The sequence below is a fragment of the Sulfitobacter aestuariivivens genome (assembly GCF_014763045.1).
GTDB lineage: Bacteria > Pseudomonadota > Alphaproteobacteria > Rhodobacterales > Rhodobacteraceae > Sulfitobacter > Sulfitobacter aestuariivivens.
Map to the genome: position 1 here is coordinate 1411659 of NZ_JACTAG010000002.1, position 55367 is coordinate 1467025.

The 55367-nt window shown below is 61.0% G+C and carries 56 protein-coding genes (2 of these 56 cut by a window edge); 29 read left to right on the forward strand and 27 right to left on the reverse strand.

The window, feature by feature from the left end; all coding sequences use genetic code 11:
- The 4 genes from H9Q16_RS16690 to H9Q16_RS16705 all read right to left on the reverse strand — a co-directional run.
- A protein-coding gene (locus H9Q16_RS16690; protein ID WP_191076541.1) for a hypothetical protein crosses the window boundary here: on the reverse strand, nucleotides 1–178 show its 5' end (the start). 1865 nt of this gene lie to the left of the window's left edge; only the first 178 of its 2043 coding nucleotides appear in the window; it begins with the start codon at nucleotides 176–178; its stop codon lies off the left edge, out of view.
- Nucleotides 175–2946, reverse strand: coding sequence for a DUF4159 domain-containing protein (locus H9Q16_RS16695; RefSeq protein WP_191076542.1), 2772 nt, complete (start codon nucleotides 2944–2946; stop codon nucleotides 175–177). Before H9Q16_RS16695 ends, H9Q16_RS16690 begins: the two co-directional genes overlap by 4 nt.
- The gene (locus H9Q16_RS16700; protein ID WP_191076543.1) at nucleotides 2943–3854 is read right to left on the reverse strand and encodes a DUF58 domain-containing protein; all 912 of its coding nucleotides are present in this window, start codon (nucleotides 3852–3854) and stop codon (nucleotides 2943–2945) included. Before H9Q16_RS16700 ends, H9Q16_RS16695 begins: the two co-directional genes overlap by 4 nt.
- 67 nt (nucleotides 3855–3921) lie before the next feature.
- The gene (locus H9Q16_RS16705; RefSeq protein ID WP_191076544.1) at nucleotides 3922–4929 is read right to left on the reverse strand and encodes an AAA family ATPase; all 1008 of its coding nucleotides are present in this window, start codon (nucleotides 4927–4929) and stop codon (nucleotides 3922–3924) included.
- A 69-nt stretch (nucleotides 4930–4998) separates the two neighbouring features.
- On the opposite strand from H9Q16_RS16705, the gene H9Q16_RS16710 reads away from it, so the two are divergent.
- From H9Q16_RS16710 to H9Q16_RS16725, 4 genes are all read left to right on the forward strand, one after another.
- Entirely contained in the window at nucleotides 4999–5568 is a 570-nt protein-coding gene (locus H9Q16_RS16710; RefSeq protein WP_191076545.1) for a DUF1285 domain-containing protein, read from the forward strand.
- Between the two features lie 64 nt (nucleotides 5569–5632).
- Nucleotides 5633–6013 carry a VOC family protein gene (locus H9Q16_RS16715; protein ID WP_191076546.1) on the forward strand — a complete coding sequence of 127 codons (381 nt, stop codon included), beginning with the start codon at nucleotides 5633–5635 and terminating at the stop codon, nucleotides 6011–6013.
- Between the two features lie 63 nt (nucleotides 6014–6076).
- The gene (locus tag H9Q16_RS16720) at nucleotides 6077–6772 is read left to right on the forward strand and encodes an SDR family NAD(P)-dependent oxidoreductase (RefSeq protein WP_191076547.1); all 696 of its coding nucleotides are present in this window, start codon (nucleotides 6077–6079) and stop codon (nucleotides 6770–6772) included.
- A gap of 10 nt (nucleotides 6773–6782) precedes the next feature.
- Nucleotides 6783–7538, forward strand: a complete 756-nt coding sequence (locus H9Q16_RS16725; protein ID WP_191076548.1) for a hydroxypyruvate isomerase family protein — start codon at nucleotides 6783–6785, stop codon at nucleotides 7536–7538.
- A gap of 220 nt (nucleotides 7539–7758) precedes the next feature.
- Here H9Q16_RS16725 and H9Q16_RS16730 read toward each other — a convergent pair whose 3' ends face one another.
- The 5 genes from H9Q16_RS16730 to H9Q16_RS16750 form a co-directional block, all read right to left on the reverse strand.
- Nucleotides 7759–8376, reverse strand: coding sequence for a glutathione S-transferase N-terminal domain-containing protein (locus tag H9Q16_RS16730; protein ID WP_191076549.1), 618 nt, complete (start codon nucleotides 8374–8376; stop codon nucleotides 7759–7761).
- Nucleotides 8373–8735 carry an MmcQ/YjbR family DNA-binding protein gene (locus H9Q16_RS16735; protein ID WP_191076550.1) on the reverse strand — a complete coding sequence of 121 codons (363 nt, stop codon included), beginning with the start codon at nucleotides 8733–8735 and terminating at the stop codon, nucleotides 8373–8375. Before H9Q16_RS16735 ends, H9Q16_RS16730 begins: the two co-directional genes overlap by 4 nt.
- A 13-nt stretch (nucleotides 8736–8748) precedes the next feature.
- Nucleotides 8749–11541: a DNA polymerase I gene (polA, locus tag H9Q16_RS16740; RefSeq protein WP_191076551.1), complete on the reverse strand. Its 2793-nt coding sequence runs from the start codon at nucleotides 11539–11541 to the stop codon at nucleotides 8749–8751.
- A 139-nt stretch (nucleotides 11542–11680) separates the two neighbouring features.
- On the reverse strand, nucleotides 11681–11860 hold the full coding sequence (locus tag H9Q16_RS16745) for a zinc-finger domain-containing protein (RefSeq protein ID WP_191076552.1): 180 nt from the start codon (nucleotides 11858–11860) through the stop codon (nucleotides 11681–11683).
- Between the two features lie 67 nt (nucleotides 11861–11927).
- A complete protein-coding gene (locus H9Q16_RS16750) occupies nucleotides 11928–12395 on the reverse strand; it encodes a DUF1203 domain-containing protein (protein ID WP_246455785.1) in 468 nt (155 codons plus the stop codon).
- Between the two features lie 157 nt (nucleotides 12396–12552).
- Between H9Q16_RS16750 and gpmI the strand changes: the two genes are divergently transcribed.
- From gpmI to H9Q16_RS16765, 3 genes are read left to right on the forward strand one after another with little or no spacing between them, the layout of a single operon-like run.
- Nucleotides 12553–14064 carry a 2,3-bisphosphoglycerate-independent phosphoglycerate mutase gene (gene gpmI, locus H9Q16_RS16755; RefSeq protein WP_191076553.1) on the forward strand — a complete coding sequence of 504 codons (1512 nt, stop codon included), beginning with the start codon at nucleotides 12553–12555 and terminating at the stop codon, nucleotides 14062–14064.
- On the forward strand, nucleotides 14061–15188 hold the full coding sequence (locus H9Q16_RS16760; protein WP_191076554.1) for a murein hydrolase activator EnvC family protein: 1128 nt from the start codon (nucleotides 14061–14063) through the stop codon (nucleotides 15186–15188). Before gpmI ends, H9Q16_RS16760 begins: the two co-directional genes overlap by 4 nt.
- Nucleotides 15189–15191: 3 nt before the next feature.
- Nucleotides 15192–16526, forward strand: coding sequence for a S41 family peptidase (locus H9Q16_RS16765; protein ID WP_191076555.1), 1335 nt, complete (start codon nucleotides 15192–15194; stop codon nucleotides 16524–16526).
- A 165-nt stretch (nucleotides 16527–16691) separates the two neighbouring features.
- Here H9Q16_RS16765 and hydA read toward each other — a convergent pair whose 3' ends face one another.
- Nucleotides 16692–18065, reverse strand: a complete 1374-nt coding sequence (hydA, locus tag H9Q16_RS16770; protein WP_216859437.1) for a dihydropyrimidinase — start codon at nucleotides 18063–18065, stop codon at nucleotides 16692–16694.
- A gap of 107 nt (nucleotides 18066–18172) precedes the next feature.
- Between hydA and H9Q16_RS16775 the strand changes: the two genes are divergently transcribed.
- The 12 genes from H9Q16_RS16775 to H9Q16_RS16830 all read left to right on the forward strand — a co-directional run bounded on the left by H9Q16_RS16775 (nucleotide 18173) and on the right by H9Q16_RS16830 (nucleotide 30110).
- Complete coding sequence (locus tag H9Q16_RS16775; protein WP_191076557.1) at nucleotides 18173–18820, forward strand: GntR family transcriptional regulator; 648 nt, start codon at nucleotides 18173–18175, stop codon at nucleotides 18818–18820.
- A 102-nt stretch (nucleotides 18821–18922) separates the two neighbouring features.
- A complete protein-coding gene (locus H9Q16_RS16780; RefSeq protein ID WP_191076558.1) occupies nucleotides 18923–19324 on the forward strand; it encodes a VOC family protein in 402 nt (133 codons plus the stop codon).
- A 66-nt stretch (nucleotides 19325–19390) separates the two neighbouring features.
- Nucleotides 19391–20944, forward strand: a complete 1554-nt coding sequence (locus tag H9Q16_RS16785; protein ID WP_191076559.1) for an ABC transporter substrate-binding protein — start codon at nucleotides 19391–19393, stop codon at nucleotides 20942–20944.
- A gap of 67 nt (nucleotides 20945–21011) precedes the next feature.
- Nucleotides 21012–21977, forward strand: a complete 966-nt coding sequence (locus tag H9Q16_RS16790) for an ABC transporter permease (RefSeq protein ID WP_191076560.1) — start codon at nucleotides 21012–21014, stop codon at nucleotides 21975–21977.
- A 10-nt stretch (nucleotides 21978–21987) separates the two neighbouring features.
- Nucleotides 21988–22860, forward strand: a complete 873-nt coding sequence (locus H9Q16_RS16795; protein WP_191076561.1) for an ABC transporter permease — start codon at nucleotides 21988–21990, stop codon at nucleotides 22858–22860.
- The gene (locus tag H9Q16_RS16800; RefSeq protein WP_246455786.1) at nucleotides 22857–23855 is read left to right on the forward strand and encodes an ABC transporter ATP-binding protein; all 999 of its coding nucleotides are present in this window, start codon (nucleotides 22857–22859) and stop codon (nucleotides 23853–23855) included. The genes H9Q16_RS16795 and H9Q16_RS16800 overlap by 4 nt, the downstream gene beginning before the upstream one ends.
- Entirely contained in the window at nucleotides 23852–24880 is a 1029-nt protein-coding gene (locus H9Q16_RS16805; RefSeq protein WP_191076562.1) for an ABC transporter ATP-binding protein, read from the forward strand. Before H9Q16_RS16800 ends, H9Q16_RS16805 begins: the two co-directional genes overlap by 4 nt.
- Nucleotides 24877–26310 (forward strand): ABC transporter substrate-binding protein, encoded by a 1434-nt coding sequence (locus tag H9Q16_RS16810; protein ID WP_191076563.1) that lies wholly within the window; start codon nucleotides 24877–24879, stop codon nucleotides 26308–26310. The genes H9Q16_RS16805 and H9Q16_RS16810 overlap by 4 nt, the downstream gene beginning before the upstream one ends.
- On the forward strand, nucleotides 26307–27752 hold the full coding sequence (locus H9Q16_RS16815) for an amidohydrolase family protein (RefSeq protein WP_191076564.1): 1446 nt from the start codon (nucleotides 26307–26309) through the stop codon (nucleotides 27750–27752). Before H9Q16_RS16810 ends, H9Q16_RS16815 begins: the two co-directional genes overlap by 4 nt.
- A complete protein-coding gene (locus tag H9Q16_RS16820; RefSeq protein ID WP_191076565.1) occupies nucleotides 27749–28408 on the forward strand; it encodes an aspartate/glutamate racemase family protein in 660 nt (219 codons plus the stop codon). Before H9Q16_RS16815 ends, H9Q16_RS16820 begins: the two co-directional genes overlap by 4 nt.
- Before the next feature lie 8 nt (nucleotides 28409–28416).
- Nucleotides 28417–29340: a dihydrodipicolinate synthase family protein gene (locus H9Q16_RS16825; protein WP_191076566.1), complete on the forward strand. Its 924-nt coding sequence runs from the start codon at nucleotides 28417–28419 to the stop codon at nucleotides 29338–29340.
- Nucleotides 29340–30110: an SDR family oxidoreductase gene (locus H9Q16_RS16830; RefSeq protein WP_191076567.1), complete on the forward strand. Its 771-nt coding sequence runs from the start codon at nucleotides 29340–29342 to the stop codon at nucleotides 30108–30110. Before H9Q16_RS16825 ends, H9Q16_RS16830 begins: the two co-directional genes overlap by 1 nt.
- A gap of 73 nt (nucleotides 30111–30183) precedes the next feature.
- Here H9Q16_RS16830 and H9Q16_RS16835 read toward each other — a convergent pair whose 3' ends face one another.
- The 4 genes from H9Q16_RS16835 to ilvD all read right to left on the reverse strand — a co-directional run bounded on the left by H9Q16_RS16835 (nucleotide 30184) and on the right by ilvD (nucleotide 33841).
- Nucleotides 30184–30555 carry a hypothetical protein gene (locus H9Q16_RS16835; RefSeq protein ID WP_191076568.1) on the reverse strand — a complete coding sequence of 124 codons (372 nt, stop codon included), beginning with the start codon at nucleotides 30553–30555 and terminating at the stop codon, nucleotides 30184–30186.
- A gap of 13 nt (nucleotides 30556–30568) precedes the next feature.
- Entirely contained in the window at nucleotides 30569–31342 is a 774-nt protein-coding gene (locus tag H9Q16_RS16840; RefSeq protein ID WP_191076569.1) for a DUF6478 family protein, read from the reverse strand.
- Between the two features lie 164 nt (nucleotides 31343–31506).
- Nucleotides 31507–32094 (reverse strand): hypothetical protein, encoded by a 588-nt coding sequence (locus H9Q16_RS16845; RefSeq protein ID WP_191076570.1) that lies wholly within the window; start codon nucleotides 32092–32094, stop codon nucleotides 31507–31509.
- Nucleotides 32075–33841: a dihydroxy-acid dehydratase gene (gene ilvD, locus H9Q16_RS16850; protein ID WP_191076571.1), complete on the reverse strand. Its 1767-nt coding sequence runs from the start codon at nucleotides 33839–33841 to the stop codon at nucleotides 32075–32077. Before ilvD ends, H9Q16_RS16845 begins: the two co-directional genes overlap by 20 nt.
- 141 nt (nucleotides 33842–33982) lie before the next feature.
- Here ilvD and H9Q16_RS16855 point away from each other — a divergent pair, with 141 nt between their 5' ends.
- The 5 genes from H9Q16_RS16855 (at nucleotide 33983) to H9Q16_RS16875 (ending at nucleotide 40622) form a co-directional block, all read left to right on the forward strand.
- Nucleotides 33983–37108 (forward strand): ABC transporter transmembrane domain-containing protein, encoded by a 3126-nt coding sequence (locus tag H9Q16_RS16855; RefSeq protein ID WP_191076572.1) that lies wholly within the window; start codon nucleotides 33983–33985, stop codon nucleotides 37106–37108.
- Nucleotides 37105–38004: a CPBP family intramembrane glutamic endopeptidase gene (locus H9Q16_RS16860; protein ID WP_191076573.1), complete on the forward strand. Its 900-nt coding sequence runs from the start codon at nucleotides 37105–37107 to the stop codon at nucleotides 38002–38004. Before H9Q16_RS16855 ends, H9Q16_RS16860 begins: the two co-directional genes overlap by 4 nt.
- Nucleotides 38005–38110: 106 nt before the next feature.
- Nucleotides 38111–39049, forward strand: a complete 939-nt coding sequence (accD, locus tag H9Q16_RS16865; RefSeq protein WP_191076574.1) for an acetyl-CoA carboxylase, carboxyltransferase subunit beta — start codon at nucleotides 38111–38113, stop codon at nucleotides 39047–39049.
- Nucleotides 39046–40320: a bifunctional folylpolyglutamate synthase/dihydrofolate synthase gene (locus H9Q16_RS16870; protein ID WP_191076575.1), complete on the forward strand. Its 1275-nt coding sequence runs from the start codon at nucleotides 39046–39048 to the stop codon at nucleotides 40318–40320. The genes accD and H9Q16_RS16870 overlap by 4 nt, the downstream gene beginning before the upstream one ends.
- Nucleotides 40321–40433: 113 nt before the next feature.
- On the forward strand, nucleotides 40434–40622 hold the full coding sequence (locus H9Q16_RS16875) for a hypothetical protein (protein ID WP_191076576.1): 189 nt from the start codon (nucleotides 40434–40436) through the stop codon (nucleotides 40620–40622).
- A 2-nt stretch (nucleotides 40623–40624) separates the two neighbouring features.
- Here the strand turns inward: H9Q16_RS16875 and zapE are convergent, their stop codons facing one another.
- Nucleotides 40625–41683, reverse strand: coding sequence for a cell division protein ZapE (zapE, locus tag H9Q16_RS16880; protein WP_191076577.1), 1059 nt, complete (start codon nucleotides 41681–41683; stop codon nucleotides 40625–40627).
- Nucleotides 41684–41818: 135 nt separating this feature from the next.
- On the opposite strand from zapE, the gene H9Q16_RS16885 reads away from it, so the two are divergent.
- The gene (locus H9Q16_RS16885) at nucleotides 41819–43060 is read left to right on the forward strand and encodes an MFS transporter (protein WP_191076578.1); all 1242 of its coding nucleotides are present in this window, start codon (nucleotides 41819–41821) and stop codon (nucleotides 43058–43060) included.
- Between the two features lie 2 nt (nucleotides 43061–43062).
- Here the strand turns inward: H9Q16_RS16885 and H9Q16_RS16890 are convergent, their stop codons facing one another.
- From H9Q16_RS16890 to mbfA, 9 genes are all read right to left on the reverse strand, one after another.
- Complete coding sequence (locus tag H9Q16_RS16890) at nucleotides 43063–43995, reverse strand: alpha/beta fold hydrolase (protein ID WP_191076579.1); 933 nt, start codon at nucleotides 43993–43995, stop codon at nucleotides 43063–43065.
- On the reverse strand, nucleotides 43992–44912 hold the full coding sequence (locus tag H9Q16_RS16895; protein WP_191076580.1) for an ornithine cyclodeaminase family protein: 921 nt from the start codon (nucleotides 44910–44912) through the stop codon (nucleotides 43992–43994). The genes H9Q16_RS16890 and H9Q16_RS16895 overlap by 4 nt, the downstream gene beginning before the upstream one ends.
- Nucleotides 44909–45529: an HAD family hydrolase gene (locus H9Q16_RS16900; protein WP_191076581.1), complete on the reverse strand. Its 621-nt coding sequence runs from the start codon at nucleotides 45527–45529 to the stop codon at nucleotides 44909–44911. The genes H9Q16_RS16895 and H9Q16_RS16900 overlap by 4 nt, the downstream gene beginning before the upstream one ends.
- Nucleotides 45530–45599: 70 nt before the next feature.
- Entirely contained in the window at nucleotides 45600–46052 is a 453-nt protein-coding gene (locus H9Q16_RS16905) for a YaiI/YqxD family protein (protein ID WP_191076582.1), read from the reverse strand.
- Nucleotides 46049–47479, reverse strand: a complete 1431-nt coding sequence (sthA, locus tag H9Q16_RS16910) for a Si-specific NAD(P)(+) transhydrogenase (RefSeq protein ID WP_191076583.1) — start codon at nucleotides 47477–47479, stop codon at nucleotides 46049–46051. Before sthA ends, H9Q16_RS16905 begins: the two co-directional genes overlap by 4 nt.
- The gene (gene fghA, locus H9Q16_RS16915) at nucleotides 47476–48309 is read right to left on the reverse strand and encodes an S-formylglutathione hydrolase (RefSeq protein WP_191076584.1); all 834 of its coding nucleotides are present in this window, start codon (nucleotides 48307–48309) and stop codon (nucleotides 47476–47478) included. Before fghA ends, sthA begins: the two co-directional genes overlap by 4 nt.
- A gap of 71 nt (nucleotides 48310–48380) precedes the next feature.
- A complete protein-coding gene (locus H9Q16_RS16920) occupies nucleotides 48381–49307 on the reverse strand; it encodes an AEC family transporter (RefSeq protein ID WP_191076585.1) in 927 nt (308 codons plus the stop codon).
- A gap of 73 nt (nucleotides 49308–49380) precedes the next feature.
- Nucleotides 49381–50172: a dimethylarginine dimethylaminohydrolase family protein gene (locus tag H9Q16_RS16925; protein WP_191076586.1), complete on the reverse strand. Its 792-nt coding sequence runs from the start codon at nucleotides 50170–50172 to the stop codon at nucleotides 49381–49383.
- An 89-nt stretch (nucleotides 50173–50261) separates the two neighbouring features.
- Nucleotides 50262–51236: an iron exporter MbfA gene (gene mbfA / locus H9Q16_RS16930; protein ID WP_191076587.1), complete on the reverse strand. Its 975-nt coding sequence runs from the start codon at nucleotides 51234–51236 to the stop codon at nucleotides 50262–50264.
- 135 nt (nucleotides 51237–51371) lie between these two features.
- On the opposite strand from mbfA, the gene H9Q16_RS16935 reads away from it, so the two are divergent.
- Genes H9Q16_RS16935 through H9Q16_RS16945 form a run of 3 tightly spaced genes read left to right on the forward strand, consistent with a single transcriptional unit; the run spans nucleotide 51372 to nucleotide 52544 of the window.
- On the forward strand, nucleotides 51372–51989 hold the full coding sequence (locus tag H9Q16_RS16935; protein ID WP_191076588.1) for a TetR/AcrR family transcriptional regulator: 618 nt from the start codon (nucleotides 51372–51374) through the stop codon (nucleotides 51987–51989).
- The gene (locus H9Q16_RS16940; RefSeq protein ID WP_191076589.1) at nucleotides 51989–52234 is read left to right on the forward strand and encodes an I78 family peptidase inhibitor; all 246 of its coding nucleotides are present in this window, start codon (nucleotides 51989–51991) and stop codon (nucleotides 52232–52234) included. Before H9Q16_RS16935 ends, H9Q16_RS16940 begins: the two co-directional genes overlap by 1 nt.
- Nucleotides 52235–52256: 22 nt before the next feature.
- Nucleotides 52257–52544 carry an I78 family peptidase inhibitor gene (locus tag H9Q16_RS16945; RefSeq protein WP_191076590.1) on the forward strand — a complete coding sequence of 96 codons (288 nt, stop codon included), beginning with the start codon at nucleotides 52257–52259 and terminating at the stop codon, nucleotides 52542–52544.
- An 18-nt stretch (nucleotides 52545–52562) separates the two neighbouring features.
- On the opposite strand, the gene paaK is transcribed toward H9Q16_RS16945, so the two are convergent.
- Together paaK and paaI are read right to left on the reverse strand one after the other, a co-directional pair.
- Nucleotides 52563–53873, reverse strand: a complete 1311-nt coding sequence (gene paaK, locus H9Q16_RS16950; RefSeq protein WP_191076591.1) for a phenylacetate--CoA ligase PaaK — start codon at nucleotides 53871–53873, stop codon at nucleotides 52563–52565.
- A complete protein-coding gene (gene paaI, locus H9Q16_RS16955) occupies nucleotides 53870–54310 on the reverse strand; it encodes a hydroxyphenylacetyl-CoA thioesterase PaaI (RefSeq protein ID WP_191076592.1) in 441 nt (146 codons plus the stop codon). The genes paaK and paaI overlap by 4 nt, the downstream gene beginning before the upstream one ends.
- 117 nt (nucleotides 54311–54427) lie before the next feature.
- Between paaI and H9Q16_RS16960 the strand changes: the two genes are divergently transcribed.
- Complete coding sequence (locus H9Q16_RS16960; protein WP_386260469.1) at nucleotides 54428–54787, forward strand: DUF2794 domain-containing protein; 360 nt, start codon at nucleotides 54428–54430, stop codon at nucleotides 54785–54787.
- A 46-nt stretch (nucleotides 54788–54833) separates the two neighbouring features.
- Here the strand turns inward: H9Q16_RS16960 and H9Q16_RS16965 are convergent, their stop codons facing one another.
- A protein-coding gene (locus tag H9Q16_RS16965; RefSeq protein ID WP_191076593.1) for an NlpC/P60 family protein crosses the window boundary here: on the reverse strand, nucleotides 54834–55367 show its 3' portion. 255 nt of this gene lie beyond the right edge of the window; 534 of the gene's 789 nt are visible here — the last part of the coding sequence; its start codon lies off the right edge, out of view; its stop codon occupies nucleotides 54834–54836.

A 55367-nucleotide genomic window follows, 5' to 3' on the forward strand; every position in this document is an offset into this window, starting at 1 on the left:
CCTGTTGATAGGACGGACCTGCCAGCGCGCCGATCACGACAGCAGCCGCAAGCCCGCGCAAGGCCCACCCGTTCAGGCCCCGCAGGATCGCCAGAATGATCATCATCAGCGCGATGATAATCACGACACTGAACAGCGACCATGGGATCAGAGGATCAAAAACAATGGTCGAGGTCATTGGCCCAACCGATCCAGCAAGGCAGGCACATGTACCTGATCCGACTTATAGTTGCCCGTGAGCACATGCATCACGAGGTTCACGCCGAACCGGTAGGCCAGCTCGCGTTGCCGGTCCCCTGAAAAGCCGCGCCCGATGGGCAGCAGCGGCGCGCCATCGCTGCGCACGGCCCAGGCCGCGGCCCAGTCATTGCCGCCGATGATGACCGGCGTCACGCCGTCATTCAGATTACGAAACGGCATGCCTTCGATCTGCTGGGCGTCCGGCGGCGAGGCCTCGACCCAGATATCGCGGCTGGCGTGGCGACCGGGATAGTCCTGCAGCAGATAAAAGGTGCGTGTCAGTACGTGGTCGTCCGGCAAAGGTTCGATCGGGGGAATATCCAGCGGCCCGGCCAGATCCTGCAGCTTGCGGCCATTCGGGCTGGCGGCCCCGAACCGGGCGATATCGGCATCCCGCGTGTCAAACAGGATCAGTCCGCCAGACCGCAGATAGGCGTTCAATTTGGCATAAGCCTCTGATGAGGGGCGCGGCTGATCCGGGGTGATGGGCCAGTACAGGATCGGGAAGAAAGCCAGCTCATCTGTCTCCAGATCGACACCCGTTGGCGTTGCCGGTTCGATCGAGGTGCGAAAGAAAAGCGTATCGGAAAGGCCGGTCAGGCCCGCCGCGGCAATGTCATCCACCTGCCTGTTGCCAGTCAGGACATGGGCCAGCGATACTTCGTTGGTGGCAGCGAGCGCAAACTCCTCTGCCTCGGTCTGCGCCTGTCCGGGATGGGGCAAGGCAAAAAGCGGCAGGGCAAACAGGATCATTGCCAGCGCATTTACACGGCTGAGCAGACGACCCGACAACGCCAGCGACGCCACCACATCAGCCAGCAGCAGCAGGATCGCAAGGCTCAGCAGCCATCCGGCGACCGGTTGCTCTGGCGCAACGGCAAGCCCGCGCACCGGGATATCGCCGGGCCAACTGACCGGATCAAGGGAATCTTCGGCCCCGAACACATTGCGGGCCAACCGCCTGTCGCCGGTGCCATAGATGCCCGGGCGCAGGTCGGGGCCGGCGGGCGCACTGACCAGATCAGCACCGTCGACACCGGCAAGAGTGCCCGCATCCGACAGCACGCCATACCCATCCATGACCCGCAAGGGCGTCCAGATGGTGCCCTCCAGACTGCCCGCATCCGGGGTGGACGAAACCGAGGAAATCGCCAGCCGCTCCATCATCTCGACAAAGAGACCGGACAGCGGGAGCGTGGACCATTCAGCCGTCGCGGTCACATGAAACAAAACAATCTGCCCTTGCCCCTGCGCCTTGCGCGTGACCAGCGGTGTCCCGTCACTAAGCGAGGCGATGACGCGTTCGGCCAGTGTTGGATCGGGCTGTGCGACGACCTGCGCGGTCACAACCACGTCTTCCGGCACGGTCAGCCCAAAAAAGGGTGAGGTATCCCGGAAAGGTGCCAATGCCTTGGGTTCGCCCCAGGACATCGCGCCGCCCACGCTGCGGCCCCCCGCACGCAGGCGCACCGGCATCAGCGGATCTTCTTCGGCACGGCTGATATCACTTGCGGCGATGCGCGGCCCGGCAAAACGCACCAGCATCCCGCCCTTTTCGATCCACTCCTGCAAGGGCTCGGTCTCGGCCTCGGACAGGGTTGCGATGTCGGCCAGAACGATCACATCGGGGTTCGCGGGCAGAACATCTGCAAGCGTGCCATCGATCAGATCAGCGGTCGGGACAAGCGCCTGTTCGATATAGTGCAGTGGCGACAGCAACTGCAGGTTCTCCTGATCCTGCCGCCCGCCAACCAGCGCAACCTCACGCCGTCTCAGGGCGTCATCGACCAGCGTTGTGGCCCCGGCAGAGCGCTGCCCCGCAATGGTGAACCGCGAAATCCGCGCGCGCAGTTCGGCGGGCAGGGAAATCTCTGCCGCCGCCGTGGTTTCGCTATCCTCAAAGACCGCGGGCACGGTCGCCAGAATGCGTGCATTACCCGCCGGATCACGCCCTTCGGCCTGCAAGACGACCTCGCGTGCCTGTCCCGGCAACGCACGGCTGATGCTCAGCGAGACAACGTTGTCGGCATAGGTCGCCGGGGCGATGGCCATGACATTCGCGGCGGTCTGGTAGACCTCGACACTGCCCTGTGATTGCAGCGCGTCCAGCACGCGCGCGCGTCCGGCATACTCAAGCCCGTCGCTGAACCACAGCGTATCGAAACCCGACAGCGCCTCCATCATCTGCGTGGCGGTGTTGATGTTGCCCTCCGACGGCTGCCAGGGGGCCGGGGCAAAGCCGGCCAACCTGCTGCGCCAGACATCGGCGGTCTGGAAATTGGGAACCTCGGGGCGCGACAATTGCAATATGGCGACCGTGCGGTCCGCGCGGCTGGCCTTGCTCAACTGCGCATCAAGCGCTTCCGCCTGCTGGGGCCAGCGCGTTGCACCGGCCCAACTGCCATCCAGCACGATCAACAGCGGCCCGTTGCCGTCGGCCTGATCCACCTCCGGGTTCAGAACCGGACCGGCAAGCCCGATAATAATCGCGGCCACCGCCAGCATCCGCAGCATCAAAAGCCACCAGGGCGTGCGATCCGAAACGCTTTCGTCGTCCTTGAGGCCCAGCAGCAGCGCCACCCCCGGAAACCGCCGCCGCAGCGGCGCGGGGGGCACGGCGCGCAGGATCAGCCACAGGATCGGCAGCGCAAAAAGCGCCACCAGCAACCACGGCGCGGTAAAGCCGATGCCGCCCAGAACCGTCATACCGTGGCCTCACTGCGCGCCGGTGGCGCAACCCCGGCGCGCGCGTCCAGCGCGCCATAAAGCCACAGCAGCGCACTTTGCGCAGAGCCTTCGGTGTGATGCAGCCCGTATTGCCAGCCGGTCAGCGTGCACAGCCTCTGCAGCTCGGCTTTGCGCGCAGCAAGCCGTGCCAGATACCGATCCCTGAGGTCGTTCGCTTTCAGGGTCTCGTGACTCAGCGTGCCACCGACGCTTTCAAAGATGGTGCGCCCTGAGAAGGGAAATGCCTCTTCTGACGGGTCCAGCACATGACACAGCACACCGCGCACACCCCGGTCGGCGGCCTTGGTCAACGCCAGTTTGACCGCCTCAAGATCCCCCATGAAATCGGAAATGAAAACCGCGCGTGCGTGCGGAATCATCGCGCGATGCTCCGGCGGGCTGTAGTCTGCGGCGTCGTCTTCGCAAAAAAGTTCGGCCAGGCGCAGGATCTGCGGATTGCCCCGACGGGGCGGCAAGGTGGTGCCGGTCAGACCCACGCGTTCGCCCCCCCGAATTAGCAGGATCGCCAACGCCAGTCCCAGCAACCGGGCGCGATCTGCCTTTTGCGGCAGTGTGTCGTCCGAGCTAAACCGCATTGAGGCACCCTGATCGATCCACAGCATCACCGACTGCGCAATCTGCCATTCGCGTTCGCGCACAAATTCCTGATCCCCCATGGCCGACCGTCGGTGGTCGATCATGCGGCGGCTGTCACCCATCTGAGCGGGTCGATATTGCCAGAAATCATCGCCCAGCCCCGCGCGTCTGCGTCCATGCGCGCCCAACAGGACCGCACCGGCCAAATGCTCTGCCCGCGCCAAAAGCGCTGGCAGGCGGGACGCCTGATGTTCGGCATCGGCGCGCAGGGAAGTGGGCGTAGATGTCATCTGGCAAACACCAGAGCTTTTCCTGCCCGGCGCGCTGGACGACCAGTGTGGGGTATCAGCGCCCTTGTCACGCTGCTGCTTTCGACCCGGTCATGCTGCGCGCTGTGTCGTCAATCAGGCCCTGCAGGCTGTCACCCCGTGCCCGTGCGGCAAAGTTAAGCGCCATCCGGTGGCTCAGCACCGGGCGCGCCATGTCGATCACGTCTTCAGCGGACGGGGCCAGCCGCCCCTGTAACAAGGCGCGCGCGCGAACAGTCAGCATCAGCGCCTGCGCCGCGCGGGGGCCGGGGCCCCATGCAACGGTTTCGCGGACCTGCGCGGATACGCCTTCTTCTTCGGGTCGGAACGCGCGCACCAGATCCAGGATCATTTCCACAACACTGTCCCCTACCGGCATGCGGCGTAACAGCGTCTGCGCCGCAAGCAGTTCATCTGCGGTAAACACCTCGCTTGCCTGAGCCTCGGTTTCACCTGTTGTGGCGATCAGAATGTCACGCTCTGTCGCGCGATCAGGGTAATTGACGTCGATCTGAACCAGAAACCGGTCAAGCTGCGCTTCGGGCAATGGATAGGTACCCTCCTGCTCAATCGGGTTCTGCGTGGCCAGCACGTGAAACGGCACGCCAAGCGATCGGTCCTGCCCGGCAACTGTCACGGTCTTTTCCTGCATCGCCTGCAAAAGCGCCGACTGCGTCCGCGGCGAGGCGCGGTTGATTTCGTCCGCCATCAGCAACTGGCAGAACACCGGCCCTTCAATGAACCGAAAGGACCGCGTGCCATCGGCATCGGTGTCCAGCACTTCTGATCCCAAAATGTCCGCAGGCATCAGATCTGGCGTAAATTGCACCCGGCTGCTGTCCAGACCCATCACGGTCGACAGGGTTTCAACAAGGCGGGTCTTGCCCAAACCGGGCAACCCGATCAGCAAACCATGCCCGCCACACAAAAGCGCCGTCAGTGTCAGGTCTACGACCCGCTCCTGACCGATGAACCGATTGGTGATCGAGGCCTTGGCATCACCAAGCTTCACACCCAGTGCTTCAATTTCCGCCACCATTTGGTCTTCTTGGGTCATGACTTCTGCTTCCCTTGAGATATATCCTGCAGTGTAAGTGTATCCCTTTAGGATGAAATGGCAAAAGCGATGGCTGGACAAAAAAGCGTTACCCCCTCTGCAGAAGGGCTTGCTGCGTCGGCACGTGCCGCTAAAACGCGCGGTTTGCCGCCACTTGAGAAATGGAACCCGCCCTTTTGTGGCGATCTGGACATGCAGATTAAACGCGATGGCACCTGGTTTTATCAGGGCACGCCCATCGGGCGCCCCGAACTGGTCAAACTTTTCTCGACGATTCTCTGGCGCGAGGGCGACGATTACTTTCTGCTGACACCGGTTGAAAAAGTGGGCATCACCGTTGAAGACGCGCCCTTTGTCGCGCTGGACTTCGAAAGCGACGGGGAAAACCTGATCTTTGAAACAAACGTCGGCGACCACGCCACAGCCGGACCCGACAATCCGATCCGCGTGGTGCGCGATGAAAAAACCGGGGAACCATCACCCTACATCCTGATCCGCCGCAATCTTGAGGCGCTCATCGACCGCAAATCCTTTTACCGGCTGGTCGATCTGGGCGTGCATCACCAAGACTGGTTTGGGGTGTGGTCGGGCGGCCAGTTCTTTGGCATCATCCCCTCGAACGAATTGCCCGACAGCTGACAGTTTCTGTCAGGATCGCCTGATACTCATCCTCCATGTTCACACCAATATGGAGACACTGAATATGGCTGATACCGTTCAACACGCCGTCGTCTGGGCAGAGCTGCCCGTCACCGATATGACCAAAGCGCGCGCCTTTTACGAAGAGGTGCTGCAATGCAGGATGCACCTTGAGGAAAACGGTCCCAATCCGATCCTGATGTTCCCTACCAATGATGAAATCAGCGGCGTCGCGGGTCACCTCTACCCCGGCAAGCCCAGCCCCGGCGCGGGCCCCACCGTTCATCTTGCGGTGCCGGACACCGTGGAAAAGGCCGCCGCGCGCGTGACGGCCGCAGGTGGCACGTCACTGCCGGGCGTCATCGAAATCCCCGCAGGCCGCTTTGGCTACGCGACGGACCCCGATGGTAATTCAATCGGGCTGTTCCAGATGACTGCCGGTTGATCATTTGACGCACCCCGGGTGATCCGCCATCTTCCCCCTGAACACTCTGGGGGAGGATGGCACATGACCGGAACAACTGCCGTGATCGTAGGGGCAGGGGCGGGACTTTCGGCCGCATTGGCGCGCAAACTGGCCGAACGGGGTCACGATGTTGTGCTGGCTGCCCGCGACACCGACAAGCTGGGCAAACTGGCGTCCGAGACCGGCGCACGCACCGTCGCGATGGATGCCAGCGACCCGGCCGCCATGCGATCGCTGTTCGTCAACCTGCAAGGCCCGCTTGGCGTGGCGATCTACAACCCCTCCGCTCGATTGCGCGGCCCGATCATTGATCTTGACCCCGAGCGCGTGCGCCGGGCGATTGAGGTGACCGCCTATGGCGCATTCCTGATGGGCCAGCAAGCCGCCCGGCTGATGCTGCAGAATGAAGGCGACAAGAAGGGAACGATTTTGTTTACCGGTGCCTCGGCAGGGGTCAAAGGGTTCGCCCAGTCAGCGCCCTTCGCCATGGGCAAATTTGCCCAACGCGGCCTTGCACAAAGCATGGCGCGCGAACTGCACCCCAAGGGTATCCACGTGGCATGGATCAACATCGACGGCGGCATCTCCAATGCGGTGCGGGCCGAACGGACGGATGACGGCAGCGACAAGATGCTTGATCCCGGCGCGATCGCGCAGGCCTATATTGGGTTGATCGATCAACACCGCTCTGCCTGGTCGGACGAGCTTGTCTTGCGGCCCTGGGTCGAGACGTTCTAGACCTCGTTTGATGAAGCTTGCAGCGAACCTGACCCTGCTCTGGCCGGAACTGCCATATCTCGACCGCTTTGATGCGGCGCGCAAGGCAGGGTTTGACGCGGTCGAAATCCTGTTTCCCTACGATGTTGCCGTGGCAAAGACCCAAGCCGCGCTCACGCGGAACGGGCTGCAGATGATCCTGCTGAACGCACCGCCGCCAAACGACACTGGCACCCCGCGCGGGTTTGCCGCAGACCTCGCGCAGACAGACCGCTTTCGCAGCGACATGCGCCTTGCATTTGAGTTCGCACAGGCGCTCAGCGCTGAGATGATCCATGTGATGACGGGTCCGGGTGCAGGCGCACGGGCCCGCGATACCCTGATTGGCAATATGCGCTGGGCCTGTGCTCAGGCGCCGGCAGGCATCACCCTGATGCTGGAGCCGTTGAACCAGACAATGATGCCGGGCTATTTCCTGTCCGACTACGCGCTGGCCGCAGATGTCATCGCTGCGGTGGAGGCTAACAACATCGCCCTGCAGTTCGACAGCTATCACGCGCAGATGATTCACGCGGATGCCGTACAGGTCTTTGACCAATACCGCCCCCTGATCCGCCACATCCAAATCGGCGACACCCCCGACCGTGGTGCACCCGGCAGCGGTGCCGTTGACTTTGATACGTTGTTCGAACGCATCCGGATCAGCGGGTATGACCGCTGGGTCAGCGGGGAATACCATCCCGGCATGGCAACGGAAAAGACCTTGGACTGGATGAAGTACGCCTGATCGTCGGCGTGAGTTTATTGGAAAGATGAAGCGGGGGGCGCGCTTAATCTCCAGCTAACCGGGAGTCGCTAGTCTGGATAGACCCGGACAGCGGGAGCGCGACCCCAGGCGAAAGGTGAAGCCCAGCCCTGAGCGAAACATTTCGGGGCTGGGTGGACCGCGTCCTTCATCTTTCTCTTAAACTCATTCCTGCAGTTGCTTGCGGGTGGGGGCGTCACGATCAGGGAAACATGACAGGGTCGTCACCCGGGTGCCATTGCGGAAATTTTGGCATGATGGCTGCGAAAGCGTCAGATCCCAGAAACCGCATAAGCCATGCTTGCAGACGGGGCCAGTCCTGCGCGTCAAACCAGTCTTTGTCGATAAAAGCAAACTGCCGGACAAACGGCAGGATGGCGAAATCGGCAAGTGTCGGCCCCCGGAATATCCATTCGTCGATCTGCTGATCAAGATCAGCAAGAAAACGCGCCGCCTGCGCGCGGTTTTCCAACGGATCTTCTTCCGGATAGCGGATGGCGTACTTGGTTCTGTCCAGCGCGTCTTTAAAAGGCCCATCCGCCCGCGCGATCCAGCCCCACCCGGTGTCCGGCATGTCCAGCCACCCTTCGGGGTCCTGGTGCCCCAACGCCCAGATCATGACGTCAAGGCTTTCGTCGATCACGCCGTCAGCCGTGACAAGACAGGGCACTGTGGCGCTGGGCGACGCCTCAAGAAACGACTGCGGCTTGTCCCGCAACACTACTTCGCGCAACGCAACCGGAACACCGGCCTGACGGATCGCAAGACGGGCCCGCATCGCATAGGGGCACCTGCGGAAGGTATAAAGAACCGGGGTCACGCCTGGTCGACCAGCCCGGCGTCCCAGTCTTTCAAAAACCGCTTGGGTGCCAGTTGACGCCAAGTGCCGCGCAGCCGCGCCTCGGCCCAATCGGGATCAATCCGCCCTGCCGCCACCAAAAGCAGGCCATGTTTGGCATAGTGTGAATGCAGGATGAAGGTATCGGGGTCCGCTGCCATCAACATCTCACGCTCCTCGATGTCCCCTTTGAAGATCGCCGCCTCCACATAGGGACTCCACCATGTCCACATCTTGCCGTGGGCTTTCAGGTTCTCATTGCCCCAGCTGGTCGCCACCTCGACCTTGGGCAGGCCCAGCGAAAGGCCCAGCGTCTTGACGTCTTCCCAGGTTGAAAGCATCCCGCCTCCTCGCTTAATGCGCCTCTGCCCAATTTTGGCCCTGTCCAGCATCGACGGTCAGCTTGACGTCCAGCCTGACGACCGGATCATTGGCATTCTCCATCACTTCACGGGCGGCCTCGATCAGGTCTTGCTCTGCCCCCTTGTCCACCTCAAAGAGCAATTCGTCATGGACTTGCAACAGCATTTTCGCGGGCAGATCGCTGATGGCCTCCGGCATCCGGATCATCGCACGTCGAATGACGTCTGCGGCAGTGCCCTGAATGGGCGCGTTGATGGCGGCACGGGCGGCAAAGCCTGCGTGCGGCCCCTTTGCCCCGATATTGGGCGTGTGGATTTTGCGCCCAAAGAGTGTTTGAACAAACCCGTGTTCCTTGGCGAATGCCTTGGTGTCATCCATGTAGGTGCGGATGCCGGGAAACCGTTCGAAATACCGGTCGATAAAGCCTTGCGCCTCGCTGCGCGGAATACGCAGGTTGCGGGCCAGTCCAAAGCCGCTGATGCCGTAGATCACACCAAAGTTGATCGCCTTGGCCCGTCGGCGAATTTCCGGAGTCATGTCGTCCATCGGCACGTCAAACATCTCCGACGCGGTCATGGCATGGATGTCATCGCCACGCGCAAAGGCCTCCTTGAGGGCCGGGATATCAGCGATATGCGCAAGGATACGCAGCTCGATCTGGCTGTAGTCCAGGGTGACAAGGGTCTTGCCCTCCTCGGCAATGAACGCCTCGCGGATGCGGCGGCCTTCTTCGGTGCGGATGGGAATATTCTGCAGATTGGGATCAGTTGACGCCAGGCGACCGGTCGACGCCCCGGCGATCGAATAAGACGTGTGCACCCGGCCCGTGTCAGGGTTGATATGATCCTGCAGCGCATCGGTGTAGGTGGATTTGAGCTTTGATAACTGCCGCCAATCCAACACCCGGGCGGGCAGTTCGTGTTCTGTCGCCAGATCCTCAAGCACATCCGCACCGGTGGCATATTTTCCGGTCTTGCCCTTCTTGCCGCCCTCAAGCCCCATCTCGTCAAACAGAATCTCACCGACCTGCGCGGGCGAGCCGACGTTGAACTTGCGGCCCGCGAGCTCGTAAAGCTCATCCTCCAGCCCGGCCATCTTTTGCGCAAAGGCATTCGACATGCGTGACAGGGTATCGCGGTCGACCTTGATTCCGGACCGTTCCATGTCTGCCAGCACCGGCACCAGGGGGCGTTCCAGCGTCTCGTAAACCTTGGTCACCTGCGCCCGGTGCAATTGTGGTTTCAGGGCCTGCCAAAGGCGCAGCGTAATGTCGGCATCTTCGGCGGCATATTTCGTGGCCTCGTCAAGCGGCACCTTATCAAAGGTGATGGCGGATTTGCCCGACCCCAGCAGCGGCTTGATCGGGATAGGCGAGTGGCTGAGATAGCGCTCCGACAGCGTATCCATGCCGTGATTGTGCAGGCCCGCATGCTGGGCATAGGAAATCAGCATGGTGTCGTCGATAGGGGCCACCGTGATGCCGATCTGGGCAAAGATCTTGGCATCATATTTCATGTTCTGCCCGATCTTGAGGATGCTCTCATCCTCCAGCATGGGTGTGAGCAACTTAAGGCACTCTTCGAGATCCATCTGCCCGTCTGCCAGATCATCAGAGCCAAAAAGGTCATCCCCCCGGTTGGCCTTGTGAATAAGCGGGATATAGCAGGCCTCGCCCGGCTCGACCGCCAATGAGATGCCGACCAATTCGGCGATCATCTCGTTCAGGCCGGTGGTTTCTGTGTCGATGGCGACGTAGCCACGTTCGTAAATGGCATCGATCCACTTTTGCAGGGCCGCCGCGTCGCCGACCTGCTCGTATTTCTCCGGATCAAAGGGCACCGCTTCGACCTCTGGCACGTCCGGTGCGGCGGGGGCGTCGGGAATGACGGGCGCCTCGGCCCCCAGCGCGTCAGCGACGCGTTTGGACAGTGTGCGGAACTCCATCTCGGCCAGAAATGTCAGCAGCGTGTCGGCATCGGGGTCCTGTACTTCGAGATCTTCGATGGTGAAATCAAGCGGGGTGTCTTCGTCCAGCAGGACCAGTTGGCGCGACAGCCTGATCTGATCGGCGTGATCGATCAGCGTTTGGCGCCGTTTAGGCTGCTTGATCTCTTCCGCACGTGCCAGCAGCGTTTCCAGATCGCCATATTCGTTGATCAGCAGGGCGGCGGTCTTGATCCCGATCCCCGGTGCGCCGGGCACGTTATCGACACTGTCGCCCGCCAGCGCCTGCACGTCGACCACGCGTTCGGGATACACGCCGAACTTTTCGAACACGCCGTCGCGGTCGATGCGGTTGTTTTTCATCGCATCCAGCATCTCGACACCGCCGCCCACCAGTTGCATCAAATCCTTGTCGGAACTGATAATGGTGCACCGCCCGCCCGCGGCGCGGGCCTGCACGGCAAGCGTGGCGATGATATCGTCGGCCTCCCAGCCTTCCTTTTCCTTGCAGGCGATGTTGAAGGCTTCGGTCGCATTGCGGGTCAGCGGGATTTGCGGGCGCAGGTCTTCGGGCATCTCATCGCGGTTGGCCTTGTAGAGATCGTACATGTCATTGCGAAAGGTATGGCTGCCTTTGTCAAAGATCACCGCAACATGGGTCGGTGCATCCGGCCCGGTGTTTCCTTCAACGTAGCGATGCAGCATGTTGCAAAACCCCGCCACGGCCCCGATGGGCAACCCATCCGATTTCCGCGTGAGCGGCGGCAGCGCGTGGTAGGCGCGAAAGATGAACGCCGAGCCGTCGATCAGATGCAGGTGGTGGCCTTTGCCGAATGTCATGGATGCGCTCCCCTTGGCTTGGAACTTCTTTTGCCATGAAGTTGCGCAGTCTGCCAGCGGTGTTGCTTCGCCCATGCGGGCGAATTGAAGGCGCTGCCCTCAAACTTCCGGGAATATTAAGGCCAAGAAAAGAAGCAGGTCAGACCTTGCCTTCAAAATCCGCGTGCACGTATTTGCAATCGCAATAGCCGCATTCGACCCAGCCTTCGTCGCGCGGGATCTGCAGCCAGACGCGGGGATGGCCCAAGGCACCCTCGCCGCCATCACAGGCGACGCGCCAGGTATTCACGATGCGGGTCTCTGGCGCTTGGATGGTCATGGGGCGCGGTCCTTGGCTTGGGGTCTGATGCGCCCTTGTATGGCCCGTCCCGCAGAGCGGGGCAAGCCTAAGGCGTGCGATCAATCCGCGCCTGGTAGCAATTGTTGCGGGCGGACCGGACGTGGATGAAGGCGATCTGCGGATCAGTGAAAATATCGGCCACGCGGGCGGGCATTTCTTCCGGCGTCACGATCGTGCCGGTGCCGTAGATGATCCGCTCGTTCCGGCCGTACCCTTTGATCAGAAAGTCCGGCGACGATTTCAGGGCCTCGGGCAGCGTGCCGTGGTCCTCAAAACGCGTACAGGCGTCGGCGCAGACAAACAGGGGCCCACACTCAGCGTAAGGCTGCAGACTGTGGAACGGGCGATGCGCCACGATCAGATAGCCCGCCCCTTGAGGAATAAGGTTCAGGCAATGACGACAGGGATTGCCGTTGCCGTCTGATATTGCCGGTTCCGGGCGCTGCCCGTGGGCGTCGGCACCCCCGGCTTGCCAGTGGCGGACAAGGTCGGTGGGCAGGGCCTGAATATGCATGAGAGGTCTCCTTTGTTGCCAATTCGCTAGCCTGCGCACCCCGGCCCGCTCAATCCGGTTCCTGCGCATATGTCGCAGGCGGCCCGAAAAAGGTTCACGCCGCCTGCGCCAGCGGCTAAAAGGCCTGCAAAAGACCGCGTTGAACCAGAGGCACCAGATGAGCACACCCAAACCGGTGGTATTGTGCATCCTTGACGGATGGGGCCAGCGCGATGCGCGGGAAGGCAACGCGCCGTTGCTGGCGAACACGCCGACATTCGACCGGATCATGCACTCCAGCCCGCATGCGACACTGCTGACGCATGGGCCGGATGTGGGCCTGCCCCGCGGGCAGATGGGCAATTCCGAAGTGGGCCACACCAACATCGGCGCAGGCCGGGTGGTGGCGATGGATCTGGGCCAGATCGATCTGGCCATCGAGGACGAAAGCTTTTTCCAAAACGCAGAAATCCTGTCGCTGATCGACAGGGTCAAGGCGCGCAAGGGCACACTGCACATCATCGGTGTCCTGTCCGACGGGGGCGTGCATGGCCATATCAGTCACATGAACGCCGCCGCACGCATGATCAGCGATGCGGGCGCGGATATCGCACTTCATGCCATCACAGACGGCCGCGACGTGGCTCCGCAGTCCGCTCTTGGCTATCTGGATCGCCTAAAGGTGCCGCCCACCACCCGTTTCGCCACGCTCTCCGGGCGCTACTATGCCATGGATCGCGACAATCGGTGGGACCGGGTCAAGCTGGCCTATGACGCCATCGTGCACGGGCAGGGCAGGGCAGTACCGGATCCGGTCGAGGCCGTGCAATCCGCCTATGACGCGGGCGATCTGGACGAATTCATCAAACCTGCCATCATCGCGGACTATGCGGGGATACGCGATGGCGACGGGGTGTTTTTCCTCAACTTCCGGGCTGATCGGGCGCGCGAGATCCTCTCTGCGATCGGCCAACCGGACTTTGATTCTTTTGAGACCGGTCATCGGCCTGATCTCGCGGGGCTGCTGGGGATGGTGGATTATTCGCAGGCGCACGACCGTTTCATGACCACCGCCTATCCAAAGCAGGACATCGTCAACACCCTTGGGGCCTGGGTTGCCCGGCACGGCAAACGACAGTTCCGGCTGGCAGAGACCGAGAAATACCCCCACGTGACTTTCTTTCTCAACGGCGGCGAAGAGACCGCGGAAGAGGGCGAAGACCGCTTTATGCCCAAATCGCCCGACGTGGCGACCTATGACCTGCAACCCGAAATGTCCTGTGCAGAGGTGACCAGCCACTTTGTTGAGGCAATCGAGGATGGCTATGATCTGATCGTGGTGAACTATGCCAATCCCGATATGGTTGGCCACACCGGTGACCTGAACGCCGCCATTGCCGCGTGCGAGGCCGTGGATGCGGGCCTTACACAGGTCGTTGCGGCGCTGGAAAAGGCGGGCGGCGCGATGATCCTGACGGCGGATCATGGTAACTGCGAAACCATGATCGACCCTGAAACAGGGGGCCCGCATACCGCGCATACGCTTAACCCGGTCCCCGTGGCGCTGATTGGCGGGCCTGATGGTGTGTCGCTTGAAGATGGGCGATTGGCGGATATCGCGCCGACCCTGCTGGACCTGATGGGGATCGAACCACCGCCGGAAATGACCGGCAAGGTGCTGTATTCATGATCCGGGTCGCGGTTCTTTGCCTGCTGCTGCCGTTTGCTGCTGCCGCGCAGACAGATGCAGGGGCCGAGGCCCGTTCTGCGCTGTCCCAGCTTGAGGCCGCCTCTGCAAAACTGGAACAAGCCGGCGGTGCGCGTGACCGCGTCCGCGCACTGACCGAGACCATTCAGGCGTTTGAGCGCGGGCTGGGCGCGGTGCGTGAAGGGCTGCGTCAGGTGGCCATCAACGAAGCACAGCTTGCCAGAAAGCTCCAGGCAAAGGACGGGGAGGTTGCGCAGTTCCTCGGCGTCTTGCAAGGCATCGGCAGCACACCTGATCCAACCGCTCTGCTGCATCCCGATGGCCCGACCGGCACTGCACGGGCGGGCATGTTGCTGGCGGAACTGACCCCTGCACTGGACCGCCGCGCGGACGCACTGCGCCGCGATCTGCAAGAGGTCCAGACGCTGCGCGCCTTGCAGGTGGATGCGGCTGAGCGGTTGCAAAAGGGCCTGACCGAGGTGCAATCGGCGCGCACAGCCCTCAATCAGGCGATGGCCAACCGCACGGATCTGCCCCGGCGCTTTACCGCGGACCCGGTTCGCACCGGCATCCTGATTGCCTCGACCGAAACGCTGGACGGTTTTGCCAGCGGGCTGGCGGAAATTGCGGTGGATCAGATCTCGACCACACCGGAAAGCATGGAGGCGCAGATCGGCGATTTGCCCCTACCGGCACAAGGCCTGATTCTGCGTCGTGCGGGCGAGGCGGACGCCGCGGGCATCAAACGCCCCGGTATCATTCTGGCGACTCGCCCGCGCGCCATTGTGACGACACCCGCCGCGGCCACGATCCGGTACGCTGGCCCGTTGCTGGATTTCGGCAATGTCATGATGCTGGAACCACGCGCCAACAGCCTGATTGTGCTCGCAGGTCTGGATGTGGTCTATGGCGAGGCCGGACAGGTCATCGCCCGTGGGACACCCGTGGGAATGATGGGCGGTCCGCAGGCAGAAAACAGCGAAGGCATTTCACCCTCCCGTGAGGGGGCTGGCACAGAACGCTCAGAAACGCTCTATATAGAGATAAGACAGGACAATATCCCACAGGATCCGGCAGACTGGTTCCGCACCGATAAGGATGGATAGAAGATGAAGAAGTTTGTGATGGCGGCACTGGGCGGCACGATCGCCGGTGTCGTGGCAACGACGCAGATCGCCGCCCCCGTGCTGGCGCAGGAGCGCGTGAAGAATGTGAATGTCTATGAACAGCTTGACCTGTTCGGTGACATCTTCGAACGCATCCGCGCGCAATACGTGGAAGAGGTGGAAACGGACGAGTTGATCGAGGCGGCCATCAACGGCATGCTGACCTCGCTTGATCCGCATTCGAGCTATCTGTCGCCCAAGGACGCCGCCAAGATGCGCGAACAAACCCGTGGCGAATTCGGCGGGCTGGGCATCGAAGTCACCCAGGAAGAGGGCTTTGTCAAAGTCGTCTCGCCCATCGACGGCACACCTGCCGATGAGGCGGGCATGGAAGCGGGTGATTTTATCACCCACGTCGACGGCGAAAGCCTGCTGGGTCTGACACTGGATGACGCGGTCGAGATGATGCGCGGGCCGGTTGGCTCCGAAATTGTTATCACCGTGGTCCGCGAAGGAGAGCCCGAACCGTTCGATGTCTCGATCATCCGCGACACGATTGAATTGACCGTGGTGCGGTCGCGCACCGAAGGCGATACGGTGGTGCTGCGCCTGTCCACCTTCAACGAACAGACCTATCCAAAGATGGCAGAGGCCATCAAGGAACAGGTCGCCGAAGCAGGCGGCATGGACAAGGTCAACGGCTTTGTCGTCGATATGCGCAACAACCCCGGCGGGCTGCTCAACCAGGCCATCGCGGTCTCGGATGCCTTCCTCGAAAAGGGCGAGATCGTCAGCACCCGCGGGCGCAACCCGGCTGACGGGGACCGCGTCAACGCGACACCTGGCGATCTGACCGAAGGAAAACCCATCGTGGTGCTGATCAACGGTGGGTCCGCCTCTGCCTCAGAGATTGTCGCGGGGGCCTTGCAGGACCACCGCCGCGCCATCGTCGTCGGCACCAAGAGCTTTGGCAAAGGCTCTGTCCAGACGGTGATGCCCCTGCGCGGCGATGGCGCGATGCGCCTGACCACGGCGCGCTACTACACCCCGTCGGGCCGGTCTATCCAGGCGCTCGGCGTTTCGCCCGACATCGTCGTCGCCCAGCCGCCTGCCAAACCGGAAACCGAAGAGGATGAACTGAACGCGCGCCCCCTGCGGTCAGAAGCCGACCTGCGCGGCAGCCTTGGCAATGACAGCCTGAGCGAGGATCAGATCGAACAGATCATGCAGGATCGCGAAAAAGCTGAAAAAGCAGCGCAGCTGCGCGAAGAGGATTATCAGCTGGCCTATGCCATCGACATCCTCAAGGGCCTGTCTGCACTGGGGCCCGAAGACTGAAGGCGCCCTGATCCGACGTAAAAAGGCCCGCGCAATGTCGCGGGCCTTTTTCCTTGAGGCGCGCGTGAACTGATCCGATAGGCGCTCCCAGCCCCAAATCAAGCGTCATTGACAGCAGGTAGGGAAATCAAAGCCAGGCGCGGCACACCGGCCCGCGCGGCTTTGCTATCCCATTTTCTGCCACTCACCACCGCCCTTCACACCTGTCAGGGCGCGGTCCTTTACCAGCAGTCGGCCGCGCGACAAGACGGCGGTGGGCAATCCCTTCACGGATGTCCCCGCGAAAGGGTTGTAGCCCACATTGTCCTTGAGATCATTTGCCCCGTAGGTATGGCGCAACTCCGGGTCCCAGATCGCAATGTCGGCATCAAACCCCTCGGCGATCGCGCCCTTGTTTGCCAGACCGAAATGCCGCGCCGGCGCCGTCGCCGTGAGCTGCACAAAGGCTTCAAGCCCGCCGCGATTCTTGCTGACCATCGCATCGAACATCAGCGGCAGGCGGGTCTCCAGACCCGGCATGCCGTTGGCAATCTTGTTGAACGGCGCGTCTTTGCCGTGCGCAAATTTACCGCTCTCGTCCATCCGGTAGGGTGCGTGATCCGAGGTGACGCAACTAATCGTGCCATCTGCAAGTGCCTCCCAAAGGGCATCTTGATCGTCGGCAGTCCGCTGCGGGGGCGAGCACATGAACCGCGCAGGGTTCTCCTGTTCAAGAATATCCACCGTCATGAACAGGTAATGGGGACAGGTTTCCGCCGACACCTGCACACCCCCGGCCTGCGCCTTGCGGATGATATCGGCCCCCTCCCGCGTCGAGACATGAAAGATCATGATCCGCGTATCGACAAAAGCGGCAAAGCGGCACATCCGGTCGATGGCTTCAATCTCGGCCTCCCGGGGATGGGACAGCGCATGGTACTTCGGTTCTGTTTGCCCTGCGGCCAGCAGTTTTTCGGTCATGTTGCGGATCAGACCGTCGTTTTCGGCGTGAAAGCACACCAGCGCACCGTCGCGTTTGGCCACATCCAGCAGATCAAGGATCGATTTGTCGTCCTGACGCACCTTGTCATAAGTCGTGAAAATCTTGATGGACCGATGGCCCTGCGCGATCATGGCGGGAATGTCGTCGGTCAGATTGCCGCCGCCCGTGTCGGCCACGATCATGTGAAATGCATGGTCGATCATGGCGCCGTGGCCCGCCAGAGCGGCATAATCGTCCACGACCTTGCGAATGCGCTGCCCGGGATGCTGCGCGGCGAACGAGATCACCGTGGTGGTGCCCCCGAAAGCGGCGGACCGTGTCGCGGTCTCGAAGGTGTCCGCGTTCATCAGCCCCGCACCTGAGATCTGTTCGATATGACAATGGCTGTCGACGCCACCGGGCAAAACCAGCAGGCCGGTCGCATCGATGTCCCTGCTGGCCTCAAGGTCAGACGCGGGTGCGACGCGTGCGATCTTGCCGTCCTTGATCGCGACATCCGCCTGTAACGTGCCAGACGGCGTCACGGTGGTGCCGTTCCGGATTATCGTGTCCATCATCGCATTTGTCATACCGACCCCAAAGCTGTATTTTGATTATTGAAATACCGAGTGTATACCATTTGCAATCTGTTTGTGGCGATGCTGCGCAGTCGAAAAGGAAGAAGATGGACGAGGCAGCGCAAACACTGGGGAACTCGGCGTTCAAACGCATGAAGGCGATGATTCTCGACGGCACCCTCGAACCCGGCACATTGCTGCGCGAAAAAAAGTTTGCGGACAGGCTGGGTGTATCCCGAACCCCTGTCAGAGAGGCGATCGGCCAGCTGATCAGCGAAGGGCTCGCGACCCGATCCGAAGGCGGCGCGCCGGTCGTCAGCCGCGTATCGCTCAGCGACATCATGGAAATCCTGCACGTCCGCAGCCTGCTGGAATGCGAAGCGGCTAAAAAAGCGGCACTTTCCGGCAAGTCTATGGAGTTGCTGCTGGAATACCGTGCCCAGATCGTGGGGTTTCTGGAAGGGCCCCGCCCCGAAGCAGAGGTTCACTCTGCACTCGATTCGCATCTTCATCTCGAGATCGCCAGACTGGCCGGATCAAAGCTACTTATCGAGATAATTGATGGGCTTAAGGTCAAGACGCGGATGTTTGACCAGGGCTCAATTCCCGACCGGTTCATCCCGGGATGCCATGAACATCTGGTCCTTATTGACGCCATTGTCGCGCAATCTGCAGATGACGCGGCAGCGGCGATGAAGACGCATTTGCTAAACGTCCGCAAAGCGATCATTTCGCACATTCATCACCCGTTTTAGCCCTTAACCGGCCCATTGACGCGACGACTTGCAATGTCTCAGTTGACTTGGCATGCAGCGTGTATACCATCTGCATACCACTTTACCGAGACGAGAGAATTTATGTCAGTAACGGCTGCCCAGCGACCAGACGACGGGATCGTTCTTGCAATCACCTTTCAGTATTACCGCGATCTGCCCCGTGCGATGACGTTCTACGAAGATATCTTGGGCCTGACGCTGGCCATCGATCAGGGGTGGTCCAAGATTTATCGCATCGACGGTCAGGCGCATGTCGGCCTTGTCGATGAGGCACGCGGCATGAAGAAGTGGCGCGCGGAAAAGACCGTGCAGCTGTGTCTGCGGGTGCCTGATGTTGACGCATGGTACGCATGGGCGCAGGCGAACGACGTGCCGGGACTAAGCGACATGTTCGACAGCGCAGAACTTGGGATCCGCGCCTTCGTTATGGACGATCCCGAAGGATATCAGATCGAAGTGCAGACCGCGAAGCCGGGGCACTGATCCCCATCACCAACTGCCGCGGTCGGGCAACGTCCGGGCATCATCACAACAGCAAGGGAGTTTGCAATGAAATATCTATCTCAATCAGCGCTGCGCGCCGGGGCAATCGGGGTGGCGATCATGGCCGCCACGACCGCCACAGCGCAGGACAAGTCCGTCACTATCGGGCTGACGTCGGATCCCAGCCACCTCTACCCGCTGGCCGGCGAAGAGCTGTCCTCGAACATCATGTATTACCACCTGTATGACCCTCTGGTGAAACGCAGTGCTGACCTGTCTTTCGGTCCCGGCCTTGCCGAAAGCTGGGAAAACATCGACGACGTGACGTGGCGTTTCAAACTGCGCGAGGGTGTCACGTTCCATAATGGCAACGCCTTCACCGCCGAAGACGTGGTGTTCACTGTCAACAAGGCCCGCGAGTCGATCCGCCCCGATCTGGTTGCGAATATCGCTGAAATCACGGCCATTGACGCGACAACGATCGAAATCAAGACACCGCAACCCTATGCGGTTCTGCCCAACGATCTGGCCGAATTGCTTATCCTGGATGAAGAATACACAACCGAAACCGGCGATGCGCAGATGGACCTCAAGCCAATGGGCACCGGTCCTTACAAGCTGGTAGAATGGATCAAGGAAGAGAAACTGACGCTTGCGGCCTTTGATGACTATTGGGCCGGTGCGCCGGTGATCAAAGAGGTCACCTTCCGCCCGATCACCAACCCTGCGACACGCACCGCCGCGCTGCTCACCGGTGAGGTGGACGTGATCCAGGATCTTGCCGTGCGCGACGTGGAACGCGTCAAGCAAGAGGGTGATTTCAACGTTCTGACCCGGCCTAGCCTGTTGAACGTGGTTCTGGCGATGGACATGCGGCCACAATCCCCCACCATCGAGGGCGACAACCCGATGACGGATGTCCGCGTGCGTCAGGCAATTGCCCACGCCATCGACGTTGATGCGATCAACAAGATCGTCATGAACGGTCTGGCCACGCCCAGCGATCAGTATGTGCCGTCCTCGCACATCGGGTATGTAGACGGGATGAACTTCCGCGAGATGTATCCGCTCGACATTGAAAAGGCGAAATCGCTGCTGGCTGAGGCAGGACACCCCGACGGGTTCACCATGACGCTGGATGCCACCAACAACCGCTACGTAAACGATGCTCAGATTGCGCAGGCGCTTGCATCCATGCTTGCCAAGATCGGTGTCACGCTTGAGCTGAACATCATGCCCAAGTCAAACTTCTGGGGCTACATCCGCGTGCCCACTGACAATTCCAGCTTCATCATGAGCGGCTGGGACGTGCCGGCCGGTGATGCAGGATCCATGTACGGCGCGTTGTTCTACACCCGCGACAAGAAAGAGGGGTACGGTCAGGTCAACCGCGGCTCCTACTCCAACGCAGAAATGGATGCTTTGGTAGACAAGGCCGACGCCACGCCCAGCATCGAAGAGCGTGACCAGTATCTGCAGGAAGCCACCAAGATCCTGATGGCGGAAGTGCCGATGATCCCTGTCCATTACGAGCAGGATATCTATGCCGCGCGCAAAGGCGTCACGCTTGAGCCACGGGTGGACAAGTTCATCTGGGCCTATGACATGGATGTCGACTAAATTCTGCGGCCCCGGCGGCACATGCTGCCGGGGCCTTCCTGACGCCATGAAAGACTGATCCCGCGCAATGTTCGGCTATCTGATTAAACGCCTGATCCAGATGTTGCTGGTGCTCTGGGTCGTCTCGGTCATCGTTTTCCTGATGATGAGCTTTACCGGCGATCCGGTGTTCATGGTCGTGCCAATTGATGCGACAGATGCAGAGATTGCACAGGCGCGCAGGCTGCTTGGCCTCGATCAATCGCTGTTGGTGCAATACTGGAAATTTCTGACCAGCCTGTTGCAGGGCGATTTTGGCCGCTCCTACGTGTTTCGCCAGCCTGCGATGACGCTGATCCTGGAACGCATGCCTGCAACAGTCGAAATGGTGCTTGTGGCAATGGCGCTGGCGGTTGTGGTTGCCATTCCGCTGGGGGTCTATGCCGGGGCCAATCCCAACAGCCGCCTGAGCCGTATCATCATGGCCAGTTCGCTGCTGGGCATTTCCCTGCCGGGCTTTTGGGTCGGCATGGTGCTGATCTACCTCTTCGCCGTACACTGGGGCGTTTTCCCCTCATCGGGCAGAGGCGACACAGCTGAAATATTCGGTCTCCGGGTCAGCCTTCTGACACGCGACGGGTGGCACCACATTGCCTTGCCCGCGATCACCCTGTCGCTTGGGACAATGGCGATCCTGCTGCGCATGACCCGCGCCGGGATGATGGAAGTCAGCCGCCAGGACTACATGAAATTTGCCCGCGCAAAAGGGGCAACGCGCAGGGACGTCTTGTATAAACACGGGCTCAAGAACGCGCTGATCCCGGTTGTCACGATCTTTGGCCTGCAGCTGGGCGATCTCATCGCCTTTGCCACGATCACTGAAACGATTTTTTCCTGGCCCGGCATGGGCAAGCTGCTGATCGACAGCATCTACCGGGCAGACCGCCCCGTGATCGTCGTGTACCTCATGCTGGTGGCGCTGATCTTTGTGGTGATCAATTTCCTCGTCGACATCGTCTATACGCTGATCGACCCGCGCATCACGCTGAAATGACGGGGCTGGCATGACAACGTTTCTCAACAGTGAGTTCTTTCACAACTATACCCGCAGCAGTTCGGCCATCATCGGCAGCACGCTGATGGCCCTGTTCGCCTTTGCCGTCATCGCCGGCCCGTTTCTTGTGGCCCAGAACCCGTACGACATTGCCTCGCTTGACCTGATGGACAGCTACAAGCCGCCTGTGTGGCTCGACGGGGGCGATCCGCGGTTTTGGCTGGGAACGGACGGGCAGGGCAGGGATGTCTGGGCATCAATCCTCTATGGCGCACGCATATCTGTCTTCATCGGATTGGTTGCGATGATCGCGTCCTGCGTGATCGGGACATTGCTGGGTCTCATCGCGGGCTTCTACGGGGGCATCGTGGACAGCGTCATCATGCGGATCGCCGATGTTCAGCTGTCGTTCCCGTCGATCCTGATTGCCCTTTTCCTGATGTCTGCGGTGGGCACGGGCGTGGACAAGGTGCTGATCGCTCTGACAGCGGTGGGTTGGGTGGTCTACGCCCGAACCGTACGCGGCTCGACCCTGTCAGAGATCGAAAAGGAATATGTTCAGGCCGCCCGGGTCGCGGGCCTGCCAAACCACAAGATCATCCGCAAGCATGTGTTGCCCAACGTGCTGACCCCGCTCATCGTCATCGCAACCATTCAGGTCGGAACCTTCGTGCTGATCGAAGCTTCGCTCAGCTTTCTGGGCGTCGGCGTGCCGATCACGCAGCCCTCTCTGGGCCTGCTGATCAAGAACGGCTTTGATGTGCTTTTCAGCGGCCTGTGGTGGACATCCGTGTTCCCCGGTGTGGCGATCATGATGCTGGTTTTCGGCATCAATCTTTTCGGCGACTTTCTGCGCGATGAACTGAACCCGAGGCTGAAATGATGAAAGACGCCGCCAATACAGCCCTGCTCACGGTGCGTAATCTGCGCACCTATTTCCACACGTTTTCCGGCACGGTCCGCGCCGTTGATGGTGTCAGTTTTGAAATCGGACAGGGCGAAGTGATGGGCCTCGTCGGGGAAAGCGGTGGGGGCAAGTCCGTGGTCGGGTTTTCGATCCTTGGCCTGATCGACAGCCCCGGCAAGATCGAAGGGGGCGAGATCCTGCTGGAAGGGCGCGACCTGGTCACCGCAGGAGAAGACCATCTGCGCCATGTGCGCGGGCGCGAGATTTCGATGGTCTTTCAGGACCCGATGACGTCGCTCAATCCGCTACACACCGTGGGGCGCCAGATGGACGAGGTCTTGCGTCTGCACAGTGATCTGCGCGCGGACGCGCGGCACAAGGCCTGTGTCGACATGCTGGAAAGCGTCGGTATCAGCCGCGCGGCAGAGCGGCTCAAGGCCTATCCGCACCAGTTTTCGGGCGGCATGCGGCAGCGCGTAGTGATCGCCATCGCCATGCTCGCCAATCCAAAGCTCATTATCGCCGATGAACCAACCACGGCGCTTGACGTCACGATCCAAAGTCAGATCCTCAAGCTGATGCGCGCGCAGATCGCCGACAAGGGCGCTTCGATGATACTGATCACCCACGACCTGGCGGTCGTGTCCGAAATGGCGGATCACATCACCGTTTTGTATTGCGGCAATGTGGTGGAACGCGGCGCCACGCGGGATTTGATCGAAACCCCGGCACATCCCTATACCCGTGGTCTGATCGACAGCATCCCAGATACGTCAGAACGGCTGGACCGCCTCAGCCAGATCCCCGGCTCCGTGCCCGACATCCGCAACCTGCCACAGGGCTGCAACTTTCGCGACCGCTGCCCACGGGCCCAGGCCCTGTGCGCCCAAAAGGAACCTCCTCTGACCCCTCAGCACAACGGTTTGATGGCAGCCTGCCACTTTCCGCTACACCCCGGAGAACGGCTATGACGCAGGCGCCCGTGCTCGATGTTCGCGATCTGGAGATGCATTTTGCCGTCGGCGGAGGCCTTCTTGACCGGCTGAAACTGGATGCCAAAGGTATCCGGCTTGAAAAGCCGATCGTGCACGCGGTGAACGGTGTCAGCCTCAGCATCGCGCAGGGCGAAATCATGGCGCTGGTCGGCGAAAGCGGCTGTGGCAAATCCACAGTGGCCAAAACCATCGCCCGCATCTACGAGCCGACCAAGGGCAAGATCCGCATCGACGGCAAGGATATCGCAAACTTTGGATTTGCCCAGATGCTGCCGGTTCGTGCCCGGATGCAGATGATCTTTCAGGATCCCTATGCCTCGCTCAATCCGCGCCAGCGGGTGCGCGATATCGTGGCTGAACCCCTGCTTGAACAGACGAAGATAGCGCAGGAACGCGCGGCGGTACCCGAAAAGATCGCCCGACTGCTGGCCCGTGTCGGTCTGAACGCTGAACACGCGGGCCGCTATCCGCACCAGTTTTCCGGCGGCCAGCGCCAGCGCATCGGGATCGCGCGCGCGCTGTCTGTCACACCCGGTCTGATCATTGCCGATGAACCGGTCTCGGCGCTCGATGTCTCCATTCAGGCGCAGATCCTGAACCTGATGAAAGACCTGCGGGACGAATTCGGTCTAGCCTACCTTTTCATCAGCCACGATCTGTCCGTCGTGCATCACATCGCGGACAAGGTCGGCGTCATGTATCTGGGCTTCATGGTCGAAAACGCACCGCGCGACGTGCTTTTTGCCCGGCCGCGCCACCCCTATACCCGTGCATTGTTGTCCGCAGCGCCCAGCGTCAAGGCCAAGCGGGACATCGAAGAAATCGTGCTGACCGGTGAAGTGCCCTCAGCACTTGATCTGCCCTCAGGTTGTTGCTTTCGCACCCGCTGTCCCTTTGCGTGGAAAAAGTGCGCACAAGAGCGCCCGCAATTGCAGGATGTCGGTGACGGACAGTCCGTGGCCTGTCACCTCATTGACGCGCCCGAAAGGGATACCCGATGACGGTCATAGCGCAGGCCCGCTTGGGCCTTCACGATCCCCACGACTGCACCGACGCCAGCGACGAGCTGACAATCCTGCACGCGATATACGACACGCTGGTGCGCCGCACTGGGCAGGACTTTGTCCCCCATCTGGCTCAGGACTGGCACGTCTCTGCGGATGCAAAGACCTGGACGTTTCATCTGCAACCAGACGTCTTCTTTCATGACGGTACCCCATGCGATGCCGCCGCTGTTGCGCTCAACCTTGAGCGGATGGCACGCGAAGACAAGGGATATACTCTTGGCTCCCCTGCTGTCTGGCGGCAGTTTCTGGGGCATGCGGTGCTGGATGCGACCGACACGTCAACCCTGCGTGTGACCCTTGCTGCACCGATGGCCGATCTGCTGGATGTACTGGAACAGGGTTTCATCGTTGCACCGTCGGTGTTTGCAGCACTGGACGGGGGTGATCACACCGCGCACTGCGGAACCGGGCCCTATCGGCTGGCATCAGTATCCAAATGTGAAATCACCGCAACACGCACCGCTGCTCATTTCGCCGGTACCCCGGAAAATGCCGATATCACCTGGCGGCTGGTGCCCAAGGCAGACGACCGTCTGGCGCAGTTGCAGCAGGGCAAGGTACAGATCGCGAATGCACTGGATTTTGAGGTGTCCCGCGCCTTGGGTGCGGGACGCCATACCTACCTTTCACCCGTGGCGATCATTTACCTGCTGAATGCGGCCCACGGACCCCTGACAGATCCCCGGGTGCGTCGCGCGCTCAGTCTGGCGGTCGACCGTCAAGAGATTGTCGAGACGGTGATGCACGGTGCAGCGCAGCCATTGCACGGTTTTGTAAGCCCACATCATTTTGGCGCGGGGCAGGGCGCAGGCGCACAAATGGACCGAGCGCGCGCGCGCGAACTTCTGACACAGGCAGGATATGCAAAGGGGCTGACACTGGACGTCGACTGCCCCACACGACTGCCGGATGAGGCTCAGCGCCTGACCGCGGCCCTCGCTGACCAGCTTTCGACGGTGGGCATCTCGTTGACCGTGCACATCCATCCCGAACGCGAAGACTATGCGCACATGGTCCGCCGCAAGGAAATTCGTGACATGTGCGTGTTCGATTCAAGCCCGATGAGCACCTACCGCGTCCTCTTCGAAAAGATCGATTCACGCGTGGCGGGCGCGTGGTGGCAGGGGTACGTAAATCCCCGGATCGAGGCGCTGATCGACCGGGGGCGCGTCACCACAGACCGCGCCGCGCGCGCAGCACTCTGGGCCGCGGCTTATGCACTGCTGCAAGAAGACCCGGCCTGGCTGACATTGTATAATCCGGTTCGGGTGATTGGCCTGGCTGGTTTGCACCCGGACTTCACCATGCCGGTGGACGGGGTGATTGACGTGCCTCGCCTGCCGTCGTTTCGGGGGGCTCCATGAAGGCTGATACGCTGATCCTTGGCGGCACGATCGTCACGATGGACCCCGCCCGCAGGGTGATCAATGACGGTGCCATCGCCGTGGATGACGGCCGCATCGTCGCCGTCGACACCGCCGACACCTTGCGCGATAGGGTTGTGGCCAGCCGCACGGTGGACGCCACGGATCACGTGGTCATACCGGGCCTTATCGACGTACATGCGCACGCCGGTCATGCCTTGGTCAAATCCATCGGCATGCACACCGGCGACCGCTGGGAGGATATCTGCGGAGAGGTGTATACCCAGGCCTCCCCACCCGAATTCTGGTACGCCGAAGCCCGCCTTGCCGCGCTGGAACGGTTGCGGTTTGGGGTGACCACGGGCGTGTCGCTGCTGGGGGGTGGCGACACGATCATGCGCACAGACGATCCGGCCCATGCGGCTGCCCATTGCGACGGTGTGCTTGAGGTCGGCACCAGAAGCGTCGTGGCGGTGGGACCCACCCGCGCGCCGCATCCGCGCATCTATGCCGACTGGAAAGACGGTCAGCGTCAGACCTATCCCGTCACATTCGAACAGCAGATGAAAACCTGCCAGCACATCGCCGACCAATGGCACGATACCCACGCTGGGCGCATTCAAATCGCGATGCTCTACCCGGTTCTGCGCGACGAACACGAGCGTGACATGACGCCGGATGACTATGCCGCTGCTTGCACGCAGGCACAGACCGTGCGGCAGTTTGCCCGTGACCGGGGCCTTGTGTTCACCCAGGACGGACACTGGCGCGGCTCTGTCCGGCGGGCCGATGCGCTTGGTCTGCTGGGGCCCGAAACACTGCTGTCGCATTGCATTGATCTGCACGAGGACGAGATCGCGCTGGTGGCGCAGACCGATACGAAAATCGCACACAATCCATCGGCAAATGCCTCAATCATGGGGCGCTGTCCCGCGATTGAGATGATGGCGGCGGGCGCAACTGTCGCCTTGGGCTCTGATGCGACGGCTCCGGACCGTTCCGCCGATATGTTCCGCCACATGCAACAAGCCATGCACTATCACCGTACGTACTTCAGGGATGCATCCGTTCTGCCAATCGGCAAGGCCCTTGAGATGTGCACAATCGGCGCAGCGCACGGGCTTGGGCGCGCGCATGAAATCGGATCGCTGGAAACCGGAAAACGTGCAGACATCGTCACGGTGGATCTGCGCCGCCCGCACCTTTCCCCCCCCAATATGGCGGTGCACCGTCTGGTGTGCTTTGCCAATGGCAATGACGTCACCAACGTCATGGTCGGTGGAAAAATGGTGTTGGAAGACAAACGCGCTGTCCAGGTGAACGAGGCAGCGATCCTGAAAGATGCCGCAGTACAGGCCGCTCAGATGATTGACAGGATCGGTGCAGCAGATGATCTGTTGCTGCCACCAGATTTCTGGGGCGCAGAAAGGCACGACGCATGACGATATTTGTGATCAACCCCAACAGCAGCCAGCACGTGACCGATGGCATCAACCGCGCGGTCGATCCCATGCGCGCCGCAAGCCCGGTGCCGATTGAGGCCCGCACCCTGCACGAGGGTCCGCCGGGCATCGAAACCCAGGCGCATGTAGACGGCGTCGTGGGGCCGATGCTGGCCCATTGCGCAGACCTCCAGGACCGTGCCAGCGCCTTTGTCGTCGCGTGTTATTCCGACCCCGGCCTTGCCGCGCTTCGTGAACAATCCGCCTGTCCTGTCCTTGGCATTGCAGAGGCATCGATCCTGACAGCGATGACGCTGGGCCAGCGGTTTGGCATCATCTCGATCCTGTCGGCAAGCATTCCGCGACACATGCGGTATGTCGGCGCGATGGGCGTCATGGACCGGCTCGCAGGGGATCAGCCCCTCGAACTGGGCGTGTTGGAGCTTGCCGACGAAGACCGCACATTCGAGCGCCTCAAACAAGTGGGCGGCACCCTGCGCGATACCGCGATGGCGGATGTCCTCATCCTTGGCTGTGCAGGCATGACCGCCTTTCGCACTGACCTTGAAAATCATCTGGGCCTGCCCGTGGTCGAGCCGTGCCAGGCCGCAACGGCGATGGCGATTGGCCGCGTGGCCCTTGAACATACCCGATAGGACAAAAGATGACCGAACTCACAACGACAGCTGCCGGGGTATTCGTGATCGCAGTCACGCCCTTTCACCCTGACGGGCGCATCGACATGGAAAGCTGCGACCGGATGGTGGATTTCTACCTTGAGACCGGGGCGACCGGCCTGACCGTTCTGGGCATGATGGGCGAGGCCCCCAAGCTGACGGTAGACGAATCTCGCGACGTGGTGGCACGTATTCTTGCCCGGGTGAACGGGCGCGTGCCAGTGGTCGTCGGCGTGTCCGCGCCCGGATTTGCACAGATCGATGCACTGACCCGGATGGTGATGGATATCGGTGCGGCGGGCGTGATGGTGGCCCCACCCGGCGGGCTGCGCACGGACGACCAGATCGTGGCCTATTATCATCAGGTGGCAGAGTTGATCGGCGACGTGCCCTTTGTGCTTCAGGACTTTCCGCTGGCGACCGGTGTCCAGATCGCCGCTTCCGTGATCGCCCGCATCATGAACGACTTGCCAACCTGCGTATGTCTCAAGCACGAGGATTGGCCGGGCCTGGAAAAAATCTCTTATCTGCGGAAAGACGGCGTGCTGAACCGGCGCATTTCAATCCTGTGCGGCAACGGTGGCCTGTTTCTGCCCGAGGAAATGGCCCGCGGCGCTGACGGTGCGATGACCGGTTTTGCCTACCCCGAAATGATGGCGCGCGTCGTCGCGGATTATACCACGGGCGACATCGCGCGCGCGCGGGATATTTTCGATGCATATCTGCCGCTCGCACGGTTCGAACAACAACCGGGCATGGGGCTCGCGATCCGCAAATATACGCTCGCCAAACGCGGGGTCATCGCACATGACACCCTGCGCAAACCGGGCGCCGCCCTTTCGGCCCACAGCAAGGCCGAAGTCGATGCGTTGATCGACAGACAGGAACATAGATTGAAGGAATTGAGCTAATGGATCTGGGCATTACAGGAAAACGGGCGCTGGTGCTGGGTGCCAGTCGCGGGCTGGGCAAGGCCATTGCTCAAGGACTGGCGGCGGAAGGGGTGACCGTCTTTGCGGCCGCACGCAGCGTCGACAAGATTTCGGACTATGCCTCGAACAGCGACACCCTGCACCCGGTTAAACTGGATCTGGGCGAGATCACACAGGTCGATCGCGCCGTTGACGATCTGCTTGCCGATGGGGGCGTGGACATCATCGTGAATAATGGCGGTGGTCCGCCTCCGGGGGCCGCGCTGACCGCAGACCGGGCGGCATGGCTCACGCATTTTGAGGCCATGGCAGCCAATCTGTTCCACATGAACGCACGCCTTTTGCCAAAGATGAAAGAGCGCGGCTGGGGGCGAATCATCTCGATCACCTCATCAGGCGTGGAGCAACCAATTCCCAATCTGGCCCTGTCAAATGGCATTCGCTCGGCGGTCGTGGGCTGGTCCAAGACGCTGGCGAACGAGGTCGCCGCGGACGGAATTACCGTCAATGTGGTGATGCCGGGCCGGATACACACCCAACGGGTGGACGAACTGGACGCTGCGGCGGCCAAGCGGACAGACACCGACGTGGCAGAGGTCGCCGCAAAATCACGCGCCACGATCCCGGCAGGCCGATACGGCAAACCCGAGGAATTTGCAGATGTCGTGACTTTTCTGGCGTCCGAACGCGCAGGCTATGTCACAGGATCAAAAATTCGCATCGATGGCGGGTCGATAAAGTCGATCTGACAAACAGGCGCAAAACCGTCAGGCCCGCCGCAAATCTCCGGACGCCACATACCGCCAGTGGCATCACAGGCACTCAGGCCGTTTCCAGACAGTGCCGTCGGAACGCCCGTTTAAGCATGTCGAGCTCCGCGCGCAGCAAATCCATCTCGGCCCGGATATCATCGCCCAGGGCCTCCCCCGCGATCAGGGTCACATGGCCGATGCTGGACTGCGCGCGCGCATCTTGAATGATCAGCGTCTGCACCCCGTCCGCAATCGCCGCCATCGGGATCGGCACCTGCACAACCCAGTGTCCCGCGTCGGGGTCATGCGTCAGGGCAACACCGTCGACCGCACGCCCCTCATGGGTGACGATGATCTGGGGGTCATCGGGGTCCGACGTCGTCAGTATCCCTTCCCAGACACCTTCCTTCATGCGGGTCTTGGTCAGTTCAAGCGCGCTCATCACTCGGTGTCCTTTACAACTGGGCGCGCGGGCGGCGCGAGAAGGTGAGATCGCGCAGGACCACCTGGTTCATCTCTGGTGATTCAAAGATGATGTCGATCCACGCGGCATCGACCCGTTTTTCGTTAAGGTTGGTATAGGCCAGATCAAACTCCACCGCGATGGTGTCGTCGTCCAATGGCAGTTCGCGCACCAATTGCTCAGTGTTGGGCCCGCTCTTGATGTTGAGACGGGCAAAGATCTCCAGCGGATGCTCCATCTCCACGATGACATCCATCCGCAAAAGATGCTTGCGCTTCAGGCCATCGGTCGCCGCTTCCGGCAGATCGACGACCAGCGACAGAAAGGTCCCGTCGAACTTGAAAACGTCGAGCCGCAAACCGTATGGCGCAAGGTCCGCTTCGCGCAGGTTGCGCAACTGGCGCAGGGTCAGCTCGGACCTGTCGCAGTCATGAAACAGCGCCACACCGTCGCCAATCGCGCTCTTGCTTTGAACAGAGCTAAGCCCGGGGGTCGGCAGCGGCCCGCGCCACAGATCGGGCCGCCACGCCCAGTCCGCATTGTGAGGTTTCGGAAAGCCGGTGGCCCCGATCATCGGCAGCGCAAGCCGTTCGTCCGCGCGGTGAATAAGCCGGTCAAGATGGGTTTTCAGCGCCCGCGCCCGGGTGCGCTGACGACGCAGGACGGACAGTTCTGTCTTGTCCGCCTGACGCGCGGCGCGGGCCCAGCGTAACACAGCCTGGGCACTGAACCGGTTATCGAGGAATTGGAATCCTAGTTTCGACATGATGCAGGGGCCTCGCTGTTGTGTCACGCAGTCTAACCACCGCATTGGTTTCATTCAAATGAACCGCGAACAATTCCCGTTGGAATAGCGGCGGTGTTGCCAAAATGGAAACAATGCCCGCGAGCTTGAACAGGCATCTGCGGCAGGCCGCATATCGGGAAAGATCATGATGCCGCCTTGGTTTTCCGGATAAGACCATTGACGATTTCACGCCCCTCACGTGAAATTGCCCGCCCGCCTTTTGGGCCATAAAAAGCAATGCCAATCACCTGATCCTGCACCCGCGCAATCCCGCGCCATTGCACGGTATCAAGCTCCTTGAGCGGCGGAATACCCTCGGCCCGAAAAGTAACGGCATCGACCTCTGACTTCTGCGCACTGACCTTCTCAAGACGGGCCGCAGCGGCAGTCTGATCGGGCGTTGGCAAGGGCTGTGCCGCGCTGGCGTCCGAAATGCTGACCGTCAGAATACCCATTGGCGCGCCCGCACTTGCCGACGGGTTGCCCAGGGTGTCGCACCGCGCCATCAGCGCAAAACGACGCTTCAGGCTGCGTTTATCGATGCAAAAGCCCTCGGGCGGCACCAGGGTCAGGGCGCCACCTGCCATGCGCGCCTGCGGCAAGGCGATGTTTTTCGCGTCGCCGCCCGCGCTCGCCCCGCCAAACGGATTGCCTCCCTGACCGTCTTCGCAGCCGATCAGCGTGATGCTCAGGCCCGCGGCAAGCGCGGCCCTAAAGCGCCATGTACTCATGTGTTTCTTTCTTGGCACCGGGATGCGTGACCGCGCCCAGATAGGTCGGGCCAACCAGTTGTGCATATTTCCACAAGGCACCGGAGGCATAGTTGGTCTCGCGCGCGCCTTTCCAGTCGGCCTTGCGTTGCGCCAGTTCTTCGTCTGACAGATCCACGCTGATGGTGCCCTTGATGGCATCAATGGTGATCATGTCGCCTGAATTGATCAGCGCAATCGGCCCGCCGTGTGCCGCCTCCGGCCCCACATGGCCGACGCAGAACCCGCGCGTCGCACCCGAGAACCGGCCATCAGTGATCAAAGCCACTTTCTTGCCCATGCCCTGACCGGACAAAGCGGCCGTGGTTGCCAGCATCTCGCGCATACCCGGACCGCCTGCGGGGCCTTCGTTGCGGATCACAAAGACATCACCTTCGGAATACGTACGGTTCTGCACCGCTTCAAACGCGTCCTGTTCACACTCAAAGATCAGTGCAGGGCCAGTAAAGACGATATCTTCCTCGCCCATGCCTGCAATTTTCACAATGGCGCCTTCGGGGGCAAGGTTGCCCTTCAGCCCGACAACACCGCCGGTGGTCGAGATCGGATTTGCCACCGAGTGAATGACCTTGCCGTCCGCTTCGCGCGTAACCTTGTCGAGCACCTCGCCCATACTCTCGCCAGTGGCCGTCATGCAATCGAGATGGAGAAGACCCGCCTTGCGCAGCTCGTTCATCACAACCGGCACGCCGCCCGCCTCGTAAAGGTCCTTGGCCACGTAGGCCCCGCCCGGTTTCATGTCCACGAAATAGGGCGTGTCGCGAAAGATCTCACAGACATCATCAAGAAAGAACTCAATCCCGGCCTCATGCGCCATGGCTGGCAGATGCAGACCCGCGTTGGTCGATCCACCTGTACAGGCCACGATCCGCGCGGCGTTTTCAAATGCTTCGCGGGTACAGATATCGCGCGCGCGGATGTTCTTTTCGATCAGGTGCATGACCGCTGCGCCAGACGCACGGCCATATTCATCGCGGTCCTTGTAGGGGGCAGGCATGCCCGACGAATTGGGCAGGGCCAGACCGATCGCCTCAGAGACGCAGGCCATGGTGTTCGCCGTAAACTGCCCCCCGCACGCGCCGGCCGACGGGCAGGCGACACGCTCAAGAATTTCCAGCTCTGCTTCGGTCATGGTGCCGGACTGGTAGTTCCCCACCGCCTCGAACATGTCCTGCACAGTGAGGTCACGCTCGGCAAAGGACTGAGGCACATCCGCGCCCTTCGGCGCTTTGCCCGGCAGGATCGACCCACCATAAAGAAATACCGAAGGCGTGTTCAGCCGCAGCATCGCCATCATCATGCCCGGCAGCGACTTGTCACAGCCTGCCAGACCCACAATGGCATCGTAGCAATGGCCGCGCATGGTCAGCTCCACCGTGTCGGCAATCGCCTCGCGCGAGGCCAGCGAAGAGCGCATGCCCTCATGGCCCATCGCGATGCCATCCGTCACGGTGATGGTGGTGAATTCGCGCGGCGTGCCGTCCTCGTCCTTGACGCCCTGCTTCACCGCCTGCGCCTGCCGCGACAGCGCGATGTTGCACGGTGCCGCTTCGTTCCAGCAGGTGGCGACCCCGACCAGAGGCTGGTGAATTTCCTCTTCTGTCATGCCCATCGCGTAGTAATAGGACCGGTGCGGCGCACGCGCGGGGCCTTCGGTGACATGACGGCTGGGCAGTTTGGTTTTGTCGAAACGCTGGTTGCTGGACATCTTGGGTTCCTTGACGAAAATCGTTCCTGACCGGAATAGTCGCGCCCGCCCAATGTTGTAAAGCCTCTGCCGCAGGCTTAGGTTTGTACGACACCCAATTTTCGGACCGCTGCAGGCCCACCCGATCCAAGAGCATACCCCATGGAAAAGAGCCTGTTCTCGTTCATCTGGAAGCACTCCAAACGCGAACAGCTGTTCCTGCTGGCGTTTACGCTGTTCACGTTCCCCTTCCTCTACGCGACGCTGGAATTACCCAAACGCATTATTAACGACGCGATCGGGTCCGAGACGGACACCATCAGGTTGTTCGACTGGGAGATCAGCCAGGTCAACTTTCTTTTCATTCTCTGTCTGGCCTATCTTGCGGCGGTGGTGGCACATGGTCTGCTCAAGATGCGGCTCAACACCCGCAAGGGCGTTCTGGCCGAACGCCTGCTGCGCCGCTTTCGGTTTCGCCTGATCAGCCGCATGATGCGTTTCCCGCGCAGCTATTTTGAGAAAACCAGCCAGGGCGAACTGGTCAGCATGGTCACCTCCGAAGCTGAGCCTATGGGCGGGCTGATGGGTGACTTTATTGCGCAGCCTGTGTTTCAGGCCGGCCAGATGCTGATCATTGTGCTGTTCCTGTTTCTGCAATCGGTGTGGTTCGGACTGGCAGGCGTGGCGCTTATCCCGCTGCAGGCTTGGATCATCCCGATGCTGCAACGCCAGATCAACCAGCTGAACAAGAAACGTATCGTACAGGTGCGCCACCTCGCCGCCGAGATCGGCGAGACCAGCGCCGGTATCACCGATCTGCGCACCAACGGCGGCGGGCGCTTCCGGCTGGCGGAGTTCACTGACCGGCTGGGGCTGCTTTTCGATATCCGCTTCCGGATCTACCAGAAAAAGTTCTTCATGAAGTTTCTCAACAACTTCATCACCCAACTGACACCCTTCTTCTTTTATGCCGTGGGTGGCTATCTGGCGATCAAGGGCGAGATCACGGTGGGCGCGCTGGTGGCCGCACTGGCCGCCTACAAGGATCTGTCCAGCCCCTGGAAAGAACTGCTGGCCTACTACAACCAGACGCAGGACATGGCCCTGCGCTGGGAAATCGTGACCGAACGGTTCGCGCCAAAGAACATGCTCGATAAAAGCCTGTTCGAGAACCCGCCGCTCGAGATCCCGCATCTGCGCGGTGATATAGAGCTGTCGCACGTGTCAGTGCGCAACGCGGATGGCAATCTGGTGCTGAACGATCTGACCATGACGATCCCTGCCGGGTCACAGGTCGCGATTGAAATGCCGACCCAGGCCGAACGCACCGCCATGGCCGAAGTGCTGACCCGCGAGGTGCTGCCCATTCGCGGCAAGGTGACGATTGCGGGCCATGATCTCTCGGGGCTTCATCAATCGGTCGTGGCGGCCCGGATCGGCTATGCCCACGCCCAACCCTACCTTTTCCAGGGCTCGGTCGGCGACAATCTGTTGATGCCGCTGCGCACCTACCCCCAAACGGTGATGTGGGACCCCGACCAGAAAGACGACCGCCGCATCGAAGCCCGCCGCGCAGGCAACAGCCCTGACAGCCTCGAAAGCGATTGGCTCGATCCGGAAATCGCCGGGCTCAAGTCAGCGGACGAGGTCAACGCCTGGTGGTACAAGGTGACCGAGGCGCTGGGCACTGCGCAGCTGCTGTTTGAGCGCATGCTGAACGCGCGCTTTATGCCAGAAAATCACCCCGAGCTGGCCAAACGCATCGTTGAGGTCCGCGAAGAGATCCACACTCGGCTGAAAGAAGAAAACCTCGACAAATACGTCTTTCGGCTGGACCCCGATACCTTCAATCCGGCCATCCCGCTGGGTGGCAACCTGATGTTTGCAGCACCGCGCCGCGACATCAGCCAGGAAGGGCTGGCTGCAGAAAAGTCCTTTCTCGCGCTGATCGTCGATCAGGGCCTCGCTGAACAGGCCATCGCTATCAGTCAGACGCTGGTGGAAACCCTGCACCAGACCTTTGGCATGGACGGCACCAGCCACCCGCTCTTTACCTCGCTCGGCATAGACGAAAGCCTTTACGAACGTCTGGTGGATATTGCGGCCCGGCGGCGCGACAAGGGTGATGCCGCACTGGACGAAGAAGAATTCATGCTGCTGATGACGGTGCCTTTCGCCTTTACGGCAGAACAAATCGGCCCCGCGTTCCCGGAATCCTTCAAAGACGAGATCCTTCATATCCGCAAAACCCGGGGCGAGGTGTTGCGCGAGCGCGCGAGCGATCTGTTTGTGCCCGTCGCACCGGAAAACTATCTGCCCCGTCTGACCATCCTTGAAAACCTGCTTTATGGCCGCATTTCGTCGGTTGCGGGCCTGCAGGGCGATCTGGTCCGTGACGTGGTCATTCGCGTGCTGGAAGAACACGGCATGCAACAGATGATCTCTACCGTGCTCTTCGATATTGAAACCACCATCGGGGGCACCAACCTGGCCAAGGTGTTTCAGGAACGCGCGGCCTTTGGCCGTGCGGCGATCAAACGGCCTGACGTGCTGGTGTTCAATCAATTGCTCTCCGACATGGACGGAGAGGCCCAGACCCAGATCCGCGACCGCCTGAGCAAACTGCTGCCGGACACCACGCAAATCTACATCAATGACAGTTTTGCGCTGCCCGATAGCTTCGACATGCATGTCGAAATCAGCGGTGGACGCCTTGATGGTCTGGCCGGATCGGACCTGCACACTGAGGACGATGACGTCTCGGACGACCTGCGCCGCAAATTGCGCATCATTGGCCGGGCAGAGCTGTTTTCAAAGCTTGAGCCGCGCAGTCAGCGCCTGCTGGCCTTCGCCGCGCAGTGGTACACGGTCGAGCCGGGAACGCCCGTCTTCTCGCAGGGTGAGCGTGCCGACGCCGCCTATCTTTGTCTCTCCGGTCTTGGCGAACTGGCCTACACAGACAGCAATGGCGAACGGCTGCATGTTTCGACGGTCGAACCCGGGCGGCTGATCGGGGACCTTGCGCTGATCCTCGACGACCCGCGCCAGCTGGACCTTTACGCGATCGAAGAAACCACCTTTCTGCGCATCGGCAAAGAGCAGTTCCTCGCCGTCGTCGAAAACGACAGCGGCGTCCTGCTCAGCCTGTTGCAGACAGTGGCAGGGCACCTCAGTTCAGCAGCCGAGCGGCTGATCGAAGCGCGCATCAAACTCCCCGATGATGAGGGCATCATCCCCCGCTCCGAGGCGGAACGCCGCAAGGCCGAGGCGCAAGTGTCAGAGGAATGATCCTGAAAGCGGACTATGGGCCGCACGCGGCCTTCATCGCCCCCGCACGCGCCTCCGCTGCGGTGTGGCGCCTGATCGCCGGGCTGGTCTTTATTGTGGTCGCCTACGTCGCACTCAGCCGCATGTTCTTTCAGTTTCTCTATGACCTTTTTGGCAACGGTGCGGCGGGCTTTTATCAAACCTTGTTCTCGGGCAACACGCCGGGCTCGATGCTGGTCCTTCTGGCCAGCTTCGGGTTCATGACGGTCTCCGTGGCCGTGACGGTCCGCTTGGTGCACCGGCGCGCGGCACGCAGCCTGCTGGGGCCACCCCGTGCGGCGGTATCCCAGTTCTTCCGCGTGTTCTGGCCGCTGTGCCTCTTCAGTGTGGTGCTGTTTATGCTGCCGCCCTGGGACATGGGCGGTGACTATGTCCCGAACCTGTCAGTCAGTCTTTGGCTCGTGCTCTTGCCCGCAGCCCTGCTGGGCGTCCTGATCCAGGTCAGCGCCGAGGAAATCCTGTTCCGGGGCTATATCCAGCAACAGCTTGCCGCCCGGTTTCGCTCGCCCCTGATCTGGGGCCTGCTGCCCGCTGGGCTATTCGCGCTGGGTCATTATGCGCCCCAAACCACCGGCGAGAATGCCCTGATCATTGCCATCTGGGCGGGGCTCTTTGGGGTGCTGATGGCGGACATCACCGCGCGGGCGGGCACACTTGGCCCGGCGATTGCACTGCATTTCTGGAACAATGTCTCCGCGATCGTGATCGTCGGAATGCCAGATGATCTGGGCGGTCTGGCCCTCTACCACACCCCCTTTGGCCTGTCAGACACCGGCGCCCTGCGGGTCTGGCTGCCCGTGGACTTTGCGCTGATGATCGTGGCATGGCTGGTGGCCCGTCTGGCGCTGCGCCGGTAAAGCTGCAGCGTCCCTCGCCTTTCCTGCTCTGCCCACCGTGCGAGGCTGATTGCAATTTGCCCAACTGCGGCTTATTTCGGATCAGGCGCCGCAATGAGGGACACGCATGAACTGGATCACCAATTACGTCCGGCCCCGGATCAACTCGATCTTTTCGCGCCGCGAAACGCCGGACAACCTGTGGACCAAGTGTGACGACTGCGGCACGATGCTGTTTCACCGCGAGGTCAGCGATAACCTGAACGTCTGCACCAACTGCGGCCACCACATGCCAATCAGCCCGCGTGAACGGTTCACCGCGCTGTTCGATGGCGGTATCTTCAACGAAGTCGAGGTGCCCAAGCCCACGCCCGACCCGTTGCACTTTCGCGATCAGAAAAAATATCCCGACCGCCTGAAGGCCGCCCAAAAACAGACTGGTGAGGCCGAAGCGATGCTGGTGGCCGTTGGTGAAATGGGCCGCACCCCCATCGTCGCCGCCGCACAGGATTTTTCCTTCATGGCCGGGTCCATGGGGATGTATGTCGGCAATGCGATCATCGCTGCGGCACAAGAGGCGGTTAAACTCAAGCGCCCGCTGATCCTGTTCTCCGCCGCCGGGGGTGCCCGCATGCAGGAAGGCATCCTGAGCCTCATGCAGATGCCGCGCACTACGGTTGCCGTGCAGATGCTCAAGGAAGCGGGCCTGCCCTACATCGTCGTGCTGACCCATCCCACCACGGGCGGTGTGACAGCCAGCTATGCCATGCTGGGCGATGTGCACATCGCCGAACCCAACGCGCTGATCTGTTTTGCGGGGCCACGTGTCATCGAACAGACCATCCGCGAAAAGCTGCCCGACGGGTTCCAGCGCGCGGAATACCTGCTGGATCACGGGATGCTCGACCGGGTCACGGCCCGGACCGAACTACGCGACGAACTGATCAATATCACCCGGATGCTGCTGGGGCTGCCTCCGGCGGTGCGCGGTGATCTGCCCCCGCCACAGGAAGGCGGCGAACTGGATCATGCGCTTTCCGATACCGAGGCCGAAGCCGGGAAATGACCGCGCCCACCTCGGACGTCATCCTTGAGCGGATGATGGCACTGCACCCCAAGATCATCGATCTGACACTCGACCGGATGTACCGGTTGCTGGATGCGCTGGGCAATCCAGAGCGCGACCTGCCCCCGGTCATTCACATCGCGGGCACCAATGGCAAGGGATCGACCCAGGCCATGATCCGCGCCGGGCTAGAGGCTGCGGGCAAGCGCGTGCACGCCTATACCTCACCGCATCTTGCGCGGTTTCACGAACGCATTCGATTGGCAGGTGAGCTGATCGACGAAGACGCACTCACAGCGGTGCTGGATGAATGCTATGCCGCCAACGGCGACGCGGCCATCACGTACTTCGAGATCACCACCTGCGCCGCCCTGCTGGTCTTTGCCCGCACCCCGGCGGACTACACCCTGCTTGAGGTGGGCCTTGGCGGGCGTCTGGATGCAACCAATGTGGTGGATGCGCCGGCGTTGACCGTGATCACCCCGGTCTCCATCGACCATCAGCAGTTTTTGGGCGACACGTTGGGACAGATTGCCGGGGAAAAGGCCGGGATCATCAAGCGCCGCGTGCCCTGCATCGTCGCACCTCAGGAAGACGCCGCGCTTGAAGTGATCGAACGGCAGGCAGAACGCCACCATGCCCCGCTGCTGGCTCATGGTCAGCACTGGCATGTCACAAGCGAAGCCGCGCGCCTGATCTATCAGGATGAGCGTGGCCTGCTTGATCTGCCGCCGCCCAACCTGCCGGGGGCGCATCAGGTCATAAACGCAGGCGCCGCCCTTGCGGCACTGCGCTACCTGAACATGGATGAAGCGGCCTGCGAGGCGGCGGTGACGCAGGCACACTGGCCTGCGCGCATGCAGCGCCTCAAAGCCGGTCCACTGGTCGATATCGCAGGCGGTGCCGAACTGTGGCTTGACGGTGGGCACAATCCTGCGGCAGGCATCGCCCTGGCAGAGGTGCTTGCCGCGCGCCGTGACCGGCCAACGCATCTGATCTGCGGCATGCTGAACACCAAGGACATCGCAGGATATCTGCGCCCGCTGGCCGCACAGGCCGACACCCTGCACGCCGTCTCTATCCCCGGCGAGGCCAGCACACTGCCTGCGTCCGAAACCGCACGAGCCGCCCGCGAAGTTGGCCTGACGGCCTACGAGGCTGACAGTGTCGAGGCCGCGTTGCGCGCGGTCGTGACACGGGAACCCGGCGCAAGAGTGCTGATCTGCGGCTCACTCTACCTGGCCGGGAACGTGTTGCGGGAAAACAGCTAATTTTCGATATTTTGCGGTACCAGATACGGCAATTCCCATATCTGGTGTAACTTCGGGTCAATTCAGGGGCGCTAGAACAGGGCGCAACACTGGAACGATCTGAGGACGAGCATATGAGTGAACAGTTTGACACCGCAGTCACGCGGACAGGAAACGCCCGTGATCTGGGCCGATCACAGGCCATTTTTGTCGCGACAGGAATTTGCATCATTTTGGGCGGGCTTTACTTTCTGGCCCAGGGCGACGGGCCATACCACCCGGAAATCTCGGGGGATGAGGCACAGTTCGTCATAGATTCCTGACCTCAGTCGCCCCAGCCATCCGCCTGCATTTCGCGCAGACGCGAGGCGGTGCGCTCGAATTCAAACGTGCCTTCTCCTTCAAGATACAGCATCTCGGGCTGTGCAGCTGCAGAACAGATCAGCCGCACGCGAGATTCGTAAAGCGCATCAATCAGCGTGACAAATCGCTTGGCCTCGTTGAAATTGCTGCGCCCCAGACAGGGGATATCATCCAACAGCAGCACCCGCACCGCATCCGCCAGCGCAAGGTAATCCGCCGCCCCCAAAGGCTGGCCGCACAGATCATGAAACCGCGCGCGCCCCATGCCGTTGTGAAAATGCGGGATCACCACGTCCCGCCCCTTGACCCGCAGCGTCAGCGGCGCGCCCGGGCTGCCTGCCAGATCATCCCAGACGGCATCCATCGCCGCCCGACTTTCTGCATTCACGGGCGTGAAATAGACCTGCGTGCCTGACAACCGGTCTTGCCGGTAGTCCGTCGGACTGGTCAGCTCGTGCACCACCATCTTTTCCTTGATCAATTCAATGAACGGCAGAAACAACGCACGGTTCAGCCCGTCCTTGTACAAATCATCCGGCACGCGGTTCGAGGTCGTGATCACCACCACGCCATCTGCAAACAGTCGCTCGAACAGGCGTCCGACAATCATCGCGTCAGTGATGTCGGTGATCTGCATTTCATCAAACGCCAACAGACGCACCGCAGCCGAAACATCCGCCGCCACAGGGGCAATGGCATCGTCCACGCCGGTCTTGCGCACCTCGTGCATGGCCGCGTGAATTTCCTGCATGAACGCATGAAAATGAACCCGCCGCGCAGGAACGTCGTCCAGTATATCCACAAAAACATCCATCAGCATGGATTTCCCGCGCCCGACACCGCCCCACAGATACAGGCCTTTCGGTGCCTCGGGCGCCTTGCGAAAGAGCCCCTTCTTGACCGGCTTCAGCAACGCCTCGCGCATCCGGTCAAACTCCGGAATAGCGGCTTCCTGTGCCGGATCCGGTTTCAGTTGGCCGCTTTCGATCAGGGCGTCATAGGTCTCGCGCAGACTGGGCATGGCTCAGGAATAGTGGTCCCGACACCGATTGAAAAGCCATGCCATCACCGGCAGGCATGCCCGGGATCACGAGGCTTGATTTGACGCCGCCCTCAGGATGCGAAACGGTGCACACCGACCCCAGCGGAGCACAGCATGTCAGCCCGACAGTCCATCTTTACCCCGGTCCTGATCGTCGGCTGCGTGATCATCGCGGTCAGCTTTGCGGTGCGCGCCTCTTTTGGTGTGTTCCAGATCCCCATCGCAGAAGATCTCGGCTGGCTGCGGGCCGAATTCTCGCTTGCCATCGCGATCCAGAATCTCGCCTGGGGGATCGGGCAACCGATCTTTGGCGCGATCGCCGAAAAGATCGGTGACCGAAAAGCGATTGTCATTGGCGCGCTGACCTATGCGCTGGGTATGGTGCTGACAGCAGCCTCCACCACCCCGTTTGAACATCAGGCCTATGCCTGGCTTGTGGGCTTTGGCGTTGCCGGCACCGGGTTCGGCGTGATCCTTGCGGTTGTCGGGCGTGCATCGACCGACCAAAACAGATCCATGTCCCTGGCCATCGCCACGGCGGCAGGCAGCGCGGGGCAGGTGTTTGGCGCACCCCTGGCCGAATGGATGCTGGGCCTGATGTCCTGGCAAATGGTTTTCATGACCTTCGCTGCGGCCATCCTCGCGATGATTCTGACCTTGCCCTTGATGCGCGCGCCAAGAATGGCCAGCAAGACCGAGCTGGAGGAAAGCCTAAGCCAAATTCTCGTCAAGGCGGCGCGCGATCCGTCCTTTGCACTGATCTTTCTGGGGTTCTTTTCTTGCGGCTATCAACTTGGCTTTATCACCGCGCATTTCCCTGCCTTCGTGACCGAACTGTGCGGCCCGATCATGCCGGGGGGTGCGCTTTACAGTATTGGCATCACCACGACCTCCGCACTGGGGGCGGTGGCGATTTCGCTGATTGGTCTGGCAAATATCGCAGGGACGCTTTTGGCCGGCTGGGCGGGCAGTCGGTTTTCCAAGAAATATCTGCTGGCCGGGATCTATGCGGGCCGTACGGTTGCGGCGTCGCTCTTTATCCTCTTCCCGATCACGCCTGCAACCGTGATCCTCTTTTCTCTCGCCATGGGGGCGCTATGGCTTGCGACGGTGCCGCTGACCTCTGGTCTGGTCGCGCATATCTACGGGCTGCGCTACATGGGCACGCTTTACGGGATCGTCTTCTTTTCCCATCAATTGGGCAGCTTTGTGGGCATCTGGCTGGGGGGGCGGATGTATGACATCTACGGCTCTTATGCGACGGTCTGGTGGATTGGCGTCGCGGTTGGCGCGTTCAGCGCACTTGTGCATCTGCCCATCCGGGAAAAGCGGCTGGACGGCCTCGTGACGGCCTAAACCTACGCCGTGTCCGGCTGCTGGGCCAGCCAGCCTTCCAAAACGCGCAAAACCTCATCGGTGTGGGTGTAGGGCAGGCCATGCCCCGCACCGTCAATGACCTCTTGCGTGGCGTCGCGGTTCCACTCCGTCAGCAGGCCAATGGCCGAAAGCGGTATCGTCGTGTCCTCACCGCCCCAAATCGCCAGCACCGGCACCTTCGCGTCGCGGATGGTGTGATGCGTGTCTTTCATCGGGCGCGCCAGTATCCCGCGAAGACTGGACAGAACCGCAGGCAGATACCCTTTGAAGTCCAACTCTGCCTCTTGCATCTCACCGATATTCAACACGCTACCTGGGGTTGCGCGTTCGGCGCGGATAACGTGGCGGGCCACCCTTGGATAATACGCCAGCGTCAGCCAATCGCCAATCGCCGGCACGTCCCGCATAAACCGAACCTCGGGGCCCATGGCATGAACCATCCCGGCAGACGCCAGCAGGATCAGATGGCGCATCCGATCCGGAAAGGTTGCGGCATAGCTGGCCGCGATGGCCCCGCCCATGGAAAAGCCTATGAGGGTGACCCGCCCGCGAATGTTCTCATGTGTCATCAGATCCGCCAGTTGGCGCACGAAAAAGGCGGCATCCTGATCCCCGCCCACGCGGGCAGAGTAGCCGCGCCCGTAAAGATCGTAGGTCAGCACGCGAAACCCCATCGCCGTCAATCCCCTGACCATCCCACCCCAGACAAAGCTTGGCGTGGTCAATCCGTGAACGCAGATGATCGTGGGGCCACTCGCTGGGCCATGCCAGCAATAATGGGTCGTGCCCTGCGGCAGATCCGCGAACTGGCCAGGACCTTTGCCACGGGTCACATCATCCATCGGGCGCCGGTTCAGCTCGATGATGATCGGGACGGCAATCACCACCCCCACGATCAGCACCAGCCACATCATGCAGTGGCGGTCCAACGGTCCAGAATGTACCGGCTGGTCATCAGATCCAGATGCGCCCCGCCGCCGTTCTTGAAAAGCGTGATCTCATCGTCGGACTGTCGCGTGAAGGCAGGCAGGTCGTAATAATCCGCCACCATGTCATCGCGGGTAATGGTGCCAGCCTGCAGCGGGATCTCGATCTCGCCGATATGGCCGATTGTGGTATCAAAGCTGTCGACAAAGATACGGGCGCGCCCAAGGGCTGTGTCATCCACCTCGCGCATGTCAGGGCGATAGGCACCAATAAGATCAATATGTTGGCCCGGCTGCAGCCAGTCCCCCCGGATCAACGGATCGGTCGACATCGTGGCCGAGGTCACGATATCAGCCCCCCTGACCGCCATTTCCAGGTCCTCCGCGATGGCCAGACCGGGCAGTTCACCGGCCATCTTTTCCGCATTTCCACGCGTCCGGTTCCAGACGGTGAAACGCGCCTTGGGAAAGGCGGCAGAATAGGCCGCATGCAAGGCGCGCCCCTGATTGCCCGCCCCCACGATCAGGATGTTTTCGCTGTCCGGGCGCGCCAGACGGCGCGCCGCCAACAAGCTATCTCCGGCGGTCTTCCACTTCGTGATCAGGTGAAAGTCGATGATCGCTTCCAGCGTGCCATCGGCATTGGAATAAAGCGTCACGCCGCCGTTGATCATTGGCGTTCCCTTGGCGGGATTGCCGGGAAAGATGGTCGCGGATTTCACAGCAATGCCCAAACCGTCGACCCACGCCGCACGACTTAGCAACGTGTCCGGATCGCGGTAAAGAAAAGTGTCGCCAATTTCAGCCTTGGGCAGATCGTGGCCCGCGGCGATGGCGTCGGTCAGGCCAACCCAGTCCAGCAGGGCCTCGCCTTCGGCAAACGGGATAAAGGGAATTTCAGTCATGTTGCATCCTGCTCAGAGAGAAGCCCCAAGGCAACCAGTCTTGCAGCCCACCCTGCGGGACCTTCAAAAAGATGTGTCTGCCAACCGCGTGCCTTGGCTGCCGCAATGTTGTCGGCGCGGTCATCGGTGAAAAGAAGCGCCCCGGGCGGCAGGGACGTGCTGTCTTCGACAGTCCGGTAGATCGCGGGATCAGGTTTGATCATCCGCAAATGCCCCGAAATGAAATCGCGGTCAAACTGGCGCAGGAAGGGATAGCGTTCTGCCGCGATGTCATAGGTCTCGACCCCGAAATTGGTCAGCGAGAAAACCGGCACGCCATTGCCCTGCAGCGCTGCCATCAGGCGCACCGAATGCGGTATCTCCGGACTGGCCAGATCGATCCAGCGCGCGTGCCACATTTCAATCTCTGCACGCCAGTCGGGATAGGCGTTGGCGGTTTCGGCAAGAACGGTGTGAAAGTTTTCACCCTTGTCGACGCGGTCATTCATGCTGTGCAGATCCACCGCAGCAAAAAGCGCCTTGCGACGTTCCGCGCCGATCTGGGCATCAAAGAAGCGTTCCGGATGCCACTCGATCAGGACATTGCCGATATCAAAGATGACGGCCTGAGGTTTCATTGTCGCGTCCTTTCTGACAAAGCCCGAAATCTTTGAAAGATTTCGGGCCGTTTTCTTTGAAAGAAAACGATCACAGCCGAGACGCCGCGCGCAAGGCCCGCTCCAGCGCATCCAGAAAACGCGATCGGTCCGCCTTGGTGAACCCCTTGCCCCCACCCTGCCGGAAGGGATCCGCGCTGCGCAGATCCGCCATCAGATCACGCGTTGCCAGCACGTTGCCGATATTGGCCTGCGTCAGCGCCTCGCCATTGTGCTTGAGAACCTGCGCGCCCGCTTCGACGCATTTGGCGGCCAGCGGGATATCCCCCGTCACCACCACATCGCCCTTGCCCGCGCGGTCGGCGATCCACATATCCGCCACATCCGGCCCCTCCGGCACAATCACCGTCTCCACCAAAGGGTTCTGCGACGGACGCAAACCGCCGTTCGACACGACGTACATCTTCACGCGGTGCCGGGTCGCCACCCGCTCTGCCTCGGCCTTCACGGGACAGGCATCCGCATCGATGTAAAGCGCTGTCATGTCTTTTTTTCCCGGGGGCTGGCCACCTTGAACTCTTCGGGGATCGGCATGCGGTTGAACGCATCCAGTCCGGCGATCTTGTACGCCTCGGCCAGCGTGGGGTAGTTGAAGGTGTTCTGGACAAAGTAATCCACCGTGCCCTTGAGATTGAGCACCGCCTGCGCAATGTGAATAAGCTCGGTCGCACCCTCACCGACAATCTGCACGCCCAGCACACGGCGGGTCTTGAGGCTGACCAGCATCTTCAAAAGCCCGTGCTCCAGCCCCATGATATGCCCGCGCGAGGTTTCGCGAAACCGCGCGATGCCGACCTCGTAGGGGATGCCACGCTCCTGCATTTCCTCTTCGGACATGCCGCAGGTTGAAATTTCGGGTACTGAATAGATGCCATAGGGAAACCACGGGCTTTCGGGCAACGTGTGCACCTCCAGCGCGTGGCACGCGGCGATGCGGCCCTGTTGCAGCGACGTGGACGCAAGGGACGGATGCCCGATCACATCGCCCGCGGCATAGATATGTTTTTGCGTGGTCTGATATGTCTTGCGATCCACCTCAAGCCGCCCGCGGTGGTCCACCTCAAGCCCGGCGGCCTGCACATTCAGCTTGTCCGTGGCCCCCATACGGCCCGCGGCGAACAGCAGCATCTCGGCCCGGATATGGCGGCCATTCTCCAGACTGACCTCAACGTGTTCCCCCTGATCCTCGATCTTGTCGATCTTCGACCCAAGGCGCAGGTCCAGCCCGTTTTCCTGTGTCTGATGGGTGAATTCGCGAATGCTGGCCCTGTCGATGAAATCAAGGAAGGTTTCGCGCGGCTCAATCAGGGTCACGCGCACGTCGAGCGCCGAAAACATGGAAGCATATTCAACCCCGATCACGCCCGCGCCGACCACGGCCAGCGACCGCGGGATCGACCCCATATCGAGAAATTCGTCGCTGTCCAGAACCGTGCTGCCGTTGAAAGGCACCCAATCGGGGCGGAACGTTCTGGTGCCGGTCGAGATGAGAAACCTATCGGCCGTCAGGGTCGTGGTTTCACCGGCTTCGGTGGCAACCTCGATGGTATGTGCGTCCACGAATGTCGCCAGTCCATTCAAGGTATCCACATGGTTGCGGTTGAACTGGTGTTCCAGCACATCGACCTCGTGGTCAACGGTCATATGCAGCCGCGCCTTGAGATCGTCGGCGGCAATCTCTTGCTTCACACGGTAGCTGCGCCCGTAAAAGCTCCGCTCGCGCCAGCCGGTCAGGTTCAGCACCGTCTCGCGCAGCGTCTTTGACGGGATCGTACCGGTATGTGCCGACACGCCGCCGAACCGGTCCTGCCGGTCAATGACAAGAACGTGGCGCTTCAGTTTGCCCGCCTGAATGGCCGCTGCTCGCCCGGAAGGGCCGGAACCGATGATGATCAAGTCGTAGTGGGTCATAGCGCGTAAAGGGCATCGGCATGAAAGGCCACGTGGTCTTCCATGAAGGTCGAGACGAAGAAATAGCTGTGATCATAGCCCGACTGCATCCGGAACGTGGCCTGTTGCCGCTTGGCCGCGATTGCCTGTGCCAGGGCCTCTGGCTTGAGCAGATCAAGAAACTGATCCGATGCGCCCTGATCAATCAGGATCGGGCCCTCAAACCCCTTGTCCTGCATCAGCAGTGTGGAATCGTGTTTGGCCCAGCCCGCGTCGTCGTCGCCCAGATAGGCGCTTAGCTGTTTGCGGCCCCAGTCGCTGGCCGTTGGGTTGGCAATGGGCGCAAAAGCGGACACCGATGCAAATCGCCCCGGCAGGTTCATCGCAAGCGTCAGCGCGCCATGCCCGCCCATGGAGTGCCCGGTGATGCCCTGACGCTCCATATCCAGCGCAAAGGTGTCCGCCAGCACTGCGGGAAGCTCTTCGGCGATGTAGTCCCACATCTGAAAATGTGGTTTCCACGGATTCTGTGTCGCGTTCACGTAAAAGCCCGCGCCCTTGCCCAGATCATAGGCCTCGTCATCGGCAACATCGTCGCCGCGCGGCGAGGTGTCGGGAAACACGACCGCGATCCCGTGCTCTGCCGCCCAGGTCTGCGCCCCCGCTTTGGTCATCGCGTTCTCATGCGTGCAGGTCAGACCAGACAGGTACCACAGCACCGGCACCGGACCATCGCGCGCCTCGCGTGGCAGGAAAAGACCGAATGTCATCTCGCAATTGCAGGCAGACGAGGCGTGGGAATAGACCCCCTGTGTGCCGTCGAAACAGGCGTTCTCGGAGATGGTTTTCATCGGGTGTCCTTTCAGATCAGGGGGCGTTCAATTGGGATAGGGCGGAATAGGTATTTGTAAAAGGGTGAAAGTCAGACCGCAGAGACCCATGCCACAACGAGGCTGACTGTAACGATGCTTAGCGCGGTCGAGACCAGAATTGCGGCAGAGACACGCTGTGGTGCGACACCGTAGTGTTGCGCAAGGATATAGACGTTGCCTGCGACGGGCAGGGCGGCGGTGGCAATCAGCACGCCGGATTTGTAGGAATCGACATAAAAGATCATCATCGCAAACCCCACGAGAACCGGGTGCAGCACGAGTTTGCAAAAGCTGAGCCAGCCTGCGATCTGCATCCGCTCGGCTGACTTTGTCGCCAGGGACGCACCGATCGCGAACAAGGCGCCCGGGGTGGCGGCCCCACCCAGAATGGCCAGAAATTCGTTCATCGGCACCGGGATCGGGATCGCAAGGCCCGACCAGGTAAAGCCCAGCACCATTGCAACAATCATCGGGTTCTTGATCAGGCCCAAGCCGACCGTGCGGAAGGCCCTGAGGGTGACAGCCCCCTCGCGCGAGCCGGTGATCAGGATGGTGATCAGGCTGGAAAAGACGATCAGATCCACCGCCAGTGCCAGCATCATGGGGCCAATGGCATCCGCCCCCAAGAGCAGCGTCAGCATCGGAATGCCCAGAAAACCGGTGTTGCCGATCGCGGCACATTGCGCCTCGACCGCCGTAGTCGATACATCAAGACGGCGCAAATACCCGACAAGCGTGGCGATGCCATAGGTGAACGCCGTGCCCCACAGGTAGGCCATGACCATGCGGGTGTCCCAGACCTCGGCCAGTGAGAGGTTGGCAGAGAACCGGAACAGCATGGCCGAGAGGGCAAAGTAAAAGACGAACTTGGTAAGATAGGCGGTCGCTTCTTCGCTGAAGAACCTGGTGCGTCCTGCCCAGTAGCCGACGCCGATAAGGGCAAAGAATGGCAGTGTTTTCAGGAAGATCGCGATCATGAAACAGGTTTAGGACAACTCTCCGGTGATGGCGAGAGCAGAAAGAGAGCCACTTTGCATGATCGTGCGTCTATCAGGGTGCTGGCCGAAACCGCAGCGACAGGCAGGACATGCCGCCATCCAGTTTTGCAGCTTCGGAATTGCCGATCTGGCGGATGTCATACCCCGCCTTGCCCAGTGTCTCGGCTGTCCTTGGAAACCCTTTGGGCAGCAGCACATGCTGATTGAACCGGATCGCATTTGCGGCGGCCTCTTCCCCGTCTGCGGTGTGGATCTGTCTGTAGCCGTCAAAGCAGCCCGACGCGGCAAGCCTGCGGGTGCACAGGATAGTGTCAGCGTCCAGCAGGCTGCAATCGGTCTTGAAATGCAGCACATCGGGCGGGGTTTGTACCTCGCGCACCCGGTAATCCCAATCCGCGACCAGCGCGCGCAACGCGTCGACGCCGGCGGCATCGGTACGCGCAGAAGTGCCGACCAGGATTTCGGATTCAGTGACCAGAATGTCGCCCCCTTCGATGAACCCCGGCCCGTCGATTTCGCGCACATCGTCATAGAATGTCTCAAGCGTTGGACGCATGGCTGCCGCTTCGCCACGCCGGGATGGGGCGCCGGGGCGCATCACAATGGCCCCTTCGGTCAGACACAGGGCGGCGTCTTCGACAAAAACGGAATCGGGAAAGGCATCAAGCGCGGGCAAGACGGTCACATTTGCCCCGGTGTCGCGCAGGGCATCCACATAGGCCGCATGATGCGCACGAAAGAGATCAAGATCAGGCGCGCCGGTGTCGACCGCGCGCAGACCGTCAACAATGCTAGGCGACGGCGCGCGACAGATGGCATGGGTGAAAGAAAAGGATCGGCTCATCGGTGTCTCATTGCGGTTCAGATTGCCCCGTCTGATTGCCTGCGAAACCCTGCGATTGCAATCAATCGTATGTCACGCGCGCGTCCTTCCTACCCGGACCCGATCAGCACACCCGCCGCAAAAACCAGCGCCCCGCCGACCACCACCTGCAAGGCGGCGCGGAAAAACGGCGTTTCCATAAACCGGTTCTGGATCCAGGCAATCGCCCAAAGTTCGATGAAGACCACAATGATCGCCGTCACCGTGGCCGTCCAGAAATCCGCGATCAGATAGGGCAGCGCATGGCCAAGCCCCCCAACCGTCGTCATGATGCCAGATGCAAAACCGCGCTTGAGCGGTGATCCGCGCCCGGACAATTCGCCATCGTCCGACGCGGCTTCTGTGAACCCCATCGAGATACCGGCACCCACCGAGGCAGCCAGACCCACCAGAAACGTCGTCCAGGTATCCTGCGTGGCAAACGCGGTGGCAAAAATCGGTGCGAGGGTAGACACAGAGCCATCCATCAACCCCGCAAGGCCGGGCTGCACCCAGGTCAGGATGAACTGCCGATGCGCACGGCTGTCTTCGTCAGCAGCTGTATCCGGGTCAAGGTGCTTTTGCGCTAGGTCCTCAGCGGTGGCCTGATGGCCTGCTTCAGCAGCGGCCAGATCCCCCAGCAGCTTGCGCGTGGCCGCATCGGTGGTGCGCGCGGCGGCAGCAAGATAGAACCGTTCGGCCTGCGCCTCCATCGCGGCGGCCTCTGCCCGGATCCGCTCCAGCCCAAGGTTTTCAACCAGCCAGACCGGGCGGCGGGCGTAAAAGCCCGACACATGTTCGCGCCGGATCAGCGGGATCACGTCGCCAAAGCGGGCGCGATGCAGATCAATCAGGCGCTGGCGGTGCGTGTCTTCTTCAACGGCCATCCCGTCAAACACGGCTGCACTGTCGGGAAATTCAGCGCGCAACCCTTCCGCATAACCGCGATAGATACGCGCATCGTCTTCCTCTGACGAGATCGCAAGCGCCAGCATCTCTTGCTCAGAGAGGTCTTTGAAACGTTTGCGGTTGAGCGAAAAGCGCATAATTGGCACCGGGCTGTTTAGAACGGTTCTAATTCATGAGGCGATAAAGGCAAGGTCTGACACAGGCCAAACCCATTATTCCCTTTCAACTGAACGAAACGGTTTATATTCTGGGTGCGAACCGGCGGAGCACCTATGAACATCAGCCCACCCGAGGTCCGCAAGGGCCGCAAATACGACCAGGTGCTCGAAGGTGCGCGCTCGGTTTTCATGATCGACGGGTTCGAAGGGGCCAGCGTGGATGAAATCGCACGGGTCGCGGCGGTCTCCAAGGCCACCCTCTACAGCTATTTCCCCGACAAACGCCTGCTCTTCATGGAAGTCGCCAACGCAGAATGCGCGCGCCAAAGTCAGGAGGCCATCGACAACATCGACATGGCCGCCCCCCCGCGTCTGGTGCTGGGGCAGGCCGGGCGACATTTCCTGCGTTTCATCACATCTACCTTCGGGCAGCAGATCTTTCGCATATGTGTGGCGGAATCCGACCGCTTTCCCGAGATTGGCCAAAGTTTCTACAAAACCGGCCCGGCGGTCATGCGCGCTGAAATGGCGGAATATTTCGCCGGAGCGGAGGCGCGTGGCGAATTGCACATCGAAGACCGGATGCTGGCCGCAGACCAATTCGCGGAACTGTGCAAGGCAGATGTCTGGGCGCGGCTGATGTTCGGTATGTCGAAATCCGTCTCAGCGGCCGAGATTGACAGGGTCGTTGATGGTGCAGTCGAGACGTTTCTGGCGCGATACGGGGCGTGATGCGCGGCCTGCTGATGGTGCTGCTGTTGGCTGGCTGCACCGGGGCTGCACCTTCACCCGATATCACCTGCAATGCACAGAACTGGCAGGAACTGATCGGCGAACCCGAAGAAGCCCTTTATGCGACCCTCGGCAATCTGCGGGTTGTCCGCGCGGGAAAGCCGAAACCGGCTGATGTAAATCCCAACCGGCTGAATGCCGAGATTGACAAGGATGGACGGATCGCGCGTTTTGGGTGTTACTAAAGCCAGAAAGAGGGAGAGCATGATGAAAACGGGAATTTTGATCGCCGGGGCATTGCTGTTGGCCGGATGCGGCGCACCGGGCGGATCCGGTAACAGCGGCGGCAGCGCCCCTCGGGTCAGCGGAGATGACACCTGTGGCGCATCGGCCTATGCCGGTTTGATCGGTCAGGATGCGGTTGTTGCCTTGTCGATTCCCGACCCCAAGCGGTCCTATCGCCCGGACGAGGTGGTGACATCCGATTTCAATCCCGAACGGGTCAGCATCCAGCTTGATGAAACGGATGTGATTGTCGCGATTGCATGTGGATGATCACACAGGTCTCTTGGGTTAACCTTTTGGCCGCTTGTCCAATATCCGCACCGCCTTGCCTTCGGACCGCGCCACGCCCCCGACGCTGGCGACCTCTACCCGCGCCGAGATTCCGATCGTCTGCTTGATCTTCGCGGCCAGCGCCTTGCCCGCCGCGTCGCGCGCATCGTCGCTGACAGAGGCGTCGGCGCATTCGCACAGCACGCGCATCTGGTCCATGCGGTCAGGGCGGCTCAGTTCGATCTGGAAATGCGGGGCCAGACCCGGTGTGGCCATCAGCGCTTCTTCGATCTGGGTGGGAAAGACGTTCACGCCGCGCAGGATGATCATGTCGTCTGACCGCCCCGTCACCTTTTCCATGCGCCGCATAGACCGCGCCGTGCCGGGCAACAGCCGGGTAAGGTCACGGGTGCGGTAGCGGATAATGGGAAAGGCTTCCTTGGTGAGCGATGTAAAGACCAGCTCGCCCTGCTCGCCTTCCGCGGCAGGCGCGCCCGTTTCGGGGTTGATGATCTCGGGATAGAAATGATCCTCCCAGATGTGCAGCCCATCCTTGGATTCCACACATTCCTGACTGACGCCGGGGCCCATGATTTCCGACAACCCGTAAATGTCGACCGCATGCATATCAAAGGCCTGTTCGATCTCTTTGCGCATGGCATTGGTCCAGGGTTCCGCGCCAAAAATGCCGACCTCAAGCGAACAATCGCGCGGGTCCAGACCCTGGGCTGCAAATTCATCCAGTATCGACAGCGCATAGGACGGCGTGACCGTAATCCCCTTGGGCCTGAAATCCGTGATCAGGCGCACTTGGCGTGGGGTCATGCCGCCCGAAATCGGGTAGGTCGTCAGCCCCAGCTTATCCGCGCCAAGATGAATGCCCAAACCCCCGGTAAAAAGACCGTAACCATAGGCATTGTGCAGCATATCACCCGTGCGCAGCCCGGCCGCGCGCAGGGATCGCGCCACAACGGTGGCCCAATTATCGAGATCCGTTTGAGTATAGCCCACGACCGTCGGCTGACCCGTGGTCCCGGAAGAGGCGTGGATGCGTGCGACCTGATCCTGTGGCACGGCAAACATGCCAAAGGGATAATTTGCCCGCAGATCGGATTTCACCGTGAATGGAAACCGCGCCAGATCCGACATGTCCGTCACATCGTCCGGATGAACGCCCGCCGCATCAAAGCTGTCCTTGTAGAAGGGGACGTTCTTGTAGGCGTGGTTCAGCGACCATCTCAGGCGTTCGACCTGCAGGGCGGTGATCTCATCGCGGCTGGCGATCTCGATCGGGTCCAACGTATCCCGGGGCGGTGTGAGGTCTTTCACGCGGTCTCTCCTTCTTCGGGGAAATGCTGGCCTTTGATGGTTCGCGACAGGCCGCGAAAAAGGGCCACGGTACGCCCGTCTTCGCCTGTCACCGTGACGTCATAAACGCCGGACCGGCCTGTTCTGGACACTTCGACCGCCCGCGCTGTCAACCGCTCATCGGGCTGGCCGGGGGCGATGTAGGTGATCTGGTTCTGTTGGGCCAAGGTGTTCCGGTTGTAGCTGTTGCACGCAAAGGCAAAACAGCTGTCCGCCAGCGTAAAGATGAAACCACCATGGCAGATATGATGTCCGTTCAGCATATCAGGCCGCACTACCATCGACATGGTGGCACTGCCCGGAGCAATGGCATCCAGCGTCATGCCCAGCCCCGGAGAGGCCACATCATTGGCAAACATGACCGCTGCGGATTTCTCGGCGCGTTTCTGGGGGGTCATCGGGCGATATATTCGTGTTTCATATTTCGGTGTTCTTGCATGAATGTGTAACGCTTTCAACGTCCATGATTGTCATCAGGGCTTGATTTGAGCGCCAAGGCACGCAACTGTCAAATCATGACGATGCATACACCCCCGTCCGCTTCCCCCAAGATCACGCCGTTTGAACGCGCCCCCGAACAGGTCGCCTTTCACCGCACGGAACTTTCGGTGATCCTGTCGCTCTACGGGCGCATGGTCGCCGCCGGGGAATGGCGGGACTATGGCATATCTTGCCTGAGGGAAGTCGCCGTCTTCTCGATTTTTCGCCGCACCGCTGAGATGCCGCTGTACCGGGTCGAAAAACGCCCAAAGCTGCGCATGAAACAAGGCATGTACGCGGTCATTGGCCCGAACGGTCAGGTCCTCAGACGGGGGCAGGATCTCAAGGCCGTGTTGCGGGTGCTTGAGCGCAAGCTGATCCGGGCGGTGGACTGAAGCAGCCCGCGCACCAAAAGATTTCAGGCCTCCGGCGGGGAATATTCTAGCCAGAAAAAGAAGCCAGACGGCGATGTGCTGTCATCGGACCATCCCCGCTTGCCTCTATCCGGGTGATGGCAGCGCTGATGGGCTCAAAGGTGACAGCCATGGCGTGAGCATTGGCGTGCAGGATGGTCTCAGGATCTGTCACCAGGGCCACATGCCCCTTCCAGAACAAAAGATCATTGCGGCGATAGGGTGCAGAGGCCGGGTTTCCCAGTGACATCTGCATGTCGCTGTCGCCCGGGCAGGGGACACCACAGGCGGTCAGGGCTGCCTGCACAAGACCAGAGCAATCGATCCCCCAGCGACTGTTACCGCCCCAGAGATAGTCGGTTCCCAGATAATATCCGGCAATCGTGGCCGGGTCGGATGCCGTCATGCCGATGCGTGACAGATGCACTCTGGGCAGATATCCCAGCGCTGTCAGGGCAAAATCACCGTCTTCGGACACCACCGCGACGCGGCTGAGGTGGGTGAGGGCCGTGCGGTCGGGGGATTTCAGATCCGCCTCGGCATAGGCGCGTGTAGAGGGCTC

What these genes read in the sequence shown, in the direction of transcription:
- H9Q16_RS16745 (WP_191076552.1), bottom strand. Translation starts at nt 11,860, where the DNA reads ATGACCATCCAAGCGCCAGAGACCCGCATCGTGAATACCTGGCGCGTC.
- accD (WP_191076574.1), top strand. Translation starts at nt 38,111, where the DNA reads ATGAACTGGATCACCAATTACGTCCGGCCCCGGATCAACTCGATCTTT.
- gpmI (WP_191076553.1), top strand. Translation starts at nt 12,553, where the DNA reads ATGAGCACACCCAAACCGGTGGTATTGTGCATCCTTGACGGATGGGGC.
- H9Q16_RS16695 (WP_191076542.1), bottom strand. Translation starts at nt 2,946, where the DNA reads ATGACGGTTCTGGGCGGCATCGGCTTTACCGCGCCGTGGTTGCTGGTG.
- H9Q16_RS16870 (WP_191076575.1), top strand. Translation starts at nt 39,046, where the DNA reads ATGACCGCGCCCACCTCGGACGTCATCCTTGAGCGGATGATGGCACTG.
- H9Q16_RS16835 (WP_191076568.1), bottom strand. Translation starts at nt 30,555, where the DNA reads ATGAGCGCGCTTGAACTGACCAAGACCCGCATGAAGGAAGGTGTCTGG.
- H9Q16_RS16885 (WP_191076578.1), top strand. Translation starts at nt 41,819, where the DNA reads ATGTCAGCCCGACAGTCCATCTTTACCCCGGTCCTGATCGTCGGCTGC.
- H9Q16_RS16825 (WP_191076566.1), top strand. Translation starts at nt 28,417, where the DNA reads ATGACCGAACTCACAACGACAGCTGCCGGGGTATTCGTGATCGCAGTC.
- H9Q16_RS16725 (WP_191076548.1), top strand. Translation starts at nt 6,783, where the DNA reads ATGAAGCTTGCAGCGAACCTGACCCTGCTCTGGCCGGAACTGCCATAT.
- H9Q16_RS16735 (WP_191076550.1), bottom strand. Translation starts at nt 8,735, where the DNA reads ATGCTTTCAACCTGGGAAGACGTCAAGACGCTGGGCCTTTCGCTGGGC.
- zapE (WP_191076577.1), bottom strand. Translation starts at nt 41,683, where the DNA reads ATGCCCAGTCTGCGCGAGACCTATGACGCCCTGATCGAAAGCGGCCAA.
- H9Q16_RS16855 (WP_191076572.1), top strand. Translation starts at nt 33,983, where the DNA reads ATGGAAAAGAGCCTGTTCTCGTTCATCTGGAAGCACTCCAAACGCGAA.
- H9Q16_RS16765 (WP_191076555.1), top strand. Translation starts at nt 15,192, where the DNA reads ATGAAGAAGTTTGTGATGGCGGCACTGGGCGGCACGATCGCCGGTGTC.
- H9Q16_RS16920 (WP_191076585.1), bottom strand. Translation starts at nt 49,307, where the DNA reads ATGATCGCGATCTTCCTGAAAACACTGCCATTCTTTGCCCTTATCGGC.
- H9Q16_RS16800 (WP_246455786.1), top strand. Translation starts at nt 22,857, where the DNA reads ATGATGAAAGACGCCGCCAATACAGCCCTGCTCACGGTGCGTAATCTG.
- H9Q16_RS16905 (WP_191076582.1), bottom strand. Translation starts at nt 46,052, where the DNA reads ATGACAGCGCTTTACATCGATGCGGATGCCTGTCCCGTGAAGGCCGAG.
- H9Q16_RS16785 (WP_191076559.1), top strand. Translation starts at nt 19,391, where the DNA reads ATGAAATATCTATCTCAATCAGCGCTGCGCGCCGGGGCAATCGGGGTG.
- H9Q16_RS16860 (WP_191076573.1), top strand. Translation starts at nt 37,105, where the DNA reads ATGATCCTGAAAGCGGACTATGGGCCGCACGCGGCCTTCATCGCCCCC.
- H9Q16_RS16705 (WP_191076544.1), bottom strand. Translation starts at nt 4,929, where the DNA reads ATGACCCAAGAAGACCAAATGGTGGCGGAAATTGAAGCACTGGGTGTG.
- H9Q16_RS16715 (WP_191076546.1), top strand. Translation starts at nt 5,633, where the DNA reads ATGGCTGATACCGTTCAACACGCCGTCGTCTGGGCAGAGCTGCCCGTC.
- H9Q16_RS16875 (WP_191076576.1), top strand. Translation starts at nt 40,434, where the DNA reads ATGAGTGAACAGTTTGACACCGCAGTCACGCGGACAGGAAACGCCCGT.
- H9Q16_RS16780 (WP_191076558.1), top strand. Translation starts at nt 18,923, where the DNA reads ATGTCAGTAACGGCTGCCCAGCGACCAGACGACGGGATCGTTCTTGCA.
- H9Q16_RS16935 (WP_191076588.1), top strand. Translation starts at nt 51,372, where the DNA reads ATGAACATCAGCCCACCCGAGGTCCGCAAGGGCCGCAAATACGACCAG.
- H9Q16_RS16845 (WP_191076570.1), bottom strand. Translation starts at nt 32,094, where the DNA reads ATGAGTACATGGCGCTTTAGGGCCGCGCTTGCCGCGGGCCTGAGCATC.
- H9Q16_RS16790 (WP_191076560.1), top strand. Translation starts at nt 21,012, where the DNA reads ATGTTCGGCTATCTGATTAAACGCCTGATCCAGATGTTGCTGGTGCTC.
- H9Q16_RS16805 (WP_191076562.1), top strand. Translation starts at nt 23,852, where the DNA reads ATGACGCAGGCGCCCGTGCTCGATGTTCGCGATCTGGAGATGCATTTT.
- polA (WP_191076551.1), bottom strand. Translation starts at nt 11,541, where the DNA reads ATGACATTCGGCAAAGGCCACCACCTGCATCTGATCGACGGCTCGGCG.
- H9Q16_RS16925 (WP_191076586.1), bottom strand. Translation starts at nt 50,172, where the DNA reads ATGAGCCGATCCTTTTCTTTCACCCATGCCATCTGTCGCGCGCCGTCG.
- H9Q16_RS16820 (WP_191076565.1), top strand. Translation starts at nt 27,749, where the DNA reads ATGACGATATTTGTGATCAACCCCAACAGCAGCCAGCACGTGACCGAT.
- H9Q16_RS16775 (WP_191076557.1), top strand. Translation starts at nt 18,173, where the DNA reads ATGGACGAGGCAGCGCAAACACTGGGGAACTCGGCGTTCAAACGCATG.
- H9Q16_RS16840 (WP_191076569.1), bottom strand. Translation starts at nt 31,342, where the DNA reads ATGTCGAAACTAGGATTCCAATTCCTCGATAACCGGTTCAGTGCCCAG.
- H9Q16_RS16810 (WP_191076563.1), top strand. Translation starts at nt 24,877, where the DNA reads ATGACGGTCATAGCGCAGGCCCGCTTGGGCCTTCACGATCCCCACGAC.
- sthA (WP_191076583.1), bottom strand. Translation starts at nt 47,479, where the DNA reads ATGACCCACTACGACTTGATCATCATCGGTTCCGGCCCTTCCGGGCGA.
- H9Q16_RS16940 (WP_191076589.1), top strand. Translation starts at nt 51,989, where the DNA reads ATGCGCGGCCTGCTGATGGTGCTGCTGTTGGCTGGCTGCACCGGGGCT.
- fghA (WP_191076584.1), bottom strand. Translation starts at nt 48,309, where the DNA reads ATGAAAACCATCTCCGAGAACGCCTGTTTCGACGGCACACAGGGGGTC.
- H9Q16_RS16815 (WP_191076564.1), top strand. Translation starts at nt 26,307, where the DNA reads ATGAAGGCTGATACGCTGATCCTTGGCGGCACGATCGTCACGATGGAC.
- hydA (WP_216859437.1), bottom strand. Translation starts at nt 18,065, where the DNA reads ATGATGGACACGATAATCCGGAACGGCACCACCGTGACGCCGTCTGGC.
- H9Q16_RS16720 (WP_191076547.1), top strand. Translation starts at nt 6,077, where the DNA reads ATGACCGGAACAACTGCCGTGATCGTAGGGGCAGGGGCGGGACTTTCG.
- H9Q16_RS16700 (WP_191076543.1), bottom strand. Translation starts at nt 3,854, where the DNA reads ATGACATCTACGCCCACTTCCCTGCGCGCCGATGCCGAACATCAGGCG.
- H9Q16_RS16900 (WP_191076581.1), bottom strand. Translation starts at nt 45,529, where the DNA reads ATGAAACCTCAGGCCGTCATCTTTGATATCGGCAATGTCCTGATCGAG.
- H9Q16_RS16750 (WP_246455785.1), bottom strand. Translation starts at nt 12,395, where the DNA reads ATGCATATTCAGGCCCTGCCCACCGACCTTGTCCGCCACTGGCAAGCC.
- H9Q16_RS16795 (WP_191076561.1), top strand. Translation starts at nt 21,988, where the DNA reads ATGACAACGTTTCTCAACAGTGAGTTCTTTCACAACTATACCCGCAGC.
- H9Q16_RS16830 (WP_191076567.1), top strand. Translation starts at nt 29,340, where the DNA reads ATGGATCTGGGCATTACAGGAAAACGGGCGCTGGTGCTGGGTGCCAGT.
- mbfA (WP_191076587.1), bottom strand. Translation starts at nt 51,236, where the DNA reads ATGCGCTTTTCGCTCAACCGCAAACGTTTCAAAGACCTCTCTGAGCAA.
- H9Q16_RS16890 (WP_191076579.1), bottom strand. Translation starts at nt 43,995, where the DNA reads ATGATGTGGCTGGTGCTGATCGTGGGGGTGGTGATTGCCGTCCCGATC.
- H9Q16_RS16710 (WP_191076545.1), top strand. Translation starts at nt 4,999, where the DNA reads ATGGCTGGACAAAAAAGCGTTACCCCCTCTGCAGAAGGGCTTGCTGCG.
- H9Q16_RS16760 (WP_191076554.1), top strand. Translation starts at nt 14,061, where the DNA reads ATGATCCGGGTCGCGGTTCTTTGCCTGCTGCTGCCGTTTGCTGCTGCC.
- H9Q16_RS16945 (WP_191076590.1), top strand. Translation starts at nt 52,257, where the DNA reads ATGAAAACGGGAATTTTGATCGCCGGGGCATTGCTGTTGGCCGGATGC.
- H9Q16_RS16960 (WP_386260469.1), top strand. Translation starts at nt 54,428, where the DNA reads ATGACGATGCATACACCCCCGTCCGCTTCCCCCAAGATCACGCCGTTT.
- paaI (WP_191076592.1), bottom strand. Translation starts at nt 54,310, where the DNA reads ATGACCCCCCAGAAACGCGCCGAGAAATCCGCAGCGGTCATGTTTGCC.
- H9Q16_RS16895 (WP_191076580.1), bottom strand. Translation starts at nt 44,912, where the DNA reads ATGACTGAAATTCCCTTTATCCCGTTTGCCGAAGGCGAGGCCCTGCTG.
- ilvD (WP_191076571.1), bottom strand. Translation starts at nt 33,841, where the DNA reads ATGTCCAGCAACCAGCGTTTCGACAAAACCAAACTGCCCAGCCGTCAT.